48 protein-coding genes and 1 pseudogene (1 of these 49 running past the window's edge) are annotated in these 57,671 nt (G+C 73.2%); 35 read left to right on the top strand and 14 right to left on the bottom strand.

The window, feature by feature from the left end; all coding sequences use genetic code 11:
• Positions 1-201: 201 nt before the first annotated feature.
• From ruvC to ACZ6ZR_RS18680, 8 genes are all read left to right on the top strand, one after another.
• Complete coding sequence (ruvC, locus tag ACZ6ZR_RS18645) at positions 202-756, top strand: crossover junction endodeoxyribonuclease RuvC (RefSeq protein WP_465643608.1); 555 nt, start codon at positions 202-204, stop codon at positions 754-756.
• A complete protein-coding gene (ruvA, locus tag ACZ6ZR_RS18650) occupies positions 753-1,367 on the top strand; it encodes a Holliday junction branch migration protein RuvA (RefSeq protein WP_465643610.1) in 615 nt (204 codons plus the stop codon). Before ruvC ends, ruvA begins: the two co-directional genes overlap by 4 nt.
• Positions 1,368-1,398: 31 nt before the next feature.
• Entirely contained in the window at positions 1,399-2,475 is a 1,077-nt protein-coding gene (gene ruvB / locus ACZ6ZR_RS18655) for a Holliday junction branch migration DNA helicase RuvB (protein WP_465643612.1), read from the top strand.
• Positions 2,476-2,684: 209 nt separating this feature from the next.
• The gene (gene yajC / locus ACZ6ZR_RS18660) at positions 2,685-3,071 is read left to right on the top strand and encodes a preprotein translocase subunit YajC (protein ID WP_465643614.1); all 387 of its coding nucleotides are present in this window, start codon (positions 2,685-2,687) and stop codon (positions 3,069-3,071) included.
• Between the two features lie 141 nt (positions 3,072-3,212).
• The gene (gene secD / locus ACZ6ZR_RS18665) at positions 3,213-4,973 is read left to right on the top strand and encodes a protein translocase subunit SecD (protein WP_465643616.1); all 1,761 of its coding nucleotides are present in this window, start codon (positions 3,213-3,215) and stop codon (positions 4,971-4,973) included.
• 4 nt (positions 4,974-4,977) lie between these two features.
• The gene (gene secF, locus ACZ6ZR_RS18670; RefSeq protein ID WP_465643618.1) at positions 4,978-6,099 is read left to right on the top strand and encodes a protein translocase subunit SecF; all 1,122 of its coding nucleotides are present in this window, start codon (positions 4,978-4,980) and stop codon (positions 6,097-6,099) included.
• Positions 6,100-6,113: 14 nt separating this feature from the next.
• Positions 6,114-6,665, top strand: a complete 552-nt coding sequence (locus ACZ6ZR_RS18675) for an adenine phosphoribosyltransferase (RefSeq protein ID WP_465643620.1) — start codon at positions 6,114-6,116, stop codon at positions 6,663-6,665.
• 68 nt (positions 6,666-6,733) lie between these two features.
• Entirely contained in the window at positions 6,734-9,118 is a 2,385-nt protein-coding gene (locus ACZ6ZR_RS18680; RefSeq protein ID WP_465643622.1) for a RelA/SpoT family protein, read from the top strand.
• Positions 9,119-9,184: 66 nt separating this feature from the next.
• Here ACZ6ZR_RS18680 and ACZ6ZR_RS18685 read toward each other — a convergent pair whose 3' ends face one another.
• Entirely contained in the window at positions 9,185-10,414 is a 1,230-nt protein-coding gene (locus ACZ6ZR_RS18685; RefSeq protein WP_465643624.1) for a DUF349 domain-containing protein, read from the bottom strand.
• A gap of 247 nt (positions 10,415-10,661) precedes the next feature.
• Positions 10,662-11,462, bottom strand: a complete 801-nt coding sequence (locus ACZ6ZR_RS18690) for a peptidylprolyl isomerase (RefSeq protein WP_465643626.1) — start codon at positions 11,460-11,462, stop codon at positions 10,662-10,664.
• 222 nt (positions 11,463-11,684) lie between these two features.
• Between ACZ6ZR_RS18690 and ACZ6ZR_RS18695 the strand changes: the two genes are divergently transcribed.
• The 4 genes from ACZ6ZR_RS18695 (at position 11,685) to ACZ6ZR_RS18710 (ending at position 16,065) form a co-directional block, all read left to right on the top strand.
• Positions 11,685-12,392: an MBL fold metallo-hydrolase gene (locus ACZ6ZR_RS18695; protein WP_465643628.1), complete on the top strand. Its 708-nt coding sequence runs from the start codon at positions 11,685-11,687 to the stop codon at positions 12,390-12,392.
• A gap of 11 nt (positions 12,393-12,403) precedes the next feature.
• Positions 12,404-13,669, top strand: a complete 1,266-nt coding sequence (gene hisS / locus ACZ6ZR_RS18700; RefSeq protein WP_465643630.1) for a histidine--tRNA ligase — start codon at positions 12,404-12,406, stop codon at positions 13,667-13,669.
• Positions 13,666-15,462 carry an aspartate--tRNA ligase gene (aspS, locus tag ACZ6ZR_RS18705; RefSeq protein WP_465643632.1) on the top strand — a complete coding sequence of 599 codons (1,797 nt, stop codon included), beginning with the start codon at positions 13,666-13,668 and terminating at the stop codon, positions 15,460-15,462. The genes hisS and aspS overlap by 4 nt, the downstream gene beginning before the upstream one ends.
• Positions 15,463-15,555: 93 nt before the next feature.
• Entirely contained in the window at positions 15,556-16,065 is a 510-nt protein-coding gene (locus ACZ6ZR_RS18710) for a GNAT family N-acetyltransferase (protein ID WP_465643634.1), read from the top strand.
• Positions 16,066-16,195: 130 nt separating this feature from the next.
• Here the strand turns inward: ACZ6ZR_RS18710 and ACZ6ZR_RS18715 are convergent.
• From ACZ6ZR_RS18715 to ACZ6ZR_RS18725, 3 genes and pseudogenes are all read right to left on the bottom strand, one after another.
• Positions 16,196-17,185, bottom strand: a pseudogene (locus ACZ6ZR_RS18715) (MFS transporter); the annotation flags it as partial.
• The gene (locus tag ACZ6ZR_RS18720; protein WP_465643636.1) at positions 17,182-18,156 is read right to left on the bottom strand and encodes a hypothetical protein; all 975 of its coding nucleotides are present in this window, start codon (positions 18,154-18,156) and stop codon (positions 17,182-17,184) included. The pseudogene ACZ6ZR_RS18715 and the gene ACZ6ZR_RS18720, both read right to left, overlap by 4 nt.
• A 64-nt stretch (positions 18,157-18,220) precedes the next feature.
• Entirely contained in the window at positions 18,221-19,333 is a 1,113-nt protein-coding gene (locus ACZ6ZR_RS18725) for an alkene reductase (RefSeq protein ID WP_465643637.1), read from the bottom strand.
• A gap of 137 nt (positions 19,334-19,470) precedes the next feature.
• On the opposite strand from ACZ6ZR_RS18725, the gene ACZ6ZR_RS18730 reads away from it, so the two are divergent.
• Complete coding sequence (locus ACZ6ZR_RS18730) at positions 19,471-22,773, top strand: AfsR/SARP family transcriptional regulator (RefSeq protein ID WP_465643639.1); 3,303 nt, start codon at positions 19,471-19,473, stop codon at positions 22,771-22,773.
• Between the two features lie 65 nt (positions 22,774-22,838).
• On the opposite strand, the gene ACZ6ZR_RS18735 is transcribed toward ACZ6ZR_RS18730, so the two are convergent.
• Complete coding sequence (locus ACZ6ZR_RS18735) at positions 22,839-23,732, bottom strand: LysR family transcriptional regulator (RefSeq protein WP_465643641.1); 894 nt, start codon at positions 23,730-23,732, stop codon at positions 22,839-22,841.
• A 220-nt stretch (positions 23,733-23,952) separates the two neighbouring features.
• On the opposite strand from ACZ6ZR_RS18735, the gene ppk2 reads away from it, so the two are divergent.
• The 3 genes from ppk2 (at position 23,953) to rpsD (ending at position 27,089) form a co-directional block, all read left to right on the top strand.
• A complete protein-coding gene (ppk2, locus tag ACZ6ZR_RS18740; RefSeq protein ID WP_465643643.1) occupies positions 23,953-24,780 on the top strand; it encodes a polyphosphate kinase 2 in 828 nt (275 codons plus the stop codon).
• Between the two features lie 31 nt (positions 24,781-24,811).
• Positions 24,812-26,161 carry a replication-associated recombination protein A gene (locus ACZ6ZR_RS18745; protein ID WP_465643645.1) on the top strand — a complete coding sequence of 450 codons (1,350 nt, stop codon included), beginning with the start codon at positions 24,812-24,814 and terminating at the stop codon, positions 26,159-26,161.
• A gap of 313 nt (positions 26,162-26,474) precedes the next feature.
• On the top strand, positions 26,475-27,089 hold the full coding sequence (gene rpsD / locus ACZ6ZR_RS18750) for a 30S ribosomal protein S4 (protein ID WP_465643647.1): 615 nt from the start codon (positions 26,475-26,477) through the stop codon (positions 27,087-27,089).
• Here rpsD and ACZ6ZR_RS18755 read toward each other — a convergent pair.
• Positions 27,077-29,236, bottom strand: coding sequence for an ATP-binding protein (locus tag ACZ6ZR_RS18755; RefSeq protein ID WP_465643649.1), 2,160 nt, complete (start codon positions 29,234-29,236; stop codon positions 27,077-27,079). The two genes, rpsD and ACZ6ZR_RS18755, sit on opposite strands and share 13 nt — an antisense overlap.
• A 189-nt stretch (positions 29,237-29,425) precedes the next feature.
• On the opposite strand from ACZ6ZR_RS18755, the gene ACZ6ZR_RS18760 reads away from it, so the two are divergent.
• From ACZ6ZR_RS18760 to ACZ6ZR_RS18815, 12 genes are all read left to right on the top strand, one after another.
• Entirely contained in the window at positions 29,426-29,905 is a 480-nt protein-coding gene (locus ACZ6ZR_RS18760) for a DUF948 domain-containing protein (protein WP_465643651.1), read from the top strand.
• 5 nt (positions 29,906-29,910) lie between these two features.
• On the top strand, positions 29,911-30,351 hold the full coding sequence (locus ACZ6ZR_RS18765) for a DUF6167 family protein (protein ID WP_465643653.1): 441 nt from the start codon (positions 29,911-29,913) through the stop codon (positions 30,349-30,351).
• On the top strand, positions 30,351-33,020 hold the full coding sequence (gene alaS, locus ACZ6ZR_RS18770; RefSeq protein WP_465643800.1) for an alanine--tRNA ligase: 2,670 nt from the start codon (positions 30,351-30,353) through the stop codon (positions 33,018-33,020). The genes ACZ6ZR_RS18765 and alaS overlap by 1 nt, the downstream gene beginning before the upstream one ends.
• The gene (gene ruvX, locus ACZ6ZR_RS18775) at positions 33,020-33,502 is read left to right on the top strand and encodes a Holliday junction resolvase RuvX (RefSeq protein ID WP_465643655.1); all 483 of its coding nucleotides are present in this window, start codon (positions 33,020-33,022) and stop codon (positions 33,500-33,502) included. Before alaS ends, ruvX begins: the two co-directional genes overlap by 1 nt.
• Before the next feature lie 115 nt (positions 33,503-33,617).
• Positions 33,618-34,808 carry an endolytic transglycosylase MltG gene (gene mltG / locus ACZ6ZR_RS18780; RefSeq protein WP_465643657.1) on the top strand — a complete coding sequence of 397 codons (1,191 nt, stop codon included), beginning with the start codon at positions 33,618-33,620 and terminating at the stop codon, positions 34,806-34,808.
• Positions 34,809-34,918: 110 nt separating this feature from the next.
• The gene (gene mltG / locus ACZ6ZR_RS18785; protein WP_465643659.1) at positions 34,919-36,607 is read left to right on the top strand and encodes an endolytic transglycosylase MltG; all 1,689 of its coding nucleotides are present in this window, start codon (positions 34,919-34,921) and stop codon (positions 36,605-36,607) included.
• 17 nt (positions 36,608-36,624) lie between these two features.
• A complete protein-coding gene (locus ACZ6ZR_RS18790) occupies positions 36,625-37,458 on the top strand; it encodes a shikimate dehydrogenase (protein WP_465643661.1) in 834 nt (277 codons plus the stop codon).
• Between the two features lie 135 nt (positions 37,459-37,593).
• Positions 37,594-38,778, top strand: coding sequence for a chorismate synthase (gene aroC / locus ACZ6ZR_RS18795; protein ID WP_465643663.1), 1,185 nt, complete (start codon positions 37,594-37,596; stop codon positions 38,776-38,778).
• Complete coding sequence (locus ACZ6ZR_RS18800) at positions 38,775-39,287, top strand: shikimate kinase (protein ID WP_465643665.1); 513 nt, start codon at positions 38,775-38,777, stop codon at positions 39,285-39,287. Before aroC ends, ACZ6ZR_RS18800 begins: the two co-directional genes overlap by 4 nt.
• Positions 39,284-40,372: a 3-dehydroquinate synthase gene (aroB, locus tag ACZ6ZR_RS18805; protein WP_465643667.1), complete on the top strand. Its 1,089-nt coding sequence runs from the start codon at positions 39,284-39,286 to the stop codon at positions 40,370-40,372. Before ACZ6ZR_RS18800 ends, aroB begins: the two co-directional genes overlap by 4 nt.
• Positions 40,373-40,404: 32 nt before the next feature.
• Complete coding sequence (aroQ, locus tag ACZ6ZR_RS18810) at positions 40,405-40,845, top strand: type II 3-dehydroquinate dehydratase (protein WP_465643801.1); 441 nt, start codon at positions 40,405-40,407, stop codon at positions 40,843-40,845.
• 102 nt (positions 40,846-40,947) lie between these two features.
• On the top strand, positions 40,948-41,721 hold the full coding sequence (locus ACZ6ZR_RS18815; RefSeq protein WP_465643669.1) for an AAA family ATPase: 774 nt from the start codon (positions 40,948-40,950) through the stop codon (positions 41,719-41,721).
• Positions 41,722-41,761: 40 nt separating this feature from the next.
• Here the strand turns inward: ACZ6ZR_RS18815 and ACZ6ZR_RS18820 are convergent, their stop codons facing one another.
• Positions 41,762-43,129, bottom strand: coding sequence for a ParB/Srx family N-terminal domain-containing protein (locus ACZ6ZR_RS18820; RefSeq protein ID WP_465643671.1), 1,368 nt, complete (start codon positions 43,127-43,129; stop codon positions 41,762-41,764).
• A gap of 229 nt (positions 43,130-43,358) precedes the next feature.
• Here ACZ6ZR_RS18820 and ACZ6ZR_RS18825 point away from each other — a divergent pair, with 229 nt between their 5' ends.
• The 3 genes from ACZ6ZR_RS18825 (at position 43,359) to ACZ6ZR_RS18835 (ending at position 46,375) form a co-directional block, all read left to right on the top strand.
• Complete coding sequence (locus ACZ6ZR_RS18825) at positions 43,359-44,168, top strand: Fpg/Nei family DNA glycosylase (protein WP_465643673.1); 810 nt, start codon at positions 43,359-43,361, stop codon at positions 44,166-44,168.
• 96 nt (positions 44,169-44,264) lie between these two features.
• Complete coding sequence (locus ACZ6ZR_RS18830; RefSeq protein ID WP_465643675.1) at positions 44,265-44,645, top strand: peptidase inhibitor family I36 protein; 381 nt, start codon at positions 44,265-44,267, stop codon at positions 44,643-44,645.
• A gap of 101 nt (positions 44,646-44,746) precedes the next feature.
• On the top strand, positions 44,747-46,375 hold the full coding sequence (locus ACZ6ZR_RS18835) for a peptide-N4-asparagine amidase (protein ID WP_465643677.1): 1,629 nt from the start codon (positions 44,747-44,749) through the stop codon (positions 46,373-46,375).
• 60 nt (positions 46,376-46,435) lie between these two features.
• Here ACZ6ZR_RS18835 and ACZ6ZR_RS18840 read toward each other — a convergent pair whose 3' ends face one another.
• From ACZ6ZR_RS18840 to ACZ6ZR_RS18860, 5 genes are all read right to left on the bottom strand, one after another.
• Positions 46,436-47,446, bottom strand: coding sequence for a DUF2278 family protein (locus tag ACZ6ZR_RS18840; protein ID WP_465643679.1), 1,011 nt, complete (start codon positions 47,444-47,446; stop codon positions 46,436-46,438).
• Positions 47,447-47,623: 177 nt separating this feature from the next.
• Positions 47,624-48,925, bottom strand: a complete 1,302-nt coding sequence (locus tag ACZ6ZR_RS18845; protein WP_465643681.1) for a hypothetical protein — start codon at positions 48,923-48,925, stop codon at positions 47,624-47,626.
• Between the two features lie 96 nt (positions 48,926-49,021).
• Positions 49,022-49,807, bottom strand: coding sequence for a hypothetical protein (locus ACZ6ZR_RS18850; protein WP_465643682.1), 786 nt, complete (start codon positions 49,805-49,807; stop codon positions 49,022-49,024).
• 195 nt (positions 49,808-50,002) lie between these two features.
• Positions 50,003-50,167 (bottom strand): 50S ribosomal protein L33, encoded by a 165-nt coding sequence (gene rpmG, locus ACZ6ZR_RS18855; RefSeq protein WP_465643683.1) that lies wholly within the window; start codon positions 50,165-50,167, stop codon positions 50,003-50,005.
• A gap of 62 nt (positions 50,168-50,229) precedes the next feature.
• Entirely contained in the window at positions 50,230-51,009 is a 780-nt protein-coding gene (locus ACZ6ZR_RS18860) for a potassium channel family protein (protein ID WP_465643684.1), read from the bottom strand.
• Between the two features lie 191 nt (positions 51,010-51,200).
• On the opposite strand from ACZ6ZR_RS18860, the gene ACZ6ZR_RS18865 reads away from it, so the two are divergent.
• Entirely contained in the window at positions 51,201-53,387 is a 2,187-nt protein-coding gene (locus tag ACZ6ZR_RS18865; protein WP_465643685.1) for a polymorphic toxin type 4 domain-containing protein, read from the top strand.
• A gap of 7 nt (positions 53,388-53,394) precedes the next feature.
• Here ACZ6ZR_RS18865 and ACZ6ZR_RS18870 read toward each other — a convergent pair whose 3' ends face one another.
• Positions 53,395-54,612 carry an MFS transporter gene (locus ACZ6ZR_RS18870; RefSeq protein ID WP_465643687.1) on the bottom strand — a complete coding sequence of 406 codons (1,218 nt, stop codon included), beginning with the start codon at positions 54,610-54,612 and terminating at the stop codon, positions 53,395-53,397.
• A gap of 107 nt (positions 54,613-54,719) precedes the next feature.
• Between ACZ6ZR_RS18870 and ACZ6ZR_RS18875 the strand changes: the two genes are divergently transcribed.
• From ACZ6ZR_RS18875 to ACZ6ZR_RS18885, 3 genes are all read left to right on the top strand, one after another.
• A complete protein-coding gene (locus ACZ6ZR_RS18875; protein WP_465643689.1) occupies positions 54,720-55,583 on the top strand; it encodes a winged helix-turn-helix transcriptional regulator in 864 nt (287 codons plus the stop codon).
• 347 nt (positions 55,584-55,930) lie between these two features.
• Positions 55,931-56,950 (top strand): LLM class flavin-dependent oxidoreductase, encoded by a 1,020-nt coding sequence (locus ACZ6ZR_RS18880; protein ID WP_465643691.1) that lies wholly within the window; start codon positions 55,931-55,933, stop codon positions 56,948-56,950.
• Between the two features lie 264 nt (positions 56,951-57,214).
• Positions 57,215-57,671, top strand: partial view of a M24 family metallopeptidase gene (locus tag ACZ6ZR_RS18885; protein WP_465643693.1) — the 5' portion only. Its footprint extends 656 nt past the window's final position; only the first 457 of its 1,113 coding nucleotides appear in the window; its start codon is at positions 57,215-57,217; the stop codon falls past the right edge of the window.

Here is a 57,671-nt window from a genome sequence, read left to right on the forward strand (position 1 = left end):
GGCGCCCCGCGCCGCCGCCCACCCGCTCCCCCCCAACTTCAAGATCCGCGCGGGGGGGGCCCCCCCCCCCCCCCCCCCGCGCGCGGGGGGGGGGCCCCCCCCCCGGGGGGGCCCCCCGGCCCCCCCGGGCCGGTGTCGTTCGTCCTGTTGTCCGACCAGGGCGGTAGCCTCTGCAGGTCGGACGTACGGAGGCGGGGCAGAGTGCGGGTGCTGGGTGTGGACCCTGGGCTGACCAGGTGCGGGGTCGGGGTGGTCGACGGCACGCCCGGGCGGCCGCTCACCATGGTCGGGGTCGGCGTGATCCGCACCCCCGCCGAGGAGGAGATCGGGCCCCGGCTGCTCCGGGTCGAGCAGGGCATCGAGCAGTGGCTCGACGAGCACCGGCCCGAACTCGTCGCGGTGGAGCGGGTGTTCGCCCAGCACAACGTGCGCACCGTGATGGGCACCGCGCAGGCCAGCGCGGTCGCGATGCTCTGCGCCACCCGGCGCGGCATCCCCGTCACCCTGCACACCCCGAGCGAGGTCAAGGCCGCCGTCACCGGCTCCGGCCGGGCCGACAAGGCCCAGGTCACCGCGATGGTGACCAGGCTGCTCCGGCTCGCCGAGCCGCCCAAGCCCGCCGACGCCGCCGACGCGCTGGCGCTGGCGATCTGTCACATCTGGCGCGGCACCACCACCAACCGCCTGGCCGCCGCCGTCGCGAGCGCCGCGCAGGCAGCCCCCCGTCCGCGCAGCACCAGGGAGTACCGCCGATGATCGCCTTCGTCCAGGGCCCGGTCGCCGCCGTCACCGCAGGCAGCGCGGTCGTCGAGGTCGGCGGGGTCGGCATGCTGGTGAAGTGCACGCCCCGCACCCTGGGCGCCCTGCGGATCGGCGAGCCGGCCCGGCTCACCACCGCGCTGATCGTCAAGGAGGACTCGCTCACCCTCTACGGCTTCGCCGACGAGGACGAGCGCGCCACCTTCGAGGTGCTGCTCACCGCCAGCGGGGTCGCGGCCACCATGGCGCTCGGCATGCTGGCCGTCTTCACCCCCGACGAGCTGCGCCGGATCGTCGCCCAGGGGGACGCCAAGTCGCTCACCGCGGTGCCCCGGATCGGGCCGAAGCTGGCCCAGAAGCTGCTGCTGGAGTACAAGGACAAGCTCGGCGCCCCGACCGGCGCGGCCGTTCCGGCGCAGAAGCCGCTGGCCGCCGGGCCCGCCCCGTGGAGCGAGCAGCTGCACGCCGCGCTGGTCGGCCTGGGCTACGCGGCCCGGGAGGCCGACGAGGCGGTCGGCGCCGTCGCCCCGGAGGCCGAGGCGCAGACCACCACCGATGTGGGTGCCCTGCTCAAGGCCGCCCTGCGTACCCTGAACCGCACCCGCTGACCGACCGACGCACCGTCAGGAGCCCGCCCCGATGAGCCCGTACGACTCCGATCCCGCCGACCGGGTGGTGGCACCCGCCGCCGACGGTGAGGACCAGGCGGTGGAGGCGGCGCTGCGGCCCAAGCAGCTGGACGAGTTCATCGGCCAGGAGCGGGTCCGCGAGCAGCTCTCGCTGGTGCTCCAGGCCGCCCGCCAGCGCGGCACCGCCCCCGACCACGTGCTGCTCAGCGGCCCGCCCGGGCTGGGCAAGACCACCCTGTCGATGATCATCGCGGCCGAGCTGGGCGCGCCGATCCGGATCACCTCGGGCCCGGCCATCCAGCACGCGGGCGATCTGGCGGCGATCCTCTCCTCGCTGACCGAGGGCGAGGTGCTCTTCCTGGACGAGATCCACCGGATGTCCCGCCCGGCCGAGGAGATGCTCTACCTGGCGATGGAGGACTTCCGGGTCGACGTGATCGTCGGCAAGGGCCCCGGCGCCACCGCGATCCCGCTGGAGCTGCCGCCCTTCACCCTGGTCGGCGCCACCACCCGGGCCGGCCTGCTGCCGCCCCCGCTGCGGGACCGCTTCGGCTTCACCGGGCACATGGAGTTCTACGCGCCGAGCGAGCTGGAGCGGGTGGTCCGGCGCTCGGCCGCCCTGCTGGACGTGGAGATCGACCTGGAGGCCGCGGCCGAGATCGCCGGCCGCTCGCGCGGCACGCCCCGGATCGCCAACCGGCTGCTGCGCCGGGTGCGGGACTTCGCGCAGGTGCGCCACGACGGCCAGGTCAGCCGGGAGATCGCGGCCCAGGCGCTGGACGTCTACGAGGTGGACGCCCGTGGTCTGGACCGCTTGGACCGGGCGGTGCTGGACGCGCTGCTGCGGCTCTTCGGCGGCGGCCCGGTCGGTCTCTCCACCCTGGCGGTCGCGGTGGGCGAGGAGGCCGAGACGGTCGAGGAGGTGGCGGAGCCCTTCCTGGTCCGCGAGGGTCTGCTGGCCCGCACCCCGCGCGGCCGGATCGCCACCGCCGCCGCCTGGCAGCACCTGGGGATGACGCCGCCTCAGCAGGGTGTCCGCGGCCCGGTGCCGGGGCAGGGCGACCTGTTCGGGGCGGCCGGGCGCTGAGAGGGGTCGTTTCGTGGGGATTCGACAGAAGATCGTGAGCAAACCGTTCCTGGCGGAGGTCGCCACCAACGGCGGCAGGATGACATGCTTGGCGTTGTCCGATCAGCGGTGGTCGCTTAGACTCCGCCGGACCGCCCCTCTCACCTGACGGGCCGACCAAAAAGCCAATGGCCGTCACACCGTAGGCGGCCTGGACAAGGACACAGGCTGTGACCACGCTCATCCTTCCCCTGATCATGATCGCTGTGCTGTTCATGATGTTCCGGTCGAACAAGAAGCGACAGGAGCAGGCGCAGCAGATGCGGTCCGGCCTCGAGCCGGGCGCCGGTGTCCGCACCATCGGGGGGATGTACGCCCTGGTCAAGTCGGTCAACGAGGAGACCGTCGAGCTGGAGCTCGCCCCCGGCGTCGTCGCCCACTTCACCAAGGGCTCGGTCGCCGCGGTGCTGGAGCCGCAGGAGTACGACGCGATCATCAACGGCCGTCCGGCCGACGAGGAGCCGCAGGACGAGGCCGACGAGAAGCCGGTCAGCTTCGACAAGTCGGACGACTCGGACAACGGAGGCGCCGACGACGAGGCCCCCAAGAGCAAGTAGTACGGTCGGGCTTCCCCGATCGAGCGGCAACTCGCCGCGCGCACACAGGACCTCACGGGCCGTCAGGCCACCTGCCCCCTATCCGCCACCTACCGGACAGGGTCCGGTGGGCGGGCGGCATGGACAGGGAGAAACAGCAAGGTGGCAACACCCAAGTCGCGTCCGCGCGACGGTTACCCGGGACGGGCACTGGCCTTCATCCTGGTCGTCACCGTCGGACTGGTCGCCCTCATGTTCGGGACGGGCCACACCACGCCGCGTCTCGGGATCGACCTCGCCGGTGGTACCAGCATCACGCTGACCGCCAAGTCGGATGACCCCGCCGCGATCAACAAGTCCAACATGGACACAGCGGTCAACATCATCCAGAAGCGGGTGAACGCCTTCGGTGTCTCCGAGGCCGAGGTCCAGACCCAGGGCTCGGACACCATCATCGTCAACATCCCGAACAAGGATGGTGGCAACGAGAAGGCGATCAAGGACGTCGGCCAGACCGCCAAGCTCTACTTCCGCCCGGTGCTCGCGCTCGCGCCCACCGGCTCCCTGCCGCAGCCCTCGGCCACCCCGAGTGCCTCGGGCACCCCGTCGGCCACCGCCTCGCCGACCGCCGCGGCCTCCGCCGGTGCCCCCTCGGCCACGCCGAGCCCGTCCGGCACCAAGGCCGGCCGCGCCGTCACCGACGCGCTGAAGGCCGACCCGACCGCCTCGGGCTCCCCGAGCCTCCCCAGCACCCCGAGCGCCGTGCCGAGCGCCCCGAGCGCCGCCGACCTCTCGGCCGCCCTCACCCAGGGCGCCGTCCCGGCCGAGCTGCAGCAGCAGTTCGCCGCGCTGGACTGCTCCGACCCGTCGAAGCGCCTGGACTACCAGAGCGACCCGGCCAAGAGCGCCGTCGCCTGCTCCTACGACGCCGAGCAGGGCATCTGGTTCAAGTTCGCGCTCGGCCCGGTGGCCGTGAACGGTGACACCATCACCAAGGCCGCCGCCGTCTTCGACACCCAGCAGAGCGCCGGCTGGCAGGTCCAGCTCCAGTTCAACGGCAAGGGCTCGGACGCCTTCGCCGCGGTCACCGGCCAGCTGGCCACCCAGGCCCCGCCGGCCAACCAGTTCGCCGTGGTCCTCGACGGCAAGGTGGTCTCCCACCCGTCCGTCGCGCAGGCCATCCCCGGCGGCTCGGCCGTGATCTCCGGCAGCTTCACCCAGCAGGAGGCCAAGGCCCTGGCCGACGTGCTCTCCTTCGGTGCGCTCCCGCTGACCTTCCAGATGAGCGACGTCACCACCGTCTCCCCGCAGCTCGGCGGCGACCAGCTGACGGCCGGTCTGATCGCCGGCGCCATCGGCATGCTGCTCGTGGTGCTCTACTCGCTGGTCTACTACCGCGGCCTCGGCCTGGTCTCGATCGCCGGTCTGCTGGTCTCGGCCGCGCTGACCTACGCGATCATGTCGCTGCTCGGCGCGGGCATCGGCTTCGCCCTGAACCTGCCTGCGGTCTGCGGCGCCATCGTCGCGATCGGCATCACCGCGGACTCCTTCATCGTGTACTTCGAGCGCATCCGCGACGAGGTCCGCGACGGCGCCCCGCTGCGCCCGGCCGTCCAGCGCGCCTGGCCCCGGGCCCGGCGCACCATCCTGGTGTCCGACTTCGTCTCCTTCCTCTGTGCCGCGGTGCTCTACTTCGTCTCGGTCGGCAAGGTGCAGGGCTTCGCCTTCACCCTCGGTCTGACCACCGCCCTGGACGTCGTGGTGATCTTCCTCTTCACCAAGCCGATGATCACCCTGCTCGCCCGCACCAAGTTCTTCGCCGAGGGTCACCCGTGGTCCGGCCTGGACCCGAAGCGCCTGGGCGCCCGTCCTCCGGTGCGCGGTCGTCGCCGCACCTCCGCCACTGCCGCCAAGGAGGTCTGACGCGATGTCACGCTTCAGCAACCTCGGTCACCGTCTCTACCAGGGTGAGGTCAGCTTCGACTTCGTCGGGCGCCGCAAGCTCTGGTACACGATCTCCGCGATCATCGTCCTGGTGGCCGGCATCGGTCTGGGCTTCGGCCTCAAGCTCGGCATCGAGTTCGAGGGCGGCTCGGTCTACACCGTCACCAAGCCCGGTCTGACGGTCTCCCAGGCCCAGACCGCGGCCGACCAGATCCTGCACGACACCAAGGCCCTGGTGCAGTCCACCGACAAGGGCGCGGTCAAGATCCAGATCTCGGCCGAGGAGCAGCTCCCGGCGGACACCTTCATCGCCGAGCTCTCCAAGGACCTGGCCGTCCCGGCCAACGAGATCAACGCCCAGGTGATCGGCCCCAGCTGGGGCGAGGAGATCTCCAAGAAGGCGCTGCTCGGCCTGGTCATCTTCATGGTGCTGGTCACCATCTACCTGGCCATCGCCTTCGAGTGGCGGATGGCCATCGCCGCCCTGGTCGCCCTGATCCACGACCTCCTGATCACCATCGGCGTCTACGCCCTGGTCGGTTTCGAGGTCACCCCGGGCACCGTGATCGGCTTCCTCACCATCCTCGGCTACTCGCTCTACGACACGGTCGTCGTCTTCGACACCGTGAAGGAGAACGCCAAGGGGATCACCCGGCAGAACAAGATCACCTTTAGCGAGGCGGCCAACGCCGGTCTGAACCAGACCCTGGTGCGCTCGATCAACACCACCGTGGTGGCGCTCCTCCCGGTCGCCGCGCTGCTCTTCATCGGCGGCGGCTTCCTCGGCGCCGGCACCCTGAACGACATCTCGCTGGCCCTGTTCATCGGCCTCGCGGCCGGTGCCTACTCCTCGATCTGCGTCGCGACCCCGCTGTACGCGCAGCTCAAGGAGGCCACCCCCGAGATGCGCACGCTGGCCAAGAAGGTCGCCGCCCGCCGGGCGGCCGACGCCAAGGCCGCCGCGGAGCGGGCCGCCGCCGGCCTGCCCGAGGAGGAGCCGCAGGCCGACGCGGAGGATGACGACGAGTCAGCCGGTATGGTCGGACAGCGCAACCAGCCGGTGAGCAAGTCCCGCACCCGGGGCCGCCCGTCCGGCAAGCACTGACGACAAGGACCCCCGTGACCTCTCCCGACCCCGCCCTGGCCGAGCTGCTCAACAGCCGGATCAAGGACGTCCCCGACTACCCCAAGCCGGGCGTGCTGTTCAAGGACATCGCACCCCTGCTGGCCGACGCCGAGGCGTTCGGCGCCCTGACCCGGGCGCTGGCCGCCCGGGCGGCGGAGCTCGGGGCGACGAAGGTGGTCGGGCTGGAGGCACGGGGGTTCGTGCTCGCCGCCCCGGCGGCTTACGCGGCCGGCCTGGGCTTCGTGCCGATCCGCAAGAAGGGCAAGCTGCCCGGCGAGGTGTTCGCGAAGTCGTACGACCTGGAGTACGGGTCGGCGACGCTGGAGGTGCAGTGCGACGCCTTCGAGCCGGGTGAGAAGGTGCTGGTCGTCGACGACGTGCTGGCCACCGGCGGCACCATCGCGGCCTCGCTCGACCTGGTCCAGCAGGCCGGTGCCGAGCTGGCCGGCGTGGTGGTCCTGATGGAGCTGAGCTTCCTGCCGGGCCGCGAGCGGCTGCTGCCGCACCTGAACGGAGCACCGCTGGAGACGCTCGTCACCGTCTGAGTGTTCGTGAGACCGGGGGCCTTGTGCCCCCGGTTTCGCGTATCCCGTAGGTTTAGCCACTCTGTACCATGAAAGCCCAACCGCACCACGAGGAGTCGTCCTTGCCCGACGAGGTTGTGCCTCCGGCGCCCGCCACGCCCAAGCCTTCGGCCACCGGCGGTATGCGGGCCCGTCTCGCCCGCCTCGGCGGCCAGCGCTCCACCGTGCTCAACCCGGTGCTGGAGCCGCTGTTCCGGACCATCAGGGCCCAGGACCCGAAGGCCGACCCGGCGCTGCTGCGCGACATCGAGGGCGCCTACGCGGTGGCCGAGAAGTGGCACCGCGGCCAGAAGCGCAAGAGCGGTGACCCGTACATCACCCACCCGCTCGCGGTGGCCACCATCCTGGCCGAACTCGGGATGGACGCGCCCACCCTGATGGCGGGTCTGCTGCACGACACCGTCGAGGACACCGACTACGGCCTGGAGACGCTGCGGCGCGACTTCGGCGACTCGGTGGCCCTGCTGGTGGACGGCGTCACCAAGCTGGACCGGGTGAAGTTCGGCGAGGCCGCGCAGGCCGAGACCGTCCGCAAGATGGTGGTCGCGATGGCCAAGGACCCCCGGGTCCTGGTGATCAAGCTGGCCGACCGGCTGCACAACATGCGGACCATGCGCTACCTCAAGCGGGAGAAGCAGGAGAAGAAGGCCCGCGAGACGCTGGAGATCTACGCCCCGCTGGCGCACCGGCTGGGCATGAACACCATCAAGTGGGAGCTGGAGGACCTCGCCTTCGCGATCCTCTACCCCAAGATGTACGACGAGATCGTGCGTCTGGTGGCCGAGCGGGCGCCCAAGCGGGACGAGTACCTGGCCACCGTGATCGACCAGGTCCAGGGGGACTTGCGGAGCGCCCGGATCACCGCGCAGGTGACGGGCCGTCCGAAGCACTACTACTCGGTCTACCAGAAGATGATCGTGCGCGGCCGCGACTTCGCCGAGATCTACGACCTGGTCGGCATCCGAGTCCTGGTGGACACCGTCCGCGACTGCTACGCGGCGCTCGGCACCATCCACGCGCGGTGGAACCCGGTCCCCGGCCGGTTCAAGGACTACATCGCGATGCCGAAGTTCAACATGTACCAGTCGCTGCACACCACGGTGATCGGCCCCGGCGGCAAGCCGGTCGAGCTGCAGATCCGCACCTTCGACATGCACCGGCGGGCCGAGTACGGCATCGCCGCGCACTGGAAGTACAAGCAGCGCGCGGTGGCCGGGGCCTCCAAGGTGCGCACCGACACGCCGACCCAGGTCCGCAAGGACGACAAGGCCGGGGCCGTCAACGAGATGGCCTGGCTGCGGCAGCTGCTGGACTGGCAGAAGGAGACCGAGGACCCGAGCGAGTTCCTCGAGTCGCTGCGCTTCGACCTCTCCAACAACGAGACCTTCGTCTTCACCCCCAAGGGTGACGTGATAGCGCTGCCGGCCGGGGCCACCCCGGTGGACTTCGCCTTCGCGGTGCACACCGAGGTCGGGTACCGGTGCATAGGAGCACGGGTCAACGGCCGGCTGGTGCCGCTGGAGTCGACGCTGGAGAACGGCGACACGGTGGAGGTCTTCACCTCCAAGGCGGAGAACGCCGGCCCGTCCCGGGACTGGCTCGGCTTCGTCAAGTCGCCCCGGGCCCGGAACAAGATCAAGGCCTGGTTCTCCAAGGAGCGCCGCGAGGAGGCGATCGAGCAGGGCAAGGAGGCGATCGTCCGGGCGATGCGCAAGCAGGGCCTGCCGATCCAGCGGATCCTGACCGGCGACTCGCTGGTGACCCTGGCGCACGAGATGCGCTACCCGGACATCTCCTCGTTCTACGCGGCGATCGGCGAGGGCCACGTCGCGGCGCAGAACATTGTCCAGAAGCTGGTGCAGGCGCTCGGCGGCGAGGAGGGCGCGACCGACGACCTGGCCGAGACCGCCACCCCGACGGCCCATCAGAACCGGGCCACCCGGCGCCGGGCCAAGGGCGACCCGGGGATCATCGTCAAGGGCGTGGACGACGTCTGGGTCAAGCTGTCCCGCTGCTGCACGCCGGTGCCGGGCGATCCGATCGTCGGCTTCGTCACCCGGGGCAACGGCGTCTCGGTGCACCGGGCGGACTGCGTCAACGTCGAGGCGCTCAACCAGCAGCCGGAGCGGATGATCGAGGTCGAGTGGGCCGCGACCCAGTCCTCGGTCTTCCTGGTGGCCATCCAGGTGGAGGCGCTGGACCGCTCCCGCCTGCTCTCGGACGTCACCCGGGTCCTCTCCGACCAGCACGTCAACATCCTGTCGGCGGCGGTGCAGACCTCCCGGGACCGGGTGGCGATGAGCCGCTTCACCTTCGAGATGGGCGACCCGAAGCACCTCGGGCACGTGCTCAAGGCGGTCCGCGGCGTCGAGGGCGTCTACGACGTCTACCGGGTCACCTCGGCCCGCCGGTAAGGCCGGGAAGCACGGAAGGGCCCCACCGCCTCGGCGGTGGGGCCCTTCTGACGTGCGGTCAGCGGATCAGCCGCTGAACTCCTCCAGGCTCTTCTGGGCCTGGTCGAGCAGGGCCTGACGGCCCGCCAGCTCGTTCTCCAGCTTGGCGGCCTTGGACGCGTTGCCGGCCGCGCGGGCCTTGTCCAGGTCGGCCTGGAGCTTGTTCACCGCGGACTGCAGCAGGGCGGTCATGCCGGTGGCCCGGGCGCGGGCCTCCGGGTTGGAGCGCTGCCACTCGGCGTCCTCGGCCTCGCGGACGGCCCGCTCGACCGTGCTGAGGCGGGCGTCCAGACGCGGCTTGGCGTCGCGCGGGACGTGGCCGACGGCCTCCCAGCGCTCGGAGACCTCGCGCAGCGCGGCCTTGGCGGCCTTGAGGTCGGTGATCGGCAGGATCGCCTCGGCCTCGACCAGCAGGGCCTCCTTGAGCTTCTGGTTCTCACCCTGCTCGGCGTCACGCTCGCTGAAGGTGGCCGAACGCGCCTGGAAGAACACGTCCTGGGCACCCCGGAAGCGGGCCCACAGCTCCTCCTCGGTGTCCCGCTGGGCGCGGCCGGCCGCCTTCCAACGGGCCATCAGGTCCCGGTAGGCGGCGGCGGTGTCGCCCCACTCGGTCGAGTTGGAGAGCGCCTCGGCCTCGGCCACCAGACGCTCCTTGACCGCCTTGGCCTGGTCGCGCTCGGCGTCCAGGGTGGCGAAGTGCCCCTTGCGGTGCTTGGAGAACACCGAGCGGGCGTGCGAGAAGCGGTGCCACAGCTCGTCGTCGCTCTTGCGGTCCAGCCGGGGCAGCGCCTTCCAGCTGTCCACCAGCGCGCGCAGCCGGTCCCCGGCCTCCCGCCACTGGGTGGACTCGGCCAGCTGCTCGGCCTCGGCGACCAGCTTCTCCTTGGCCGCGCGGGTCTCCTCCTGGGCCTTGGCCCGGGCCGCCTTGCGCTCGGTCTGACGGCTCTCGACCTCACCGGCCAGGGTCTCCAGCCGCTGGGCGAGCGCGGCCAGGTCGCCGACCGCGTGCGCCTCGGTGACCTGCTCGCGCAGGTGGTCCAGGGCGGTCTGGGCGTCCTTGGCGGCCAGGTCGGTCTTGCGGACCCGGTGCTCCAGCAGCCCGATCTCGGCCGACAGGCCCTGGTACTTGCGCTCGAAGTAGGCGAGGGCCTCCTCGGGGGAGCCCGCCTGCCAGGAGCCGACGACGCGCTCGCCTTCGGCCGTCCTGACGTAGACGGTCCCCTGCTCGTCGACACGGCCCCACGGGTCGCTGCTCACAGCGCGCCTCCTCCACATGACGCCGCGCCCCTGACGGGGGCGGTACGTCGTCCACAGTTGATGTGCGGCGGACCGATGGAGTCCGCCGTCCGGGCCGTCGGGTTTCGGTGCCGAGGGTGACGGCCGACGGTCAGGGCACCCTATACAACAAGCAAGATAGGCGACCAGCACCGGCGTTGTCCGTCATCCGGGCCGGGTGGCTCGTCACGGCGCCGCGCCCGGGGAGCCGGGCGCGGCGCCTCCGGGCTCAGGACTTGGTGGTGGTCACCGCGTTGAGCACCACGTTGGCGCTGGGGGCGCCGTCGCCGCCACCGCCCTGGACACCGCCGGCGGCGATGTTGTTGAGCACGTCCAGACCACCGGTGATCTTGCCGAACGGCGTGTAGTTCGGGGGCAGTTTGGTGTCCTTGTAGACCAGGAAGAACTGGCTGCCGTTGGTGCCCGGGCCCGCGTTGGCCATCGCCAGGGTGCCGGCCGGGTAGGTGGCGCCGGTGAGGTTCTCGTCCGGGAACTGGTAGCCCGGGCCGCCGGAGCCGGTGCCGGTCGGGTCGCCGCACTGGAGCACGTAGATGCCCTGGGTGGTGAGGCGGTGGCACTTCACGTGGTCGAAGTACTGCTCGTTCGACAGGAAAGCGAAGGAGTTGACCGTCTTGGGGGCCTTGGCGGCGTCCAGAGCGACCGTCACGTCACCGCAGCTGGTCTTCAGCGTGGCGGTGTAGGTGGCCTTGGTGTCCAGCGCCATGGCCGGCTCGGTCTTCCACTGCTTGCCGTTGGGCTTGCCCTCGGCCGGGGGGGTGCAGCCCTTGACCTCGACCGGGGCGGGGGCCGACGCGCTCGGCGCGGCCTGCGCCGAGTTCTCCTTCTTCGGGTCCGAGTCGAAGAGGCCGCCGGCCCAGGCGCCGCCCGCCGCGATCAGCACGACGGCCAGCGAGCCGCCGATGATCGCGTTGCGCTGACGGGCCTTCTTCTGGGCCTCGGCCCGGCGCTCCGCCTGGCGCTCGTACTTCTCGCGGGCGAGCTGCCGCCGCCGCTGTTCGCTGCTGACCACCGGGCGTGTCTCCTGAGGAATGGGCGTCTTGGTCGGGTATCTCGGGACGGATCATCGCATCCGTCGGCGGCCAAGTGTAGGGACCTCGTGCGTAAGTACGGGATCAGCCGGGCGGGCCGACCGGTCACGATTGCGCCGACAACCGGTTAGGAACCCGTGCGGTGGCGCCGGTAGGCTGCGGGGTGACTCGTAATTGTCGTTACCCGATGGAGAGGAATCACGTTGTTCGTCGCCGGATTTCCCGCCGGAGCCTGGGGCACCAATTGCTACCTGGTCGCGCCGGCTGCCGGTGAGGAGTGCGTGATCGTCGACCCCGGGCACGAGGCGGCCCAGGGCGTCGAGGACCTGATCCGGGAGCACCGGCTGAAGCCCGTCGCCGTGCTGCTCACCCACGGGCACCTCGACCACATCGCCTCGGTGGTGCCGGTCTGCGGCGCGCGGAACGTGCCCGCCTGGATCCACCCGGACGACCGCTACATGATGACCGACCCGGCGCGCGGCCTCGGCCGCGCCGTCGGTCAGCAGATCATGGGGTCGATCACAGTCGGCGAGCCGGACGACGTACGGGAGTTGACCGACGGCGCGCTGCTGGAGCTGGCCGGTCTGCAACTGACGGTCGATCATGCTCCCGGCCATACCAAGGGGTCGGTGACCTTCCGGACACCCTCGAACGAAGACGTGCCGCCGGTGCTCTTCTCGGGTGACCTGCTGTTCGCCGGCTCCATCGGGCGTACCGACCTCCCGGGGGGAGACGGCGAGGCGATCCTTCGCTCGCTGGCCCGGGTGTGCCTGCCCCTCGACGACTCCACCGTGGTCCTCTCCGGCCACGGCGGCCAGACCACCATCGGCCGCGAGCGCGCGACGAACCCCTACCTCAGGCAGGCGGCGGGAGCGCACGGCGCTCCGGCCTTCCCGCGACGAGGAATGTGACGGAAGAGAAGTTGAGCACCTTCACCGCCCCCAAGGGCACCTACGACCTGCTGCCGGGCTCCAACTCCGCCGAGTTCCTGGCCGTCCGCGACCGCCTGAGCGCGCCGCTGCGCCGGGCCGGCTACGGCTACATCGAGACCCCGGTCTTCGAGGACCTCAAGCTCTTCTCCCGCGGTGTCGGCGAGTCCACCGACATCGTCTCCAAGGAGATGTACACCCTCACCACCAAGGGCGGCGACGAGCTCGGGCTGCGCCCCGAGGGCACCGCCTCGGTGGTGCGCGCCGCGCTCCAGGCCAACCTGCACAAGCAGGGCAACCTGCCGGTGAAGCTCTGGTACTCCGGCTCCTTCTACCGCTACGAGCGGGCCCAGAAGGGCCGCTACCGCCAGTTCTCGCAGATCGGCGCCGAGGCGATCGGGGCCGAGGACCCGGCGCTGGACGCCGAGTTGATGATCCTGGCCGACGACGCCTTCAAGGCGCTCGGGCTGCGGAACTACAAGCTGCTGGTCAACTCGCTCGGCGACAAGCAGTGCCGCCCGGTCTACCGCGCCGCGCTGGTGGAGTTCCTGTCCAAGCTCGACCTGGACGAGGAGACCCGCCGCCGCGCCGAGATCAACCCGCTCCGGGTGCTCGACGACAAGCGCGAGTCGGTGCAGGCCCAGCTCACCGACGCGCCGATGCTCGGCGACTACCTGTGCGAGGACTGCAAGTCCTACGACGAGCAGGTCCGCACGCTGCTGACCGCCGCCGGCGTCGCGTACGAGCAGGACCCCAAGCTGGTCCGCGGCCTGGACTACTACACCCGCACCACCTTCGAGTTCGTGCACTCCGGCCTCGGCGCGCAGTCCGCGATCGGCGGCGGCGGGCGGTACGACGGACTGTCGGAGATGCTCGGCGGCCCGGCCCTGCCCTCGGTCGGCTGGGGACTCGGCGTGGACCGCACCTACCTGGCGCTGGAGGCCGAGGGCCTGACCCTCGACCTGCCGGCCACCACCGAGGTGTACGCCGTGGCGCTCGGCGAGGAGGCCAAGGCCGTGCTGTTCGGCAAGGTGACCGAGCTGCGCCGGGCGGGCATCGCCACCGACCTCGCCTTCGGCGTCAAGAGCATCAAGAACGCCATGAAGTCCGCCGACCGTAGCGGCGCCCGCTTCGCCTTGGTCGCCGGGGACCGCGATCTCGCCGAGGGCGTGGTCCAGTTGAAGGACATGACCTCGGGCGAGCAGACCCCCGTCGCCCTCGAAGCACTCGTCACCACCCTGAAGGAGAAGCAGCTGTGATCCGCACGCACGACGCGGGCACGCTCCGCGCGGAGCACGCCGGCACCACCGTCACCCTGGCCGGTTGGGTCGCCCGTCGCCGAGACCACGGCGGCGTCGCCTTCATCGACCTCCGCGACGCCTCCGGCACCGTGCAGATCGTGGCCCGCGACCTGGAGGCCATCGGCGACCTGCGCTCCGAGTACTGCGTCAAGGTCGTCGGCGAGGTCCGGGTCCGTCCCGAGGGCAACGAGAACCCGGAGATCCCGACCGGCCAGGTCGAGGTCGTGGTCGGCGCGCTGGAGGTCCTCTCCGAGGCCGCCGCGCTGCCGTTCCAGGTCGCCGAGTACGAGCCGGGCACGGTCAACGAGGAGGTCCGCCTCCGCTACCGCTACCTGGACCTGCGCCGCGAGGGCCCGGCCCGCGCGCTGCGGCTGCGCTCGAAGGTCAACCACATCATCCGCACGGTGATGGAGGAGAACGACTTCCTCGACATCGAGACGCCGTACCTCACCCGCTCCACCCCCGAGGGCGCCCGCGACTTCCTGGTGCCGGTCCGGCTCCAGCCGGGCCACTGGTACGCCCTGCCGCAGTCGCCGCAGCTGTTCAAGCAGCTGCTCATGGTGGCCGGCATGGAGCGGTACTACCAGATCGCCCGCTGCTTCCGCGACGAGGACTTCCGCGCCGACCGGCAGCCGGAGTTCACCCAGCTGGACATCGAGGCCTCGTTCGTCGACCAGGAGGACATTCTGGCCCTCGGCGAGAAGGTCGTCTCCCGGATCTGGTCCGAGGTCCACGGCTACGAGCTGCCCAGCCCGCTGCCCCGGATGACCTACGCCGACGCGATGAACCGCTACGGCTCGGACAAGCCGGACGTGCGCTTCGGCCAGGAGCTCACCGACCTCACCGAGTACTTCAAGGGCACCGAGTTCCGGGTCTTCCAGGCCCCGTACGTCGGCGCCGTGGTGATGCCCGGTGGCGCCTCCCAGCCGCGCAAGCAGCTGGACGCCTGGCAGGACTGGGCCAAGGCGCGCGGCGCCCGCGGCCTGGCCTACGTGCTGGTGGACGCCGAGACCGGCGAGCTGCGCGGCCCGGTGGCCAAGAACCTCTCCGAGGAGCACCTGGCGGGCCTCGCGGCCGCGGCCGGTGCCAAGCCGGGCGACGCGGTGTTCTTCGCGGCCGGCAAGAAGACCGCCTCGCAGGAGCTGCTCGGCGCCGCCCGCCTGGAGATCGGCCGCCGCTGCGAGCTCATCGACGAGTCGCAGTGGGCCTTCCTCTGGGTGGTCGACTTCCCGATGTTCGAGCCGATCGAGGACGACAAGGGCGAGTTCGCCGGCTGGCACGCCGTGCACCACCCCTTCACCGCCCCGACCGCCGAGTCACTGGCCAGCTTCGACACCGACCCGGGCTCGGCGCTCTCCAACGCCTACGACCTGGTGCTCAACGGCTCGGAGCTGGGCGGCGGTTCGATCCGTATCCACCAGCGGGACGTGCAGAAGCGGGCGTTCGACGCGATCGGCCTCAGCGAGGAGGAGGCCCAGTCGCAGTTCGGCTTCCTGCTGGACGCCTTCAACTACGGCCCGCCGCCGCACGGTGGTGTCGCCTTCGGCCTGGACCGCATCGTCACCCTGCTCGGGGGGTACGACACCATCCGTGACGTCATCGCCTTCCCGAAGACCTCGACCGGTGGCGACCCGCTGACCGGCGCCCCGACCCCGATCACCCCGGCCCAGCGCCGGGAGGCCGGTGTCGACGCGCGGCCGAAGTCGGAGACGGCCGCGGCGGCCAAGTCGGAGGCCCAGAAGGAGTCCTGACGCGGCTTCAGTAACATCGTGGCCCCGGTGGATGCGACTCGTCGCAACTGCCGGGGCCGCTCTCTCGTCCACAATGGCGTGGAAGGAACAACGATGACCGTCAGCACCAGAGTCGAGCTCCCCGAGGACGCGCCCGCGACCAGACGGGTGCACATGGCCGCCTTCCCGGGCCCGGACGAGGCCGACCTGGTCGACGCGCTGCGCCGTGACGTGGCCTGGCTGCCGGAGCTCTCCGTGGTGGCGGTGGACGAGCGGGACCTCGTGGTCGGCCACGCGCTGCTGACCAGGCTGGAGGTCGGCGACGGCGCGGCCCTGGCGCTCGCCCCGGTGGCGGTCGCGCCCGAGTGGCAGCGGCAGGGGATCGGGCAGCAGCTGGTGCGGGCCGCGCTGGACGCCGCCGTGGCGGCGGGGGAGCAGCTGGTGGTGGTGCTCGGGGACCCGTCCTACTACGGGCAGTTCGGCTTCACACCGGCCGCCGAGCACGCGGTGACCGGGCCCTTCGAGGTGCCCGGCGAGTACTTCCAGGCGCTCCGCCTGCCGGGGGCCAACGGCTCCACGCCGAGCGGGCACTGCCGCTATCCGGAGCCGTTCGGCTCGTTCTGACCGTGCCCGGCCGGGCGGCCGCCAGTCCGAGGGCCGCCTCCGGCAGGACGAGCACCAGCAGCAGGAGCAGCGGGGCCGTCCAGCCGCCGGTGGCGGTGTGCAGCAGACCCACCGTCAGCGGGCCGAGGGCGGCCAGGCCGTAGCCGGCGGTCTGGGCCAGGGCGGAGAGCCGGGCGGCGGTCGGGGCGTCCGGGGTGCGCAGGCTCAGCAGCGTGACGGCGAGCGGGAACGCCACGCCGTTGGCCGCTCCGAGCAGCACCACCCAGAGCCAGGCCGCCTGCGGCAGGACCAGCAGCCCGGCGAGCCCGAGGGCCATCGCGGCGCCGACGCCCGCGGCGAACGGGCGCTGGCCGGGCAGCCGGGCGGCGAGCACGGGGGTGGCGAAGCCCAGCGGGATGCCGGCCAGCAGGAAGACCGAGAGCATCGCCCCGGCCTCGGCGGCACCGTGCCCCTGATCGCGCATCAGCTCGGGCAGCCAGGCGGTCAGCACGTAGAACATCAGCGAGACCAGCCCGAGGAACCCGGCCACGGCCAGCGCCAGCGGCTCACGGAGCAGCGACCCGGCGGGGGCGGCTCGGGCGGGGGCGTGTTCGGGCCCGCGGGGGCGCGCGCACCAGAGCAGTGCGGCGGCGAGTGCCGGGAGGGCCCAGAGGGCGAGGGCCCCGTGGAGGCCGGCAGCCCGTTCGAGGGGGACGGCGAGCGCGGCGGCCAGGGCGGCGGTGGCGGACATCGTGGCCATGGCCAGGCCGGTGGCGGGGCCGACCCGGGTGGGGAAGCGCTGCTTCACCACGGCGGGGAGCAGCACGTTGCCGACGGCGATGCCCGCGCCCGCGAGGGCCGTGCCGGCGAACAGGGCGGGGGACGTGGTCAGGCTCCGCAGGAGTTGACCCGCCGTCAGGACCGCCAGCGCTCCGGCGACGGTGGCCGCCGTGCCGAAGCGGCGGGCGAGCGGGACGGCGCAGGGGGCGAACAGGGCCAGGCAGAGCACCGGCAGGGTGGTGAGGGCACTCGCGGTGACCCCGTCCGCGCCGAGGGCGGGCAGCAGCGGCGGGACGGTGGTGATCGCGGCCCGGAGGTCGGCCGCCAGCAGGGCCAGCGCGGCCACCGCCCACGCCGTCACGCGGCCCGGCCGCGGTACGGGCAGGCGAGCTGCTCCAGGATGGTCTCCGAGAGCAGGTCCTCCTGGCCCTTCAGGGCGTCGGCCACCTCCTGGTCCACCGGGAACACCAGCTCGGCGGCGACGTTGTCCTGGACGATCCGGGCCAGGTTGTCCAGGGCGGTGGCCACCGGGTCGGCGGGGAGCTGGGCGGTGGTGACGTCCAGCAGGTGGTCGCGGACCCGGGCCGGGTCCATGAACCGCCGGATGACGATGGTGTTCTGGTTGAGCACGGCGGTGGTCCAGATCGAGAGCACCACCACGTACAGGTCGGGCCAGTCCCGCTCGCCGACCCGCTGCCGCCAGCGCCGCATCAGGCGGCCGACCCCGGTGATCTGGGCCCGGGCGGCGTGCGCCATGTTGGTGCGGATGTCGGGGTACACGGAGCCGGTGAAGTCGGTGAAGGTCCCGACGGTGAACCCGCCCCGCGCCACCGAGGTCTCCGCGAACTCCAGTGCCGCGTCCAGGATCCGCCGCGAGGAGGCCTCCAACTCCGGGGGCAGGGCGGCGTCCCCGAGCAGCCGGCGGGCGGTCGACAGGGTGCCGGCGAACTCCCGTAGCGGCCCCGCCCAGCCGTCCGCCCCCTGCGCGCCGGTCAGGTACGGGGCGAGGATCGAGAAGGCGCCGAGCGGCACGTGCGCGACGGACTTGGCGAGTTCGAACTCCTCCGCCACCGGGTGCAGGCTCTCCCGCTCGCCCCGGTGGAGCAGGGTGTAGCGGCCGCCCCGCGAGTCGTTCTCCACCACCACGACCGGGGTGAGGCCCTGGGTGAGCCCGGCCTTCAGGGCGGCGTACTCGCGCCGCATGCCGGCGTTGACGGCCAGCAGGGAGTCCCGGGCCCGCCGGGCCGGGTCGGAGCGGAAGGTGACCAGCTCCAGGTCGTGCGGGTCCACGTCCTGGCCGTGGTCGTTCCTGGTGGGCGGGGCGGTGGCCATGGTGATCCTCCGTCAGGGTCGGTGCACCCCACCCTGGACGTCCCGCCGTCCCGCCCGGCAGGGCTCAGCGTCCCGCTCCGGTCCCGGCCGCCTCCAGCACGGGGTAGTCGGTGTAGCCGGTCTCCCCGCCGACGTACATCAGGTGGGCGTCCCGGATCGGGTTGAGCGGTGCCCCGGCCCGCAGCCGGGCGACCAGGTCGGGGTTGGCCAGGAAGGCGCGGCCGAGGGCGATCAGGTCGGCGCCCGCGGCCAGCAGCCGCTCGCCGGCCGCCCGGCCGCCGTCCACCGGGAGCGGGCCGGGCCAGGGGAGCACCGGGTTGGCGACCAGGGTGCCGGGCCAGGCGCGGCGCAGGGTGTGGAAGAGCGGCTGCTCCGGGTCGGCGAAGACCACGTGCAGGTAGGAGAGGCCGCCGAGCCCGGCCAGTGCCCCGACCAGGGCCGGGTAGACCTCCTCGACGTCGTCCTCGGCCATGCCGTTGGCGGTGACTCCGGGCGCGATCCGGACGCCGACCCGCTCCGGGCCGATCGCCTCGGCGACCGCCCGCACCACCTCGACGGTGAAGCGGATCCGGTTCGCGACCGGGCCGCCGTAGCCGTCGGTGCGGCGGTTGGTGTGCGAGGAGAGGAACTGGTGCAGCAGGTAGCCGTTGGCGGAGTGCACCTCGACCCCGGCGAAGCCGGCCGCCACCGCCCGGCGCGCGGCGGCGGCGAAGTCGGCGACCGTGTCGCGGATGTCCCGCTCCGTCATCTCCCGCGGCACCACGGTCTCCTGGTGGCCGGACGGGGTGAAGATCGTGCCGGGCAGCGGCACCGGGGAGGGCGCCAGCGGGTGCAGCCCGGTGGTCTCCGGGTGTCCGACCCGGCCGCCGTGCTGGAGCTGGAGGTACATCTGCCCGCCCTCGGCCCGGACCGCGTCGGTGACCCGCCGCCACCCGGCGACGTGGGTCTCGTCGTGGATGGCCGGGATGTCGGGGTAGGTGGCGCCGACCGGGTTGGGGGTGGCGGCCTCGGCGATGATCAGCCCGGCGGTGGCGCGCTGGGCGTAGTAGGTGGCCATCAGCGCGGTCGGGACGCCGGTGGCGCTCGCCCGGTTGCGGGTCATCGGGGCCATCACCAGGCGGTTGGCGAGGTGGAGGGTGCCGAGGCGGGCGGGCTCGAACAGGTCGGTGCTGGTCATCGGGTGCTCCAAGGGGCCGGTCGGGTTGGTGCTCTGACGATGGCTCAGGCCGCTTCGGGAACACTGACGGTCCCCTGATGGTCCGCTGACGGTCCGCTCGCGGGGGCCGATGATCATGGCTGGGTAGAGTGGGCCGCATGAGGTACGGGGTGCTCGGTCCGCTGGCGGTGTGGGACGCGGAGGGCGCCGTGGTGCCCGTCGCCGAGGCCAAGGTGCGGGCGCTGCTCGCGGTGCTGCTGGTGCACGAGGGGCGCGCCGTACCGGCGGACCGGCTGGTGGACGCGCTCTGGGGCGCCGCCCTGCCCGGGAACCCCGCCAACGCCCTCCAGGCCAAGGTCTCCCAGCTGCGCCGGGCGATCGGACGCGACCGGGTGACGTACCAGCCGGCCGGGTACCGGCTGCTGTTGGCGGACGGTGAGCTCGACGCCGGGATGTTCCGCACCCGGGCGGCCGGGGCCCGGCTGCTCACCGACCCCGGGGAGCGGGCCGCCGGTCTGGGCCGGGCGCTGGAGCCGTGGCGGGGAGAGCCGTACGCGGACTTCGCCGACGAGGAGTTCGCCCGGGCGGCGGTGCAGCGGCTCGCCGAGGAGCGGCTGACGGTGGAGGAGGAGCGGGCCGAGGCCCGGCTGGCGGCCGGCGATCCGGTGCTGCCGGGGGAGCTCGCCGAACTGGTGGACCGTCACCCGCTGCGCGAGCGGCTGCGGGTGGTGCAGCTGCGGGCGCTGTACCGGGCCGGGCGGCAGGGTGAGGCGCTGGCCGCGTACGGGGAGCTGCGGGCGCTGCTGGCCGAGGAGTTGGGGATCGACCCGGGGCCGGAGCTGACCGCGCTGCACCGGGCGATCCTGCGGCAGGACCCGTCGCTGCTGCCCGCCGGGCCGGGGGCCGGGGCAGCGGAGAGGGCAGCGGAGAGGGCGGCCGAGGGGGCACCGGCGGCATCGGTGGCCGTGCTCGCCCGGCCCGGTGCCGCCGCACTGCCGCTGCCGCGGACCGCGCTGGTCGGCCGGGGCCGGGAGCTGGACGCCGTGGCCGAACTGCTGCGCGCCGAACGGCTGGTGACGCTCACCGGCCCGGGCGGGGTGGGCAAGACCCGGCTCGCGCTGGCACTCGCGCACCGGCTCGCCGAGGACCCGGAGGAGGACGTCCGGCTGGTGGAGCTAGGCCCGCTGCCCGTCGGCACGGCCGATCTCGCCCAGCCGGTGGCGGCCGCCCTCGGACTCCAGCAGGCCGCGACACCGCCGGCCCCCAGCTCGGCCACCGCCGCGCTGGCCGCCGCGCTGCGCGGGCGCCGGACGCTGCTGGTCCTGGACAACTGCGAGCACGTGGTGGACGCGGCCGCCGCGCTGGTCGCCGAGCTGCTCGCGGCCGCGCCCGGCCTGCGCGTGCTGGCCACCAGCCGGGAGTCGCTGCGCCTCCCGGAGGAGACCGTGCACCCCGTCCCGACGCTCGGACCGGTCGACGCCGCACGGCTGTTCACGGACCGCGCGGGCGCCGCCGCCCCCGGCTTCGCCAGGTCGGCCGGGGAGCGGGAGACCCAGGAGCCGGTGGAGCGGATCTGCCGTCAGCTCGACGGCCTGCCGCTCGCCCTGGAGCTGGCCGCGACCCGGGTCCGGGCCATGGGAGTCCGGGAGTTGGCGGACCGGCTGGGCGACCGGTTCCGGCTGCTGGCCTCCGGACAGCGTGGCCTGCCCGCCCGGCAGCAGACCCTCCGGGCGGTGATCGACTGGAGCTGGGAGCTGCTCACCGAGGCCGAACGCGCCGTGCTGCGACGGCTCTCCGTGCCGGTGGCCGGCTGCACCCTGCCCGCCGCCGAGGCGGTCTGCGCGGGGCCGGAGGCCCCCGGGGCCGAGGTCTTCGACCTGGTGGCCCGGCTGGTGGACCGCTCACTGGTGGAGGCCGCGCACACCGCGGACGGCCCCCGCTACCACCTGCTCGAATCCGTCACCGCCTACGCCCGCGAACGGCTGCACGAGGCGGGCGAGTCGGCGGCCGTCGCGCAGCGGCACGCCCGCCACTACGGCGGCCTGGCCGAGGCGGCCGAGCCCGGACTGCGCGGGCCGGAGCAGCGCCACTGGCTGGCCCGGCTGGACGCCGACGCCGCCAACACCCGGGCCGCGCTCGACCACTCCCTGCACCACGGCGACCCGGCCGCCGCCGCCCGGTCGGCCGCCGCCCTCACCCCCTGGTGGCTGCTGCGCGGCCGCCTCCACGAGGCCCGCACCACCCTGGCCGCCGTGCTGGCGGCACTGCCGGAAGGCACTCGGGGGGATGGCGAACTACAGCTCCAGCACGGTGCGTTCGCGATGCTGACCGGTTGGCGGCCGCCGGACGGGGCGGGTGCCGAGGCCGGGCTTTCATTGGGTGAACTCTGGCTCCGGCGCGGCGGGTTGACGGGGCCGGCGGACGGGGACGGCGCTGAGGACGGCGCGCCCGACCGGGCCCGGCGCGGCCGGGCGCTCTGGCTGTTCGGCCACGGCCTGCACCACGCGGGCGACCCGGTGGCGGCCCGGGAGGTGGCCCGACGGGCCTTGGCGCTCTGCGCAGCGGCGGACGAACCCTGGGGAACGGCCGCCGCGCGGGCCCTGCTGGCCGTCACGGCGCTGGCCGCCGGAGAGCTGGCCGAGGCCCGCCGCGAGGGGCTCGCCGCCGCGGCCGCCTTCCGCGAACTCGGCGACGGATGGGGAGAGTTGCAGACCGTCCCGGTGCTCGCCGCGCTGGCCGAGATCGCCGGGGACCACGCCGCCGCCACGGTGCTCCAGACCGAGGGGCTGGCGCTCGCCGAGGGGCTGGGCCTGGCCGCCGAGGTCTCCGCCCGGCTGGGCGGTCTGGGACGGCTGGCCCTGCTCGCGGGCGACTGGGACCGGGCCCGTGACCTGCACGAACGGGCCCGGCGGGCGGCCGTCGCGCAGGGGTACCTGTACGGCGAGGTGTTCGCCCTGATGGGGCTGGCACTGGGCGCGCGGCGGGCGGGAGAGCTGGACGAGGCGGAGCGGCACCTGCGCGCGATGCTCGACGACTTCCCGTCCTCCCCGGCCGGCAAGCACCTGCTCCACGTGGAGCTGGGCTTCACCGCGGAACTGCGCGGACGCGTGGCCGAAGCCGCCGCCCTGCACCGTGAAGGGCTCGCGTACGCAAAGGAGTTGGGAGACCCCCGGGCCGTCGCGCTCTCCCTGGAGGGTCTGGCCGGGGTGGCAGTGCTGGGCGGCGACCCGGCGGAGGCCGTCCGGCTGCTGGCCGAGGCGGACGCCCTGCGGCGGGCGAACGGCGGGCCGCTCCCACCGGCGGAACGCGGCGACGTCGACCGCATCACCGCCGCTCTCCACGGTCACCACCTCGGGGTTCAGGGGCGCGAGGAACTGCGCGAATCGGAAGACGACAGCCGTGTGCCGGGTACGGACACTCACGTGCAAGTGGCTCTCCGTACCCGGCGATCGGGTCGGTGACTTCCGCCTCGCGCAGTTCCTCGCGCCCCTGAACCCCCAGGGGTGACGCCCGTGCGAGAGCCTCCCTAGAGCTCGAAGGTCGAGCGGCAGCTCTCGATGAAGGCGGCCATCGCCGGGGTGAGGGGGCTGTCGCGCAGCCAGTAGAGGCCGACGTGGCTGGGGGAGAGGCCGGTGACGTCGCGGTAGACCACGTCCGGGCGGGAGGCGAGGCGCCGCATGGCTTCGGGGGCGAAGCCGATGCCCTGGCCGCAGGCGACGGCGGCCAGCCATTCGTCGGCGTTGTGGACGACGGCGCCGATCCGGGCCGGACGGCCGCCGCGTTCGGGGCAGCCGAGCCAGTAGTCGCGCCAGAAGCCGGCCTCGGCGGGGATGGCGACGAAGGTGTCGTCGAAGAGCTCGGAGACGTCGATGGTCTCGCGGCCGGCCAGCGGGTGGGAGGTGGGGAGGACCGCGAGGCGGGGGGAGACGGCGAGCCGTTCGCCGGCGAACTCGGGGCAGAGGTCGACGGGGGCGTGCCAGAGGGCGAGGTCGATCTCGCCGCTCGACAGGCCGGAGGTGACGTCGAACCAGTTGTTCTGCCGCATCCGGGCCTGCCAGCCGGGCATCCGCCGCTCGAACTCGGCCATGGTGGCCAGCCCCACCAGGCTGATGGTGGCCCCCTCGAAGCCGACCCGGAGCAGGCCCTGGGCCTCGGTGGCCGCCTGGCGGGTGGCTCGGAGGGCGGTCTCCCAGGCGCTCAGCAGGGCGGGGGTGCGGGCGGCCAGTTCCTCGGCCGCCCGCGTGGGTGTCACCCCGGTGCGGGTGCGCTCGAAGAGCTGGACCCCGAGCAGGCTCTCCAGCTGGCGCACCTGCTTGGTGAGGGCGGGCTGGGACACCAGCAGCCGGGCCGCGGCGGCGGTGAGCTGGCGCTCCTCGTAGACCACCGCGAAGGAGCGGAGCAGCCGGGTGTCGATGTCCATGCCATCAGGTTATGGAAGAGGGAATTGGACCGGCCCGCCGGGGCTGGGGCAGAGTGAGCCACCCGCCCGGTACCGGCAGCACAGGGGACGGCCGGTCCCGGGCGCCCGCGCCGTCGCGCGCAGTACGCCCGGAGACTCCACGCAGTACCGCGCCGACCTGCGAACGGACCTGATCCGCCGTAACGTGAGTGCCCATCAGCACCCGTGAGCGGAGGGCCGGATGGCGTCGAAGTCCCCCAAGCCGAAGAAGTCCCCCGACCGGCTCCCGAAGAAGCCGTACGAGCGCGAGCTGCTGAGCCTCCAGAGCGAGCTGGTCAAGCTCCAGGAGTGGGTGAGGGCCGAGGGCGTCCGGCTGGTGGTGGTCTTCGAGGGCCGGGACGCGGCCGGCAAGGGCGGCGCGATCAAGCGGGTCACCGAGTACCTCAACCCGCGCGTCGCCCGGATCGCCGCGCTGCCGGCGCCGACCGAACGCCAGCGCAGCCAGTGGTACTTCCAGCGGTACGTGGAGCAGCTGCCGGCCGCCGGGGAGATCGTCCTGTTCGACCGGAGCTGGTACAACCGGGCCGGGGTCGAGAAGGTGATGGGCTTCTGCACGCCGGAGGAGTACTGGCAGTTCCTGCACCAGTGCCCGACCTTCGAGCGGATGCTGATCGAGGCCGGGATCATCCTGCGCAAGTACTGGTTCTCGGTCAGCGACACCGAGCAGGAGAAGCGCTTCCGGGACCGGCTGGAGGACCCGATGCGGCGCTGGAAGCTCTCGCCGATGGACACCGAGTCGATCTCCCGCTGGGAGGAGTACTCCCGGGCCAAGGACGAGATGTTCGTCTACACCGACATCCCGGAGTCCCCCTGGCACGTGGTGGAGAGCGACGACAAGCGCAGGGCCCGGATCAACATGATCGCCCACCTGCTCTCCACCGTCCCGTACCACGAGGTCAGCCCGCCGTCCGTGCAGCTGCCGCCCCGCCCGCCGGGCCAGGGCTACCAGCGGCCCCCGCGCGACCTGCAGAAGTACGTGCCCGACCACGCGGCGAAGCTGACGGACTGAACTGTCGCCGCCCTGGCATACGCTTCACAGCGTGGAACCGGACCTCTTCACCGCAGCAGCCGAGGAACGCCAGGCCCAGGAGCCCGGCCGGGCCCCGCTCGCCGTACGGATGCGCCCGCGCACCATCGACGAGGTGGCCGGGCAGCGGCAGCTGCTCAAGGACGGCTCCCCGCTGCGCCGCCTGGTGGGCAACTCGGGCGGCCCGGCGGCGACCAGTTCGGTGATCCTCTGGGGCCCGCCCGGCACCGGCAAGACCACCCTGGCGCACGTGATCAGCCAGGCCGTGGAGGGCCGCTTCGTGGAGCTCTCGGCGATCACCGCCGGGGTCAAGGAGGTCCGCGCGGTGATCGAGGGCGCCCGCCGCGCCGTCGGGATGTCGGGGCGGGAGACGGTGCTCTTCCTGGACGAGATCCACCGCTTCTCCAAGGCCCAGCAGGACTCGCTGCTCCCGGCGGTGGAGAACCGTTGGGTCACCCTGATCGCCGCCACCACGGAGAACCCGTACTTCTCGGTGATCTCCCCGCTGCTCTCCCGCTCGCTGCTGCTCACCCTGGAGTCGCTGACCGACGAGGACATCAGGGCGCTGCTGCGCCGGGCGGTCGAGGACGAGCGCGGCCTGGCGGGGGAGGTGACGCTCGGTCAGGAGGCCGAGGACCACCTGGTCCGCCTCGCCGGGGGAGACGCCCGGCGGGCGCTCACCACCCTGGAGGCGGCGGCCGGGGCGGCCCTGGAGAAGGGCGAGGCGGAGATCACCCTGGCCACCACCGAGACGGCGGTGAACCAGGCGGCGGTCCGCTACGACAAGGACGGGGACCAGCACTACGACGTGGCCAGCGCCCTGATCAAGTCGATCCGGGGCAGCGACGTGGACGCCACCCTGCACTACCTGGCCCGGATGATCGAGGCCGGCGAGGACCCGCGCTTCATCGCCCGGCGGCTGATGATCTCGGCCAGCGAGGACGTCGGCCTGGCCGATCCGACGGCCCTTCAGACGGCGGTGGCGGCCGCCCAGGCGGTGGCCCTGATCGGCTTCCCGGAGGCCCGGATCATCCTCAGCCACGCCGCCATCGCCCTGGCCCTGGCCCCCAAGTCGAACGCGGCCTACCTGGCCATCGACGCCGCCCTGGCCGACGTCCGGGCCGGCCTGGCCGGGGCCGTGCCTCCGCACCTGCGGGACGGCCACTACAAGGGGGCCGCCAAGCTGGGCCACGCCCAGGGCTACCAGTACCCGCACGACCTGCCGGAGGGCATCGCCCGCCAGCAGTACGCGCCGGACGCGGTGCACGGCAAGGAGTACTACCAACCGACCCGGCGCGGCGGCGAGGCCCGGTACGCGGACACCGTGGAGTGGACCAGGGGCCGGCTCAAGGGTGAGTCCTGACGCCTGTATAGTTGCCCGGAGTGCCCTGTCCCGGGCCCGGCGGTGAGCTTCGGCTGACCGACCGGCCGCACCAGCGGGACGGTGGCCCGAAGCCCTTCGGGGCTTCCAGGAGCGTTGCGCACCGGTCTCGGTGTCGCGGGCGGCCCACCACCTTCACGGCGGTGGGCCGAACGTGTGCAAGCACAGTAGTGCCCGGCTGCGGAGAGCGGCTGATCGTCCGTCACACGGGCGGTTTTTCTCCGGGTCGCGACGAGCAACCTCCGTCAACACCTGGTGAAGCCGTATTCGCACACTGAAAGAGGTAATGGTCGCCATGGCGAACCAGAAGCGTCCCAAGGTCAAGATTGCGCGTGCCCTTGGCATCCCGCTGACCCCGAAGTCCGTCAAGTACTTCGAGGCTCGTCCGTACCCGCCCGGCCAGCACGGCCGTGGCCGCAAGCAGAACTCTGACTACAAGGTCCGTCTGACCGAGAAGCAGCGTCTGCGCGCCCAGTACGACCTGAGCGAGAAGCAGATGGCCCGGGCGTTCGACCGTGCCAAGAAGACCGACGGCAAGACCGGTGAGGCGCTGATCGCCGAGCTCGAGACCCGTCTCGACTCGCTGGTCCTGCGTTCGGGCATCGCCCGCACCATCTACCAGGCCCGTCAGATGGTCGTCCACGGCCACATCGAGGTCAACGGTGGCAAGGTCAACAAGCCGTCGTTCCAGCTGAAGCCGGGCTACGTCGTCACCGTGCGTGACCGTAGCAAGGAGAAGACCCCGTTCGTCGTCGCCCGTGAGGGTGGCAACGCGGGTGAGGGTCAGACCCCGAAGTACCTCGAGGTCAACCTCCGCGCCCTGGCCTTCCGCCTGGACCGCGCCCCGCAGCGTCGTGAGGTCCCCGTGATCTGCGACGAGCAGCTGGTCGTCGAGTACTACTCGCGCTGACCTGCCGCAGGCAGAGCCGAGCCCCGCAGCCTTCCGGCTGCGGGGCTCGGCCCGTTCCCGGCCGGGCGCGGGGCGCGGCCGGCGGCCACCCGGGCCGCCGCCCGGTCCAGGTCCAGGGCCGCGCCGAGCTCGAAGGCCTCGGCGAACTCCTGCTCCGTCAGACCGCTCCGGGCCCGTTCCAGGCCGGTGCGGTGCGGGGTGTTGAAGGTGGTCGAACCGCAGAACGGCTTGCCGACCGCCCGCCAGGTCCGGTGTGCCGCACCCAGCAGCACCGCCGCCTCGTACAGGTCCGGGTCGGGGCCCTCGGTCTCCAGCACCGCCAGGACGTCCAGCGCCAGCACCACGCCGAGCAGGTCGTGGAAGAGGTGGTTCAGCCGCACGCACTCGCGGGCGTGCGCCCGGGCCTGCCGCGGCTCGCCGGAGAGCCAGGCCGCGTACGCCATCGCGTAGCGGCCGTACGCGTAGGCCCACTGCTCGCCGTGCTCCTCGCAGACCTCGCGGACCTTCTCCAGCCAGATGGTGCCGCGCTCGGTCTCGCCCTGGAACAGGTGCGCCACGCCGAGCTCGAACATCGCCATCAGCACGTTGCTGTTCAGCTCGCCGATCGCCTCGTAGTGCCACAGCGCCTCCTCGAACAGCTCGGTGGCGCGGGCGAGTTCGTCGCCGATCAGGGCGGCGCAGCCCTGCCGGTGCACCGCGTAGGCGAGTGCCCGGTCGTCCCCGGTCTCCAGTGCCTGGCGGTGGCACTCGGCCAGGGCGGGCCGGGCCCGGTGCAGATCGCCCTGGAGGGTGGCCAGGTAGCCCGTCACCCACAGGGCCTTGGCCCGGGCCTCGGTCGGCTCGGGGGCCAGCGCCAGTGCGCGGTCCAGCCAGTGCCGGCCCTCGCCCAGGTGGCCGGAGCCGACCCAGTAGTACCAGAGGGTGCCCGCCAGCAGCAGGGCCAGCTGCTCCTCTCCCGGCTCGGCCAGGCAGAACTCCAGCGCGGCGCGCAGGTTGGAGTGGGCCAGCCTGGTCCGCTCGGCGGTCTCCGGCTGCCGGGGGCCGAACCACTCGACCTCGCCCCAGGTGGCCACCCCCAGGTACCAGTCCCGGTGGCGCCGCCGCAGCCGCTGCTCCTCGCCGCCGGCCCGCAGCCACCCGGCGCCGTACTCGCGCAGGGTGTCCAGCAACCGGTAGCGGGCGCCGAGCGGGCCGTGCTCCCGCAGCAGCACCGACTTGGCGATCAACTCGCCGACCAGGTCCAGTAGTTCGTCACCGGCCAGGCCCTCGCCCGCGCACACGTACTCGACCGCCTCCAGGTCGAAGGCGCCGGTGAAGACCGAGAGCCGGGCCCAGAGCAAACGTTCCTGCGGTGAGCAGAGCTCGTGGCTCCAGCCGATCGTGGTGCGAAGCGTCCGGTGCCGCTCGGGGCCGATGCGGGAGCCGCCGACCAGCAGCCGGAAGCGGTCGTCCAGCCGGTCGGTGATCTGCTGCACCGAGAGCGCCCGCAGCCGCCCGGCGGCCAGCTCCACGGCGAGCGGGATGCCGTCCAGCCGGCGGCAGAGCCTGGCCACCTCGGGCAGGTTCCGGTCCGTCAGCTCGAAGCCCGGCAGCACGGCGGCGGCCCGGTCGGCGAACAGCCGTGCCGCCGCCGGGACCCGGCCCGGCTCGGCCAGCACCGGCAGCGGCGCCAGCGGGTGGAGGTGCTCGCCCGCCACCCCGAGCACCTCCCGGGCGGCGGTCAGCACCCGCAGCCCCGGCGCGGCCCGCAGCAGCGTGCCGACCAGGGCGGCGCAGGGCTCCACCAGGTGCTCGCAGCCGTCCAGCACCAGCAGCAGCTCCCGGTCGGCCAGTTGCTCGGCCAGCACCTCCTCGGGCGGGCGGGTGGTGGAGTCGGGCAGCCGCAGCGCCTCCAGCACCGCGTGGCCCAGCAGGTGCGCAGCGCGCACCCCGGCCAGCTCCACCAGCCGCACCCCGTCGGTGTACCGCCCGGCTGCGGCGGCCGCCGCGCGCAGCGCGAGCCTGGTCTTGCCGACCCCGCCGGGGCCGGTCACCGTGACCAGCCGACCCGCCGTCAACAGGTGCTCCAGCTCGGCCAGTTCGGCCTCCCGGCCGACGAAGCTGGTCAGCTCGGCGGGCAGCCGGTGGCTGGGTGAGTCACTGCACACTGAGCCGCCCCCGTGGCCTGGAATGGACCCGCACCCTGCGGACCACCCCCTCAACGAGGTGACCAGGCAGGGGGTTACTGCACTTGCGCCCGCAGGTCGAGCCGGGTGCCGCACGCAATCCGCTTGCCGAATCGCGGTAGGGTTCAACCCTGAAGAGTGGGGCTGACTGACGGCGAGGGAGCGCGCAAGGTGTCCGTGGGAGAGCTGGCCGGTCTGCTGGTGGCCGTGTTCTGGGCGGTCCTGGTCACCCTGCTCGCGGTCGTGCTGGTGCGGCTCTCCAAGGTGCTCCGGGAGGCGACCGTGCTGGTCGCCGCCGTCACCGAGCAGGCCGTGCCGCTGCTGACCGACGCCGGCACCGCGGTGCGCAGCGCCAACGAGCAGCTGGAGCGGGTGGACGAGATCACCGCCAACGTGCAGGACGCCGCCGCCAACGCCAACGCGCTCTCCTCGACCGTGGCCGCCACCCTCGGCGGTCCGCTGGTCAAGATGGCCGCCTTCTCCTACGGCGTGCGCAAGGCGGTGGCCCGTCAGCAGGCCGGCCCCACGGTGCCGCAGCAGGCGGGCGAGCGCGAGGAGCTGGCCCGGCTGATCCGGGCCGAGGTCCGGGCCGCCACCGCCCCCCGCCGGGGCGGGCTGGTCGGCCGGCTGCGCCGCGCGGTGAAGGGCTGACGGCGATGGTGCGACGCATCTTCTGGATGGCGGTCGGCGCGGGCGCCACCGTCTGGGCCATGAACAAGGCCAACGAGGCCGTGCACCGGATGACCCCGGACAGCCTCTCCGGCACCGCCGCCCGCGGCGCGCTCCAACTCGGCGACGCCGCCAAGCGGTTCGCCGCCGACGTGCGCGCCGGGATGACCGAGCGGGAGCGGCAGCTCCGCGACGACCTGGGCCTGGACGGCACCGCCGTGGTCGAGCCCCCGCGCCGGAAGGCGCTGCGCGGCGAGGCGACCGACTCCCCGATCGGGGCGGCGCGAGCTATCAAGGCGGCACCGGGCTCCCCGGCGGCCGCCCAGCGCCCCAGTCTCCGCAGTGCCCGCACCACCCCCTCAGACATGGATTCGACGCCGCGTCAGCTCCCGGAGCTGCCCGGCGGCCCCAACCGGAAGGACCAATGATGGAGTCGGCAGAGATCCGCCGCCGGTGGCTGCGCTTCTTCGAGGAGCGCGGCCACACCGTCGTGCCGTCGGCCTCCCTGGTCGCAGACGACCCCACGCTGCTGCTGGTCCCGGCCGGCATGGTGCCGTTCAAGCCCTACTTCCTCGGCGAGGTCAAGCCGCCCTTCCCGCGCGCCACCAGCGTGCAGAAGTGCGTCCGCACCCCGGACATCGAGGAGGTCGGCAAGACCACCCGGCACGGCACCTTCTTCCAGATGTGCGGCAACTTCTCCTTCGGCGACTACTTCAAGGAGGGTGCCATCAGCTTCGCCTGGGAGCTGCTGACCACCCCCGTCGCCGAGGGCGGCTACGGCCTGGAGCCCGAGAAGCTCTGGATCACCGTCTACCAGGACGACGACGAGGCCGAGGCCATCTGGCGGGACAAGATCGGCGTCCCGTCCGAGCGCATCCAGCGCCTGGGCAAGGCCGACAACTTCTGGTCGATGGGCGTCCCCGGCCCCTGCGGCCCGTGCTCGGAGATCAACTACGACCGCGGCCCCGCGTACGGCGAGGAGGGCGGCCCGGCCGTCAACGGCGAGCGCTACATGGAGATCTGGAACCTGGTCTTCATGCAGTACGAGCGCGGCGCCGGCTCGGGCAAGGACGACTTCCCGATCCTCGGCGACCTGCCCAGCCAGAACATCGACACCGGCCTCGGCCTGGAGCGGCTGGCCACCATCCTGCAGGGCGTCGACAACCTCTTCGAGATCGACACCTCGCGGCACATCCTGGACCGGGCCGCCGAGCTGACCGGCCACACCTACGGCGCGGCCGAGCGCTCCGACATCTCGCTGCGCGTGGTCGCCGACCACATCCGCACCTCGGTGATGCTGGTCTCCGACGGCGTCACCCCGGGCAACGAGGGCCGCGGCTACGTGCTGCGCCGCATCCTGCGCCGCGCGATCCGCAACATGCGTCTGCTGGGCGCCACCGACCCGGTCGCCAAGGCGCTGACCGATGTCACCATCGAGGCGATGGGCCCGCAGTACCCGGAGCTCTACAAGGAGCGCGAGCGGATCACCACCGTGATCGTCGCCGAGGAGGTCTCCTTCCTCCAGACGCTGCGCTCGGGCACCACGATCCTGGACGGCGCGGTCGCCGAGACCAAGTCCTCGGGCTCCTCGGTGCTGGCCGGTGACAAGGCCTTCCAGCTGCACGACACCTACGGCTTCCCGATCGACCTCACCCTGGAGATGGCCGCCGAACAGGGCCTCTCGGTGGACGAGGACGGCTTCCGCCGCCTGATGAAGGAGCAGCGGGACCGGGCCAAGGCCGACGCCAAGGCGAAGAAGCACGGCCACGCCGACGTCTCCGCCTACCGCGAGGTGGCGGACCGCTCGGGCGCGACCGTCTTCACCGGGTACAACGACTCGCACGGCGAGGCCACCGTGGTCGGCCTGCTGGTGGACGGCGTGTCCGCCCCGGCCGCGCACGAGGGCGACGAGGTCGAGGTCGTCCTGGACCGCACCCCGTTCTACGCCGAGGGCGGCGGCCAGCTGGCCGACCAGGGCCGGATCCGGTTCGACTCGGGCGCGGTGGTCGAGGTCCGCGACGTGCAGACCCCGGTGCCGGGCGTCACGGTGCACAAGGGCTCGGTCGTGGTCGGCGAGGTGGTGCTCGGCGCCGGCGCGTACACCCAGATCGACCTGGACCGCCGCCGGGCCATCGCCCGCGCCCACTCGGCCACCCACCTGACCCACCAGGCGCTGCGCGACGCGCTCGGCCCGACCGCCGCCCAGGCCGGTTCGGAGAACGCCCCGGGCCGCTTCCGCTTCGACTTCGGCTCCCCGGCCGCCGTGCCGGGCTCGGTGCTGGTGGACGTCGAGCAGAAGATCAACGACGTGCTGACCCGTGAACTCGAGGTCACCGCCGAGGTCATGACGATGGACCAGGCCCGCAAGGCCGGCGCCATCGCGATGTTCGGTGAGAAGTACGGCGACTCGGTGCGAGTGGTCACCATCGGGGACTTCTCCAAGGAGCTCTGCGGTGGCACCCACGTCGGCAACACCGCCCAGCTGGGCCTGGTGAAGCTGCTCGGCGAGTCCTCGATCGGTGCGGGTGTCCGCCGGGTCGAGGCACTGGTCGGCTCCGACGCGTACAAGTTCCTGGCCAAGGAGCACACCGTGGTGGCCCAGCTCACCGAGCTGGTCAAGGGCCGCCCGGAGGAGCTGCCGGAGAAGATCTCCGGGATGCTCGCCAAGCTCAAGGACGCCGAGAAGGAGATCGAGCGCTTCCGCGCCGAGAAGGTGCTGGCACTCGCCTCCGGGCTCGCCGGGAGCGCCGAGGACGTCCAGGGCGTCTCGGTGGTCGCGGCCCGCGTCGCCGACGGCACCGGCGCCGACGACCTGCGCAAGCTGGTCCTCGACGTCCGGGCCCGGCTGGGCTCGCGCCCGGCCGTGGTCGCCGCCTTCACCGTGGCGGGCGGCCGCCCGCTGACCGTGATCGCCACCAACGAGGACGCCCGCTCGCGCGGCGTCAAGGCCGGTGAGCTGGTCAAGGTCGCCGCCAAGACCCTCGGCGGCGGCGGTGGCGGCAAGGACGACGTCGCCCAGGGCGGTGGCACCGACCCCGGTGCCCTGGACCAGGCGATCGCCGCGGTCAAGGGCCTGGTCGCGGAGCGCGCCAGCTGATGGAGCCCCAGGAGGAGAAGGTCTTCCGCCGGGGGCGCCGGATCGCCGTGGACGTGGGGGACGCCAGGATCGGGGTCGCCAGCTGCGACCCGGACGGGCTGATCGCCACCCCGGTGGAGACGGTCCCGGCGGGCGGCCGGTCCCAGGCCCGGCTCAAGGCCATCGCGGACGAGTACGAGGCCATCGAGGTGGTGGTCGGTCTGCCGCGCTCGATGAGCGGCAAGGAGGGCCCGGCCGCCGCCAAGGTCCGCGAGTACGCGGACCGGCTGGCCGTGCTGCTCTACCCGGTGAAGGTCCGTCTGGTGGACGAGCGGATGACCACGGTCACCGCCGCCCAGGGCCTGCGGGCCTCCGGCCGGAACGCCAAGAAGGGCCGCTCGGTGATCGACCAGGCGGCCGCCGTGGTGATCCTGCAGAACGCCCTTGAGACCGAACGGGTGAGCGGTAGGCCCCCCGGTGAGAGCGTCGTGCCGGTCGGCTGATCATCGTGCAATAGCGTCCCGGACGGGGCACCTGCGGACTGCCGCGGGTGCCCCGTTCCGCATTCCCGGGCTCTCCCGACTCCCGGGTTCCAGGGCAGCCGGAGGGGACGAGGCCGTGACCGATCCGTACAGCGCGCCGGGCCTGACGCCCGGTCACCTGGGCGCCCCCGCGGTCGAACCCGAGGGCCGGACCCCGGGCCCGCCGCCCGGCGCCGCGCCGCCCGACCCGCGGCGGCTGCGCTCCGGCCTGGCCTGCTGCCTGAGCGTGCTGGCGCTGGCCGGGGTGCTGGGCGCCGCGCTGCTGGTCGGCTACCTCTGGTGGCCCCGGGACGAGCCGGTCCGGGCGGCCGACTTCAGCGGCTCCGGCAACGGCTCGGCCCAGGTCTCGGTGGCGCAGGGCGCCACCGTGGCCCAGATCGGCCAGGCCCTGGTGAAGCAGGGCGTGGTGGCCAGCACCCGGGCGTTCACCGAGGCGGCCGCCAAGAGCCCGGCCGGCAACACGATCCAGCCCGGCACCTACACGCTCCGTCAGAAGCTGCCCGCCGCCTCGGCGTTGAACGTGCTGCTCGACCCCGCCAACGCCAACGCCCTCACCATCCCCGAGGGCCGCCGGGCCGCCCAGGTCTACGAGGCCGTGGACCAGAAGCTCGGGGTCGCCGCCGGCACCACCAAGGCGGTGGCCGAGCAGCGGACCGGTGAGCTCGGCCTGCCCGAGGAGGCCGGGGGGAACCCGGAGGGCTACCTCTTCCCCGCCACCTACCCCGTCACCGCCGAGTCCGGCCCGCTCGGCCTGCTCCAGCAGATGGTCCGTCAGGCCGTCCTGGCCCAGAAGGCGGACGACCTGGAGACCGCCGCGACCCTGCTCGGGCGCAGCCCGTACGAGCTGCTGACCGTCGCCAGCCTGGTGCAGGGGGAGGCGGACAACCCGGAGGACATGGGCAAGGTGGCGCGGGTGGTGCACAACCGGCTGGCGAAGCGGATGCCGCTGCAGTTCGACTCCACCATCAACTACGCGATGGGCCGCTCCACCCTCACCACCACGACCGGCGACACCAGGCTGGACTCGCCGTTCAACACCTACCTGCACCTGGGCCTGCCGCCCACCCCGATCGCCAACCCGGGCCGGGACGCCCTCCAGGCCGCCGTCCAGCCCGCCGAGGGGGACTGGCTCTACTTCGTCACGGTGGCCCCCGGGGACACCCGCTTCACCGACAGCTTCGAGCAGCACCAGCGCAACGTCGCCGAGTTCAACACCCGTCAGGCGGCGCGCGCCGCCCGTCCCTCCGCGAGCGCCGGCGGCCACTGAGGGTGAGTCCGTCCAGCGGGGACGTACCGTGCGGTACGGTAACGTCTCCCTCCAGGCGTGTCGCTAGCACGCCGGTTCGAGAGACTTGCCGGATCGGCTTAAGGGGATCGATGACGGATCTGGGCGGGGGCTACCAGCCCCAGGGCACGCAGCCTTGGCACCCGGGCGACCCCGGATACGGCGGCTACGCCCAGGGTCAGCAGCCCGGTCAGCAGGGTCCGCAGCCCGGCCAGTACGGCTACCCTCAGCAGCCGCAGCCCGATCCGTACGGCTACCCCCAGCAGGGCTACCCGCAGCAGCCGATGCCGCAGCAGCCGCAGTACGGCCAGCCCCAGCAGCCCGGGTACGGCCAGCCGCAGCCTCAGCAGCCCCAGCCGCAGTACGGCCAGCAGCCCTACCAGCAGCAGCCGCCGTACCAGCAGGGCTATCCGCAGCAGCAGCAGCAGGTGCCCCAGCAGCAGCCGGTGCAGCAGCAGCCGCCGGCCCAGCCGCGGCCCGCTCGCCGGCGCCCGGAGCCGGTCTCCGGCCCCGGCCCCGACGGCATCGACTGGGAGGCCGAGGCCGCCGCGCTGGACGCCCCCGCTCCGGCCCCGGTCGAGGCCGAGCCGGAGGAGCAGTGGGCCGAGGAGGAGTACCAGGAGCACGACCCGGAGCAGGAGTCCTTCTTCGGCGAGGAGGACGACTCCCGCTCCGCCGAGAAGCGCCGCAAGGAGAAGGGCAAGAAGGCCGGCCGCAAGAACAGCGGCGCCTGCCTGGTAGTCGCCCTGGTCCTGATCGGCGGCCTCGCCGGCGGCGGCTACTGGGGCTACAACCTCTACCAGAAGCACTTCGGCCCGCCGCCGGACTTCGCGGGCGAGGGCACCGGCACGGTGCAGATCGAGATCAAGCCGGGCACCGGCGAGGCGATGGGCAGGACGCTCAAGGACGCCGGCGTGGTGAAGAGCATCGACGCCTTCGTCACGGCCTTCGGCAAGAACCCCAAGGCGAACGGCATCCAGCCGGGCTTCTTCACCATGCACCACCAGATGTCCGCAGAGGCGGCCGTCAAGTTGCTGGTGGACTCGGCCGGCGGCGCGGCGATCATCCTGCCCGAGGGCCGCAAGGCCTCGGACATCTACAAGCTGATCGACGGCAAGCTCAAGGTGCCCCCGGGCACCACGGCCAACGTCGCCAAGAACCAGGTGAACGACCTCGGCCTGCCCCCGTACGCCAACGGCAACATCGAGGGCTTCCTCTGGCCGGCCAAGTACTCGATCAGCGAGGGCATGAAGCCCGAGGACCTGCTCAAGCAGATGGTCAAGACGGCGGCCGAGAAGTACCAGGCGCTGAACCTCGACGCCAACGCCTCGAAGGCCGGGCTGAAGAACGGCTACGAGGTGCTGATCGAGGCGAGCATCCTGCAGGCCGAGGGCAACAACTCCGCCGACTTCGGCAAGATGGCCCGCGTCATCCAGAACCGCCTGGGCAGCAACGAGACCCAGCACCGCCTCGGGATGGACACCACGATCCAGTACAGCCTGGGCCGGACCAACCTGACGCAGAAGGACATGGACGACGCGTCCAACAAGTACAACACCTATCTGAACACCGGACTCCCGCCCGGCCCGATCTCCAACCCGGGTGAGGACGCCATCAACGCGGTGCTGGACCCGGCCCAGGGCAAGTGGCTGTTCTTCATCGCGATGAACGCGCAGGAGACCCGCTTCGCGGAGACCTACGCGGACCACCTGAAGAACGTCGAGGAGTACTGCACCGGCCGCAACCTCGGCTTCGACAAGGCCCGGGGACACTGCAAGTAGCCAGGGGGACAAGGCAGATGACCACGCAGCACCGGGCCGCCGTGCTCGGCTCGCCGATCGCGCACTCGCTCTCCCCGGTGCTGCACCGGGCCGGGTACGAGGCGCTCGGCCTGACGAGCTGGCGGTACGGGCGGCACGAGGTGGACGAGGCCGGTCTGGCCGGGTTCGTCCGGGACCTCGACCCGGCCGAGTGGGCCGGGCTGTCGCTGACCATGCCGCTGAAGCGGGCGGTCATGCCGCTGCTGGACGAGGTGAGCGAGGCCGCGCTCTCGGTGGACGCGGTGAACACCGTGGTGTTCGGCCCGGACGGGCACCTGCGCGGCGACAACACCGACATCCCGGGCCTGGTCAACGCGCTGCGCGAGCGCGGCATCGAGCGGGTGGAGACGGCCTCGGTGCTCGGCGCGGGGGCCACCGCCTCCTCGGCGCTGGCCGCGCTGGCGCAGGTCTGCGCCGGCGAGGTGACCGTGTACGTGCGCAGCCCCGAGCGGGCCGCCGAGATGCGGGAGCTGGGCGAGCGGCTCGGCCTGACGCTCCGTACGGCGCGCTGGGAGGACGGGGCGGCCGCGCTGGCCGCGCCGCTGACCGTCTCGACCACCCCGGCCGGCGCCACCGACGGCTTCGCGGGCGGCCTGCCCGCCGCGCCCGGGGCGCTCTTCGACGTCCTCTACCACCCGTGGCCGACGGCCCTGGTGGCGGCGGTGGCGGAGCGCGGGGCGACGGTGCTGGGCGGCCTGGACCTGCTGGTCCATCAGGCGGTGCTCCAGTTCGAGCAGTTCACCCGGGTGGAGCGCGGACCGCTGGACGCGATGCGCGCCGCCGGCGAGAAGTCCCTGGCAGAAGGTGTCTGACGAGGTCCGGTCGAGCTGACAAGGTTCGGACCGTTCCTGTCCGCAACGCGGACCGTGCGGCCGTTCCGTTTCCCGGCATGAAAGGATCGAGGGGAACGAACGCCTGGCCTGAGGGCCGCTGACGAAGGAGCTCCGTTGGGTACGTTGCGCTGGCTGACGGCGGGTGAGTCGCACGGCCCCGCACTGGTCGCGACGCTGGAGGGCCTGCCGGCCGGGGTGCCGGTGACCACCGAGCTGGTCGCCGACGCGCTGGCCCGTCGTCGGCTCGGCTACGGCCGCGGTGCCCGGATGAAGTTCGAGCAGGACGAGGTGACCTTCCTCGGCGGCGTCCGGCACGGCGAGACCATGGGCAGCCCGGTGGCGATCATGGTGGGCAACACCGAGTGGCCGAAGTGGGAGCAGGTCATGTCGGCCGACCCCATCGACCCCGAGATCCTGGCCGGCCTGGCCCGGAACGAGCCGCTCACCCGGCCCCGCCCCGGCCACGCCGACCTGGCCGGCATGCAGAAGTACTCGATCGAGGAGGCCCGCCCGATCCTGGAGCGCGCCTCCGCCCGCGAGACCGCGGCCCGGGTCGCGCTCGGCGCCGTCGCCCGCTCCTACCTCAAGGCGACCTGCGGCATCGAGATCGTCTCGCACGTGGTCGAGCTGGCCGCCGCCAAGGCCCCGGCCGGCGTGCTGCCGCTGCCCTCCGACGAGGCCCGCCTCGACGAGGACCCGGTGCGCTGCCTGGACGCCGACGCGTCCAAGGCGATGGTGGCCGAGATCGACCAGGCCCACAAGGACGGCGACACCCTCGGCGGCGTGGTCGAGGTGCTGGCCTACGGCGTGCCCGTCGGCCTCGGTTCGCACGTGCACTGGGACCGCCGCCTGGACGCCCGCCTGGCCGCCGCCCTGATGGGCATTCAGGCCATCAAGGGCGTCGAGGTCGGCGACGGCTTCGACCTGGCCCGCGTCCCCGGTTCCAAGGCGCACGACGAGATCGTGCCCACCCCCGAGGGGATCAAGCGCACCTCCGGCCGCTCCGGCGGCACCGAGGGCGGCCTCTCCACCGGCGAACTGCTGCGCGTCCGCGCCGCCATGAAGCCGATCGCCACCGTGCCGCGCGCCCTGCAGACCTTGGACGTGCGCACCGGCGAGCCCGCCAAGGCGCACCACCAGCGCTCCGACGTCTGCGCCGTCCCGGCGGCCGGCATCGTCGCCGAGGCGATGGTGGCGCTGGTGCTGGCCGACGCGGTGGCCGAGAAGTTCGGCGGCGACAACGTCTCCGAGACCCGCCGCAACGTACAGGGCTACCTCGACAACCTGATCGTCCGATGACCGCACCGGTGGTCGTGCTGGTCGGCCCTCCCGGAGCCGGCAAGAGCACCGTCGGCAGGCTGCTCGCCGAACGCCTCGGCGTCACCTTCCGGGACACCGACGCGGACATCGAGCAGACCGCCGGCAAGCCCATCCCGGAGATCTTCGTGGACGAGGGCGAGCCGCACTTCCGGGAGCTGGAGGTGGCGGCCGTCGCGGCCGCCGCCTCCGGGCACCCCGGGGTGCTCTCGCTGGGCGGCGGTGCGGTGATGGCCGGTCAGACCCGCGCGCTGCTGCGCGAGCTGCCGGTGGTCTTCCTGGAGGTCGCGCTCGGCGACGCGGTCAAGCGCGTCGGCCTGGACGCGCCCCGGCCGCTGCTGGCGATCAACCCGCGGGCGCGCTGGCGCGAACTGATGGAGGCCCGCCGCCCCCTGTACCTGGAGGTGGCGACGGCCGTGGTGGACACCGAGGGCCGCACCCCCGAGCAGGTCGCGGACGCCGTACTGGAAGCACTGGAGTTGAAGGCATGAGTGACACCGTCACCATCCACGTCGGCGGCAGCGCCGGGCACGACCCGTACGACGTGCTGATCGGGCATCAGCTGCTCGGCGAGCTGAGCGGGCTGATCGGCACCAGGGCCAAGCGGGTCGCGATCATCCACCCGGAGGCCCTGGAGGCCACCGGCGAGGCGATCCGGGAGGACCTGGCGGCCGAGGGCTACGAGGCGATCGCCCTCCAGGTGCCCAACGCCGAGGAGGCCAAGAGCGCCGAGGTGGCCGCGTACTGCTGGTCGGTGCTCGGCCAGACCGGCTTCACCCGCAGCGACGTGATCGTCGGCCTCGGCGGCGGCGCCACCACCGACCTGGCCGGCTTCGTGGCGGCCACCTGGCTGCGCGGGGTGCGCTGGGTCTCGATGCCCACCACGCTGCTCGGCATGGTGGACGCGGCGGTCGGCGGCAAGACCGGCATCAACATCGCCGAGGGCAAGAACATGGTCGGCGCCTTCCACCCGCCGGTGGGCGTGCTGGCCGACCTGGCCACCCTGGAGACCGTGCCCAAGCACGACTACGTCTCCGGCCTGGCCGAGGTGATCAAGTGCGGCTTCATCGCCGACCCGGTCATCCTCGACCTGATCGAGCAGGACCCGGAGGGCGCCAAGACCCCGGCCGGCCCGCACACCGTGGAGCTGATCCGGCGCGCCATCCAGGTCAAGGCCGACGTGGTCTCCGGTGACCTCAAGGAGTCCGGCCTGCGGGAGATCCTCAACTACGGCCACACCCTCGGCCACGCGATCGAGCGCAACGAGCGGTACAAGTGGCGGCACGGCGCGGCGATCTCCATCGGCATGGTCTTCGCCGCCGAACTCGCCCGCCTGGCCGGGCGCCTGGACGACGACACGGCCGACCGGCACCGCTCGGTGCTGGCCTCGGTCGGCCTGCCGCTGAGCTACCGGGCGGACGCCTGGCCGAAGCTGCTGGACGCCATGCGGATCGACAAGAAGTCCCGCGGCGACCTGCTGCGCTTCATCGTGCTGGACGGCCTGGGCAAGACCTCCGTGCTGGAGGGTCCGGACCCGCAGGTGCTGGTCGCCGCCTACGCGGAGGTGTCCTCGTGACCGAGGTGACCGGGGTGACCGCGGCCGCCGGGGTGACCAAGGTGCTGGTGCTCAACGGCCCCAACCTCGGCCGGCTGGGCAGCCGGGAGCCGGACGTCTACGGCGCCACCTCCTACGCCGGCCTGGTCGAGCGCTGCACCGCGCTCGGCAAGGAGCTCGGCTTCGAGGTCGAGGTCCGGGAGACCAACTCCGAGCAGGCGATGATCGAGTGGCTGCACGAGGCGGCCGACGGGCGGACCCCCGTGGTGATCAACCCCGGGGCGTTCACCCACTACTCGTACGGGATGCGGGACGCGGCCGCGCAGCGGACCGCCCCGCTGATCGAGGTGCACATCTCCAACCCGTACGCCCGGGAGACCTTCCGGCACAACTCGGTGATCGCCGCGGTGGCCTCCGGCACGGTGGCCGGTTTCGGCATCGGCTCCTACGAGCTGGCGCTGCGCGCGCTGGCCGAGCAGCTCGTCACCAAGTGACGACGAGCGCCGTCGGCTCGGCCTGACGGACGATCAGTTGCCTGGTGGCGGGCTTGTGCCCGCCACCAGGGCGCCGTGTAGTCTCCCGGACGGGAGGTGCCAGTGACGCAGTACGCAGGGGGTTCGGGTGGCCAGGTGCCGCCGCCGGGCCACTCCTTCGCGCCCGCGGGCGGGAGGCCGCCGTACCCGGTGGCACCGCCGCCGCCGGTGAGGCCGCCGTACCCGGTGGCGCCGCCCCCGCAGACCGGTCACTTCCCGATGCCGCACGCCGCCCCCGTGCCACCGGTGCCGCCGCCGTACGTCGTGCAGCCCACCCTGGCGGTGCTGCTGATCGGCCCGGCCGGTGCGGGCAAGACCACGGTGGCCCGGCACTGGGCCGAGCGCCGACCCACCCCGACCGCGCACATCTCGCTGGACGACGTCCGCGAGTGGGTGCAGGCCGGCTTCGCCGACCCGCAGTCCGGGTGGAACGACGCCTCCGAGGCGCAGTACCGGCTGGCCCGCCGCACCTGCGGCTTCGCCTGCCGCAACTACCTGGCCAACGGGATCTCCTGCATCATCGACGACGCCGTCTTCCCCGACCAGCCCGCGGTCGGCCTCGGCGGCTGGAAGCGGCACATCGGCCCGGGCATGATCCCGGTGGTGCTGCTCCCCGGCCTGGAGTCGGTGCTGATGCGCAACGCCCGCCGGAGCGGCAACCGGCGGCTCGCGGACGAGGAGGTGGCCCGGATCCACGGCCGGATGGCCGGCTGGTACAGCACCGGGCTGCCGATCATCGACAACTCCCAGCTGGACGTGGCGGGCACGGCGGCCGCGCTGGACCGCGTGATAGCGGCCCGGCTGTCCGCCCTCGCGGGGGGACAGCCGGGCCGCTGACGGGCCGTCAGCCTTCGGCCCGGGCTCTCGGACCTGTCGGTCAGGCCGGGTTGCCGACCAGCTGGACCGGGCCGTTCAGGGTGTTCGGGGTGCAGCCGGGCGCGGTGAGGGTGAGCTTGTCCTTGGTGTAGACGACGCTCAACGGGCCGGTCAGCACGGTGCCGCAGAGCTGCACGGTGCCCGCGCCGACGGCCTGGACCGGGCCGGTCACGTCCGAGCCCTTGACCACCAGGTTGGCGCCGCCGTGGACCACCACCGGGCCGAACTGCTGGGCGCCGGTCAGGCAGGTGGTGCCGGAGCCGACCACCAGCGGGCCGTTGTGACGGCCGGTCAGGGTGGTGGTGCAGGCCGGGCCGGTGGGCACCTTGGCGCGGAAGTCCAGCGCGTAGGCGAGCTTGCCGGGCTTGGCCTCGGTGATCGGGGCGCTCAGCTTGCCGAACTCGCCGCCGGTGGGCTTCTTGCCGTTGTTCCAGGCGGCCATCCGGCCGAGCTGGTCGGCGGTGCGGCCGTCCGGGGTGACCACGGTGGAGCCGGGCACGGCGGTCATCGCCTGCGAGGCGGTGCGCACCGCGTTCAGGTAGGAGGCCGCGTTGGCCGGGTCGTAGGAGCCGGGCAGGCCGACGCCCTGGCCGCGCAGCCAGTCGCCCCAGTTGAACTCCAGGTACTCGGCCGCGTCGGCCGGCACCGCGTAGCCGATGTCCCGGGTGAAGTAGACCAGGCTGCGGTACGGGTCGTCCTGGAAGTCCGCCAGGCCCAGGCGGGTGGGCAGCCGGCCCACGGTGACCGCCTGGTTGTTCGCGTCCAGCAGGCGGACCCACTTGTGCTCCTGCATCTGCTGCCAGAAGGCGGCCTGCGAGAGCCTGCTGTAGTTGGCCTGGACGATCAGGCGGATGTGCAGCTTCTGCCCGCCGTCGGGGGCCTCCAGGAAGGAGGTCAGGGTGTGGTGACCGTCCGTCAGGTAGAGGGCGCCGCCCGGGCCCACCACCACGGTCTTCATCTCGGAGCGGCTCTCCTCGGTCTCCTGGCCCACGGCTATGGTGCAGGTGAAGGTGGAGGCGTCGGAGATCTTCGCACCGGGCTGGACGGTCGCGGCCGCGCCCTGGCCGTTGGTCTCGCACCAGTCGTCGAAGCGCTTGTTGAAGCTGCCGTTGGCCTCGTCCTTGGCGGAGGTGTAGCGGCCGAGCTTGTAGTAGACCTCGTCGTAGCCGATGGCCGGCTGGGTCGGGCGCAGCTGGTCCAGGGTGACGTCCAGCAGGTCGCCGGCCCGGGCCTCGAGCGCCGGGTTCGGGGCCGCGGCGGCGGGGGAGGCGACGGCGCCCAGGCCGGTGACCGCGAGCAGGCCGGCCGCGGCGGAGGCGAGCACGGCGCGGCGGCGGCTGCGGTGCTGCGGGGCGGGGGCGGTGCTCATGGGGCGACTCCTGCGGTCGGTGGCCGGCGTGCGACGGTGCTGGCGCATATCCACCCACTGACGGCGGCTCAACCGGTGGCCGCAGGGTGGTGCGCAGGTGACGGGGGCGTGAACCCTGACCGTCGCGCCTCTGGGAAGTCGCTGGACGGGGGCCTTCCGGCCCGTCCGGCGTGTCGGTCCGGGCTGCGAGAATGGAGCCCTCGCCGTCACCGTCCGGGAGGGGACCGTCTTGCCCGAGGGCCACATCATCCACCGTCTCGCCACCGAGCACGCCAAGGGTTTCGCGCACCGCCCCGTCGCCGTCTCCAGCCCGCAGGGGCGCTTCGCGGAGGGCGCGCGGCTGATCGACGGTCAGGTCCTGACGGAGGCCCAGGCGCACGGCAAGCACCTCTTCCTCGGCTTCCCCGCCGACCGCTGGCTGCACGTCCACCTCGGCCTGTACGGGGTGTTCGCCTTCGGCGAGGCCCCGGCCCCCGCCCCGGTCGGCCTGGTCCGGCTGCGGCTGGAGAACGACGAGCTCTTCTCCGACCTGCGCGGGCCGAACACCTGCGAGCTGCTCACCGGTGAGGAGAAGGCCGCGGTCCACGCCCGCCTGGGCCCCGACCCGCTGCGCCCGGACGCCGACCCGGAGGTGGCCTGGCAGCGGATCTCCCGCAGCCGCACCACGGTCGCCGCGCTGCTGATGGACCAGAAGGTGCTGGCGGGGGTGGGGAACGTCTACCGCGCCGAGGTGCTGTTCCGGCACGGCATCGACCCGCACCGGGCCGGCAAGGACCTCACCCGGGCCGAGTGGGACGCGGTCTGGGCCGACCTGGTGGTGCTGATGCACGACGGCGCCGACATCGGCCGGATCGACACCGTCCGCCCCGAGCACACCCCCGAGGCGATGGGCCGCCCGCCCCGGGTGGACGACCACGGCGGTGAGGTCTACGTCTACCGGCGGGCCGGGATGCCCTGCCTGGTCTGCGGCACCGAGGTCCGCACGGAGGCGCACGCGGCGCGCAACCTCTTCTGGTGCCCGGCTTGCCAGCGGCCCTGAGCGCCCCCTGGTCGGGTGAATCCTGACGGCCGGCCGGTCCACCGGCGGTCCGTTCTGACACGATCCTTCCAACTGCTCAGCTGAGGAGGGGTTCTGATGCACCGCAAGCCGACCCGGATCCTGACCGCCCTCGCCCTGGGCGCCGTGCTCGCCCTGGCGCCCGCCGCCGGGGCGCGGGCGGCGCCGCGGAGCTGGTCCGCCTGCCCCGACGGCTGGATCTGCTTCTTCTCCGAGCGCGACGGCGGCGGCCAGATGTGCCGCTGGTCGCAGAACGCCACCGACGCCCGCTCGATGTGCTCCTGGATGCACGCGGGCACCAACACCCGCTCGGTCTGGAACCGGACCTCCAAGCGCTACCACTACTACCACCGCACCGACTACGTGGACCGGATCGGCTCCACCACGGCCGGCGACCGGGGCAACCTCGCGGGGACGTACACCATCGGCTCGCTCTGCGGCGGGAGCTGTCCCGGCTGATTGACAGGTTCAGTACAGCGACGGAAGGATGCCGGTGCCCTTGACGGTCCGTCAGCACGACGGTCCGTCAGCACCGAGAGCACCGGCACCCGGAGGCCGTCTTGCCCGCACCCTCGATACCCCGCCGCGCGGCCCGCGCGCTCGGCGCCGTCCTGCTGGCCCTGGCCGCCGTGCTGGCCGGCGGCGGCCCGGCGCACGCCGACTTCGGCACCGACTACCACGACCCGTTCACCGCGGCCAAGCCGCTGACCAGGCCGGACACCCGCTCGTGCACCGTCGAGGTGATGCACGAGCGGGCCTTCCGCAGCGGCTACGGGAACCCGCCGGACACCCCGTACGCGGGCACCCTGGCCGTGCCGCCCAGCTGCGCCGGGCCCTGGTCGATGGTGGCGCTGGACCTGCACGGCAGCGTGGCCGGGCGGCAGTTCGACCGGCTGTTCACCGTCCGGGTCGGCGGGGTCGAGGTGCTGCTCTCCTCCACCCCCGAGCCCTCCAAGGACGGCATCGAGTGGCGGCTGGAGCGTGACCTCACCCGCTACGCCCCGGTGCTGACGGGCAGCCAGCCCTTCGAGTTCGACCTGGCGAACGTCACCGACGAGACCTACACCGGTGTCTTCGTGATCTCCGCCTCGGTCACCTTCTACACCGCCTCGCCGAAGTGGCCGGCCGCCCGCACCGCCGACCGGGTGCTCACCTCCGGCCCGTTCGCCCTGGACCGCTCCCGGCTCTCCACCGCCCGCGAGTACAGCTTCCCGCCCAACCTGGAGGCGCTCACCGCCGAGCTCTACGTGCGCGGCGGCGGGGCCTGCGAGGAGTTCGCCTACGCCTCCGCCCCCGAGGAGTTCGTCCGGGCCAACCCGGGCCGCGGGTACTGCGGGCAGGGCCCGTTCCGGGAGCTGCGGCTGGCCGTGGACGGCACGGTGGCCGGCGCGGTCTGGCCGTACCCCGTGATCTACACCGGAGGATGGGACCCGCTGCTCTGGCGGCCCACCCCCGGCCTGTTCGCCTTCGAGCTGCCCGCCTACCGGCTGGACCTCACCCCGTACGTCGGGCTGCTGCTCGACGGCCGCCCGCACACCCTCTCGGTCACCCTCAACCAGGCCGAGCAGCAGAGCAACGACTCCTGGACCGGGCAGCTCAACCTCTTCGCCGAGCTCGACGAGGGCAGCGCCCGCACCACCGGCGCCCTGACCCGCCACCAGGTGGCGGCCGCCGCCGAGCCGGTCACCGCGCTCACCGACCTGGGCGGCGGCAGCGGGGACTGGACGGTCACCGCCCGGCGGCAGGACGTGGCCGAGGGCTGGGTGCAGACCTCGCACGGGCGGGTCCGCACCGAGGTGACCAGCAGTCAGAGCTTCGGCTCCACCCAGCGGCTGCGGGAGGAGGGCGCCGCGCTCCAGCTGGCCAACCGGCTGGACCAGACCTGGACCACCCACCGCAAGGGCGGCGGGCCGCAGCGGGTGGAGACGGTGAGCGAGAGCGTGCCGCTGACGGTGGACTACCGCTACGGCGAGGACGGCCAGCGCACCTCGATGGTGATGGGCCGGCACCGCAGCGAGACCGCCGACGGCGTCCGCCGCACCCTGGACCACACCTACGCCCCGACGGCCTACCGCCGCGACGGCGCCACCCCGGTCCGCACCGCCTCGGCGGTGGAGACCTACCGCTCCACCGGCCCGGAGGGCCCGTACGCCCGGACCGTCACCACCCGGGACGGCTGGCCGCTCTGACGGACCGTCGCCCGCCCGGGGAGCACACCCGGGCGGGCGGCCTCGCGGCTGGGAGGCCCCTCAGAACGTGAGCGTCCGGCCCTCCTGCTTGGCCTGCTTGGCGGTGTACGAGACGCCGTGCACCTTCAGCCCGGCCGGATCCAGCAGGGTGATCACCCCGCCGCCGTTCTCCAGCTCGAAGGTGCCCTGGCCGGTCACCGCGAGGCTCGCACCGGGCTCCAGCCGCTGGGCGGGCAGCGGCAGGCGGCGCTTGGAGCGGTCGGCCAGCTGCCAGCCCGTCAGGTCGACCGGGGCGGCGGAGGTGTTGAGCACGGTGACCTTCTCCCGGCCGCGGTCCGTCCCGACCGGGTTGACCAGCGCGGAGACGATCCGCAGGCCGGCCGGGGTGTGGTCGTCCGGGCGGCCCGGGGTGCCGGGCAGGGTGTGGCCGGTGGTGTCGTCGGTGTGCCAGGCCTGCGACTGGAAGGCCAGGAAGACCGCGATCCAGCGGTCCTCGGCGGGCAGGTGCACCAGCAGCGCACCGTCCTGGTGGACGCCGTCGTCGCTCTTGAACCGGCCGCTGTTGCCCTGGTTCATGTGGACGTCGTGCACGCCGTTGCCCGGCTCGAAGCCGAAGACCTTGTCCGGCTTGCCGGGCTCCGGGCCGAAGCGCTCGCCGAAGACGTGCAGCACCGCCCCCGGGTCGGCCACGGCGCGCAGCACGAAGTGGTCCAGCAGGTCGGCCAGGTCGTTGTCCACGCCCGGCAGGTCCGGCGGCAGGGTGCGCAGCGTCGCCGGGTCGAAGAGGTTGCCCCGGATGAAGTCCACGGCGGCGGTGCCGGCGGTGGAGCGCAGCGGCGTCCAGCCGGTGCCGGTGGCCGGGAGCAGCCCGGTGACCGGGTGGCGGAAGTCGTCCACCACCGCGTAGAGCAGCTCCGAAGGTGCCTGCTGGGACTGGACGTTGACGGCGGCCCGGTACTCGGTGCCGTGGGTGTCGCGCAGGTGGATCTGGTAGTGCGGGGTGTCGGTGGCGCCTTCGCGGCGGCGGGCGACGGCGCGGGCGGAGAGCACGCCGTAGTTCTTGAGCGGCATGGGCGGCGGTCCTTCGAGGGAGTGCGGCGAGCCTGTTCGGGCACCGTTATCCCGCAGGGGGGCGCGCGGCGTGCGGCGAACCGCGACTTGTTCACCCGTCGGTGGCCGAACCGTTGCCCGGCCTCGTCCACCCCGGGAAGGACGGTCCGCACCGGCCGCGCAGGACAGACAGAACGATCACCGCCACTCGAGGACGACGTCGCCGTAGCCGAGCGCGGTGGCGGCGTCCTCGGTGGTGACCCGCTGCGGCTGGGCTCCGGTGGTGAGGGCGGTGACGTACGACTGCTCGACCTTGCCCTGGACGGAGCGGAAGAGCAGCCGCTTGCCGTCCGGTGAGACCGCGAGCGGGAGGTTCTGACGGTCGGTCACCGGGAGCAGGTCGGGCCCGGCGCCGTCCGTCTCCTTGCTCGACTCCCGGGGGCGCAACTGGTCGACGTCGACGGTCCAGAAGTTGTTGAGGTGCTTCTTCTCGTCCGGGAACTCCGAGTCGTACCCGCAGAGCAGGGTGTGGTTGTCGACCCAGCCGGCCGGCTCGCACTCGTAGCCGGGGAGCGGAAGGATGCCCTCGGTCGAGGTCGGACCGCTGGCCGTGACCCGGGCGATGCTGCGGCCGTGCCCGAGGACGAAGCCGGCGACCCGCTTGCCGTCGGGGCTGAAGCGCGCGACCGGGCCGAGCAGGCCGCGCAGCGGGGAGCCGCCGAGCAGCAGGACGTTGCCCTGGCTGGAGGGCGGCTCACCGGCCCACTGCTCGGTGAGCTGGTGGGAGCCGGAGGTCGAGCGGTTGGCGATGTGCTGCTTGCGGGCGGCGTCGCGGTGGGTGAACCAGACGCTCTCGCCGTCCGGGGCGAACAGCGCGTCCTGCTCCTTCGGTGTGGTGGCGAAGCCGTCGCCGTCCCCGGTGAGGTCGGTGAACTTGCCCGCGCGGTCGACGAATCCGACGTGACCGGCACCGGTCTTGGTGTCTGCGGTCACGACGGCGAGCCGGGTGAAGTCGCGGTCGAAGAGCTGCCGGACCCGCGGCCCGAACGCCGCGTCCGAGACAGCACGGCCGCCGCTCGGCTCCTCGTGCGGGAGGTTCGCCGCGCACAGCGAGTACAGGGCGCTCAGTTCCTCGTGATCCCGCTTGTCGATCACCACCTGCGCGGGCAGCGTGAACTCCACCGAGGCGACCTTCTTCCAGGTCGACGGGTCGAACCCGCGGACCCACACCGTGGCGGGCCGGGACGCGGGCACGGTGCAGCCGGCACTGATCACCAGGTCCTTGCCGCGGAACGCCGAATCGCCGGTGCCCCCGGTGCCCCCGGTGCTCCCGTCGGCCGGAGCCTGGCCGGCCGCTGCCTCGCTGCCCGGCGGCGGTGCCGCCCCGGTGGCCACCACGCTGCTGCCGCCGCCGTCACTACTGCCGGCGCAGCCTGCCATCAGGGGCAGCGCGAGTGCCGCTGCCGCCGCCAAGGCATGCGCCCGATGCGCGAACTTCATGACCGTCCCCCGCCAGATGCTCCGTCAGAATCCCGTGAGTATAGGCAAGATCGACGATTTCCCGATCAGTGCGGCCCGTCGGCCCCGGAGGGAAGGTCAGCGCCGCCGGCGCCGGACGATCGAGTGCACGGTGAACACCGCCAGCGCGACGGTGAGCAGCCCGGCGGCCCAGAGCGAGAGCTGGTCCGGCCCGGTGGCGGCGGCCGGTGCGGCGGCGGGCGCCGGTTCGGTGGCGGAGGGCCGGGCCGGGGCAGGGCTGGTGGCGGAGGGCCGGTCGGTGCTCTTCGGTGGTGCGGAGCTGTGCCCGGAGCGGCTGGGGGAGGGGCTCGGGGCGGGGCCGCCGTACTGGAAGACGGCCTGGGCCTGCTCCTTGCCCTCCAGGCCGCCGGTGGCCTCGTCCTCGCCGGTGCTGATCAGCACCGGCGAGTCCAGGCCGCTGCTGGTGAGCTGGTAGCTGCCCTTGGCGGCCTTGCCGGCCACGGTGACCTTCGCCCGGACGGTCAGCGTGCCGCGCGGCTGGACGGTGACGGCGCCGGGCGGCTCGGCCAGGCTCCACCGGCCGGCCGGGTCCACCCGGTCGGAGGGGCGCCAGCCGCCGTTCGCCGGGTCCTGCCAGAGCACCGTGATCCCGTCGGTGGGCACGCCGCCGGTGCGGGCGTTGGTGCTGACGGTGAGTGAGAAACCGCCGGGCTGGATGCGGTGCGGGGAGGTCGAGTTGACGGTCAGCGTGACCTCGAAGGTGCCGCCGACCGGCAGGGTGGCGGGCACCCCGGAGAGCGTGGTGGTGATCCTGCCGTTGTGCACCTCGGCGGCCCGTGCGGTCTGAGCCGCCGTCAGCACCACGGACGCGGCCAGCAGGCCCGCGGCCAGTGGACGTGCCATCTCCCTGCCCCCTCCGACGTACCGGCCGAGCTGCGCCGAGGACCGGATGCTAGCAACCGGGGCGGGCGCACCCGTCGCCGCCCCGCAGGTGGGGACGTGGAGCGGCCCCGGGCGGTTCCCCGTACGGGGGCCGCCCGGGGCCGGCCGGGGCGCTCAGGTCAGCGCCTCGCGGTCAGCGCTCCTCGCTCGGAGGCGTCAGCGCTCCTCGCGGAAGAGCACGTGCTCGCGGGCGACCGGGTCGAACTTCCGCAGGACCATCCGGTCCGGGTCGTTGCGCCGGCTCTTCCTGGTGACGTAGGTGTAGCCCGTCCCGGCCGTGGACTTCAGCTTCACGATCGGGCGCAGGTCGGTGCTGGCCATACCGGTCCTCCTCGGTTCAGGGCTCCCGGCCGTCGCCGACTGGAAACCGTTTTCACCTGGCCTCAACGCGACCCCGCCCCCGTCCATTCCCCCTGACCTGACGGAGTGCCGACCAGTCCGCCCGGCGCGGCGGCCGCCAGCTCGGCCACCTGGCGGCGCAGCTCGCGGACCTCCTCGGTGAGTTCGCGGATCGCCTGGTGGTTGACCTGGTCCATGCGGTCGTCGGCGTCGGCGCGCGAGATGAACCAGGCGGCGATGTTCGCCGTCACCACGCCCAGCAGGGCTATGCCCGAGAGCATCAGCCCGACCGCCAGCAGCCTGCCGAGACCGGTGGTCGGGGTGTGGTCGCCGTACCCGACGGTGGTCATGGTGGTGAAGGACCACCAGAGCGCGTCGCCCAGGGTGCGGATGTTGGCCGTCGGCGAGGAGCGCTCGATGTCCAGCACGGCCAGCGAACCGAAGACCAGCAGCCCGATCACCGCCCCCACCACGTAGGTGGTCAGTCGCACCTGGGCGGCCATCCGCACCCGCTGCCCGGCCAGCAGCACCAGCGCGACCAGCCTCAGCAGCCGCAGCGGCTGGGCCAGCGGCAGCACCACGGCGAGCAGCGAGAGCGGCTGCGAGCGGACGAACCGCCAGCGCTCCTCGGCCAGGTAGAGCCGGACCAGGTAGTCGAGGGTGAGCGCGGCCCACACCACCCACTCCGTCCACCAGGCCGCGTGCAGCACCGCCGCCCCGGCCTCGGGGTGCAGGATCGGCACGGCGTAGGCGACCGCGAAGACCACGGACAGCACCATCAGCGGGAGCTGGGTGAGGCACTCCCAGCGGTCGAGGCGGGTCATCCGCGGCTACCTCCTGGACGGTTCGGGGCGGCACGACCTTCTCACATCACCACCCCCGACGGTTCCGGTACGCGCGGTCCGTCAACTCCGGCTGACGAGCGCTCAGCAGGCCGTCGGGGAGGCCGCCCCGGCCCCGTCGGCTGCCCCAAAGGGCAGGGCGGAATGCGCGGGTTCGGCCACGGTGGAGGGTGATGCGCGCCCACGGTGACCCTGCCGACCGGTCGCGGCGGCCCGCCGAGCCCCGGCCGCCGCACCGGCCCGAGCACGCCCTGCTGGCCATGCAGCGCGCGGCCGGGAACCAGGCGGTCGGCGCCTGGGTGGCGCAGCGCTCGTACGGCGACCAGGCGCTGGACCGGGCGGCGGCCGGGGAGCTCACCGCGGCGCTCGGCTGGCTGGGCGGCCAGAGCATGACGGCGCTGATCGCCGTGCTGACCCGGGCCGCGGCGCGCGGCCTGCTGCCCGCCCTGCTCACCGGGCTGACGGGGGATCAGGCGCACCTGGGACCGGCGGGTGCGAAGCGGATCGAGGCGGTGGCCCGGGCCGTGCAGTTCCGGGCCGGGCCGAAGGGGCCGACCGGCAGCGACCGGATGCAGGTGGCACTCCTGATGGACGCCGCCGCCCTGCCGGCCGACCAGCGGGCCGAGTTGGAGGCCCTGCTCCGCCGCCCCGGCCCGGCGGGCGGCGACGGGCTGGAGGGCAAGCTGGCCGAGGGCGAGTTCGGCACCGCCTTCGCGATGCTCAACGGGATGAACATGGCGGGCATGCTGGCCCGCCTCACCCGGCTTGGCCGGGCCTGGCACTCCTACCTGGTGTCCAACCTCGCCGCCGCCGACCCGCTCGGGCCGCACGCCCGCTCCCGGATCGAGATCGCCCTGACCGCGGTCGACCGGGCGATGGCGGGCCGGGCGACCGCCGACGACCTGCTCGGGCTGCGCACCTGGATGGCGGAGGCCGGCCTGCCGGAGGACCAGCGGCGGGAGGTGCTGGCCCTGCTGCCGAAGGCCACCGGCGGTGACCCGGAGTCCGTCGCGGCCTACTTCGAGAACGTCGGGCTCTCACCGCTGCTGCTCCCGCTGGCGGTGGCCCGCTCGTACCGGCTGCTCGGCGGCCGCACGCCCGGGCAGATCGCGGTGACCGGTCAGCAGCTCCCCGAGGAGATCCTCCGGGCGCTGGTCTCGCACTCCCGCCAGGCCGGGGCCGGGGGGCAGGAAGCGGAGGCGGTCCGGCAGGGCCTCCAGCAGGCCTGGGCCGCGCGCTTCCCGGGCACGCCGCCGCCCTGGGACGTCGGCCGCCCCGCGACGGTGGCGGACCTGGCGGCGGCCGAGAAGCTGATCCGTGCGCTGGACGCCTCGCTCAAGCACCTGGGCCCCGGGTTCGCGGCCAGGATCGAGGAGTTGAAGACGCCCGAGTCGATCGCGATGATGGCGGGCTTCACCACGGTCTACGTCGCCTCGCAGCTCACCCCGGCCGGCTGGGTGGCCGACGTGCTGGTCGCCGGTCTGGTGGTCGCGGGGCTGGTGATGGGTGGTCAGGAGGCGCTCCAGATCATCCGGCACGTGGCGGCCTTCCTGTCCACCGCCCTGAACGCCACCTCGGACTCCGACTTCGACGCCGCCGGTGAACACCTGGCCACCGCCGTCAGCAAGCTCACCGTCGACGTGGTGACGGCGATCCTGCTGCACCGGGTCGGCAAGGGCGCCACCGGGGTGGCCAGGCGGGTGCTGGCCTCGCCCGGCCTGCCGGGGCTGAAGCTGGGGCTGGTCACCCCGGACGGCACGATGATCCCGGACGTGGCGCCGGAGGTCCTGCAGACCAAGGGCGGCGGCTCCGGCGGCGTCCCGAAGAAGGGCCCGGCCGGCGGGCAGGTGCTCTTCGAGACCACCCGGGCCGACGGCGCCACCGTGATCCGCAGCCGGGTCGGCCGCTCGCCGGGCCGGCTGCGCACCGAGGACCTGCTGCCGCCCGGCGTGGAGGTGAACGTGCCGGGCTGGGAACGGGCCCACAGCCAGGGCAACATCACCGGGGCGGAGAGCGCGCAGGGCATCCGCTACGCCCCCGAGGAGGTCAACCAGAAGCTCCAGCGGCTCGGCATCGAGCAGGCGATCCGCGACCTGTTCTCGCAGAAGGCCCCCGGGGTGGAGGTGATCATGACGACCGAGACCTGGGCGCACCCGGGCGGCCTGCGGCTCGCCAGGATCGTCTACCGGATCGACCTGAAGCGGGCCGCCGGCGGCGACCTGCGCGTCTACGAGGCCTCGATCGAGGTGCAGAACGCGACCGTCTCGCCGCGCTGCGTCCCGACGAAGCCCGTACCGATCGGCTGGAGCCTGATGGAGACCGGAGGGTGGCTCAAGGCCCTGCTGCGGAGGAAGCCCTGACGGCCGGTCAGGCGTTCTCCAGGACCTCGGCCCCCGCGGCCGCCGGCGCGGGCCGCGAGGACCGGGAGCGCAGGGCGGGGGAGGCGGCCAGCAGGACCGCCGCGCCCGCGAGCAGGCCGGCCCCGGTGCAGAGCGGCCAGAGCAGACCGGGCGCCGCGTCGTACACCGCGCCGCCGACCGCCGGGGCGAGCACGGTGCCGCTGATCGAGGCGCCCGCGTACAGGCTCTGGAAGCGTCCCTGCAGGTGGAGCGGGGCGCAGTCCGCGACGTAGGCGGTCGCCGGGGTCTTGTAGAGGATCTCGCCGAGGGTCAGCAGCGCCATGGTGGCGACCGCGAGCCAGACCGAGGCGCCGAGCACCAGCAGCCCGTAGCCGAGGCCGACCAGGGCCAGGCCGGTGCCGATGATCCGCAGCGGGGCGTGCTTGCGCAGGGCCACGGTGGCGGGCAGCTCCAGACAGAGGATCAGCCCGCCGTTGACGGCCATCAGGGCGCCGTACGCGCCGCTGCCGATGCCGTGGTCCCGCAGGAAGACCGGCAGGGTGCCGTACTGCTGGCGGTAGACGGTGTCGATCACCACGATGGCCGGGAGCAGCACCAGCAGCGCGGGCCGGGCCCGCAGCGCGCTCCACAGCGACTCGCCCCCGGCGGCGACGGCGGCCCGCTCGGCCTTCCCCGGATCGGCGGTGAGCACCAGCGCCGCGTACCCGGCGAACAGCAGGGTGCCGATCCCGTCGGCCAGGAACAGCCACCCGTACGAGACCTGAGCCGCGATCAGACCGCCGAGCGGGGCGCCGACCGCGAGGCCCGCGTTCGAGGCGAAGCGCATCACCGCGACGCCCTGCCGCCGCGCCCCGGCCGGGACGGCGGCGGTCACCAGGGTGGAGTTGGCCGCCCGGGCCGCCCCGGAGGCGTACATCGACACCGGCAGCACCACCAGCAGCCCGGCCACCGGCAGCACCGGCAGCACGATCAGCCCGGCGCCGGAGACCACCGAGCTGGCCAGCAGCACCCGCCGGTGGCCGAAATGGTCGCCGAACCAGCCGCCGGTGAAGTTCCCCGCCACCGACCCGATCCCGCCCACGCCCGCCACCAGGCCCGCCTCGGCGACCCCGATGCCGCGCTCGGTGGTCAGGAAGAGGAAGAGGTAGACGAAGGTGAAGGCGGTCATGGTGTTGACGAAGATGCCCGCCGACAGCAGCCAGACGGCCTTGGGTACCGCACGCACGTTGCTCTGCCCCCGTTGGTCAGTTCCTTTAGGGAACGGAATATGCCAGCATGGGAGGGTGAGGGTCAACGGCATCGTGGTCGAGGTTGTTCGGTGGAGGAGGTCGGGTGCCCAGACGAGGCGGGCCCGGTGACGAGAACTGCGCCGTCGCCCAGTCCCTGGACGTGGTCGGCGACGCGTGGACGCTGCTGATCGTCCGCGACATCGCGCGCGGCCAGCACCGCTTCGACGGTCTCCAGCACGAACTCGGCCTCTCCCGGAAGGTCCTGACGGAGCGTCTGGCCCTGCTGGTGGACTCCGGTGTGCTCAGCCGTGAGCCCTACCAGACCCGCCCGCCGCGCTACGAGTACCGCCTCACCGACCGCGGGCGCGGGCTGCTCCCCGCCCTGGTCGCCCTCCAGGACTGGGGCGACACCTGGCTGCTCGGCGACGGCACCTACACCGCCACCGCCGACGGGCACTCCCGCGAGGCTGAGCGGGTCCACGCGCTGCTCGGCACCCGGGTCCCCGAGCTCCTGCTCCCCTCGGCGGACGGGCCGCTCGACCCGGTCTCCGGGCTCACCGTCCTCTACTGCTTCCCCGGCGCCTTCGCCCGCCCCGAGCTCTACCCGCCCGGCTGGGGCACCGTCCCCGGCGCGGCCGGCTGCACCCTCGAATCCCGCGGCTACCAGGCCAGCCTCGCCGAGTTCACCGCCGCCGGGGCCACCGTGCACGGCGTCTCCACCCAGCGCACCGACGAACAGCGCGCCTTCGCCGAGGCCGAGGGGCTGGCCTTCCCCCTGCTCTCCGACGCCGCCCTCGAACTGGCCGCCGCCCTCCGCCTCCCCACCCTCCGGGCCGGCGGCACCCCCCGCCTCAAGCGCCTCACCCTGGTGATCGGCCCGGACCGGGTGGTCCGCCAGGTCCAGTACCCGGTCACGGACATCTCGGCGAGCATCGATGCGGCGCTCCGCGAGGTCCTGCGGAGCTAGAAGTTGTGGACCTAGTGCCGGGCACGGCACTAGGTGATGGCCTCGGGGGCGCGGGGAGCTGCGCGCTGCGGGAGGCGGTGGCCCGTGTGCCGGGTGCGGACGCTCACTCGCAAGTGGTTCTCCGTACCCGGCACACGGGTCCGTACCTTCCGATTCGCGCAGTTCCTCGCGCCCCGGGGCCCTTCGGGCCGGGCCGCCCGGGGCGGAGGCGCTGGTGGGATGTGACGGGTGTGTTGCCTCCGATGGCCATTCCGGGCTGCCTCTTGATCGTCCGTCAGGTGCGTGTGAGTGTGGCCGGGTGCCCGTGCCAGTCGAACCGCGCCTTCGCGGAGAACGGAGGACCCCCGGTGCCCTCGCCTTCGCAGCCCCTTCGCAAGCTGGGTTTCCTGACCATCGGGCTGTTCGACCCCGCCGACCCCGGTAAGGGGCACGAGTCGACGCTCCAGATCATCGAGTTGGGCGAGCAGTTGGGGTTCGACGGCGCGTGGGTGCGCCACCGGCACCTCCAGTACGGGATCTCCTCCCCGATAGCCGTACTCGCGGCGGCGACGCAGCGCACCCGGCGGATCGAACTCGGCACCGCCGTCATCCCCCTGGGCTGGGAGAACCCGCTGCGGCTGGCCGAGGACCTGGCGACCGTCGACCTCCTCTCCGGGGGCCGGCTCAACCCCGGTGTCAGCGTCGGCCGGCCCGGCTACTGGGACCGGATCGCCCCCGCGCTGTACCCGGACACCGCCGAGGCCGAGGAGTTCGGTTACGAGCGGGTCCGACGCCTGCTGGACTTCGTCAAGGGCGAGCCCGCCACCGACTTCAGCGGCGTCGAGGGCATCGAGGTGTACTCCGACCGGGTCCAGCCCGTCGCACCCGGCCTGGCGGACCGCGTCTGGTACGGCGGCGGGAGCCTGCGCTCGGCCCGTTGGGCGGGAGAGCAGGGTCTGAACCTGCTGACCAGCAACGTGGTGCGGGCGGAGGAGTCGGAGGACTTCGCCGAGATCCAGCGCTCGCAGATCGACGCCTTCCGCGGCCACCACCCGGAGGGTGCGCGTGCCCGGGTGTCCCAGGGGCTGGTGGTCATCCCCACCGACAGTGCCTCGCCCGAACAGCGCGCCAAGTACCTGGACTACGCCCGGAACCGGCTTCCGCGCACCGCCACCCCGCAGGGGCCGGCCCGGATGATGTTCGCACCGGACCTGGTCGGGACGTCCGCCGAGATCGCCGAGCGGCTGTACGCCCACGCCGGGTTCCAGGCGGTCGACGAAGTCGTCTTCGCACTGCCCTTCAGCTTCGACCACCAGGACTACGTCCAGATCCTCACCGACATCGCGACCAAGCTCGCCCCGGCCTTCGGCTGGCGCCCCACGGCGTGACCCTTGCCGCGCCGGGCCGCGCTCGGCAGGGCAGCGACCCAGGGGCGCGGGGAACTGCGCGAATCGGAGGGAGGAGACCCGTGTGCCGGGTACGGAGAAGCACTTGCAAGTGAGCGTCCGTACCCGGCACACGGGTCTGTGTCTTCCGATTCGCGCAGTTCCCCGCGTCCCTGACCGCCCTGCGGGCGGCCCGGGCGGGCCGGGGCGCCCACCTTCGGGTGCGTTCGGCGGGCGGGGGTGGGCGGGGGTTCTTAGGCTCGGGGCATGGTTGATGCACATGCGGCCCGGCGGGAACGGCTCAGGCAGCACTGCAGCGCCTCCGGCGCCGATGCGGCGCTGATCACCCGTCCCGCGAACGTCCGGTACCTGACCGGCTGTGCCCCCTGCGGGGCCAGCCTCCTGCTCACCCGGGACCGCGCGCTGCTCGCGCTGCCCGAGGACCTGCCGCCGGACGACACCGGTGAGCACCTGATGCCGGACGACCCCGAGCTCTCGCGGGTGCTGGTGCCGAGCGAGAGCGACACCGCGCTGGCCGCCGCCGAGGCGGCGGCCCGGCTGAGGGTGCGTGACCTGGCGGTGGAGGAGCACGACCTGACGGTCAGCCGGCACCGCGCGGTGGCGGGGTTGGCCAAGGGGGTCGACCTGATGGACCTGGACCGCGCGGTGGAGCGGCAGCGGGTGGTCAAGGACGAGCACGAGATCGCGGATCTGCGGATCGCCG

The organism is Kitasatospora sp. NPDC088742 (genome assembly GCF_055584905.1).

Coding starts and splice junctions, on each gene's coding strand:
- ruvA (WP_465643610.1), top strand. CDS start 753: ATGATCGCCTTCGTCCAGGGCCCGGTCGCCGCCGTCACCGCAGGCAGC.
- ruvB (WP_465643612.1), top strand. CDS start 1,399: ATGAGCCCGTACGACTCCGATCCCGCCGACCGGGTGGTGGCACCCGCC.
- secF (WP_465643618.1), top strand. CDS start 4,978: ATGTCACGCTTCAGCAACCTCGGTCACCGTCTCTACCAGGGTGAGGTC.
- ACZ6ZR_RS18680 (WP_465643622.1), top strand. CDS start 6,734: ATGAAAGCCCAACCGCACCACGAGGAGTCGTCCTTGCCCGACGAGGTT.
- ACZ6ZR_RS18710 (WP_465643634.1), top strand. CDS start 15,556: ATGACCGTCAGCACCAGAGTCGAGCTCCCCGAGGACGCGCCCGCGACC.
- ACZ6ZR_RS18720 (WP_465643636.1), bottom strand. CDS start 18,156: ATGGCCACCGCCCCGCCCACCAGGAACGACCACGGCCAGGACGTGGAC.
- ACZ6ZR_RS18725 (WP_465643637.1), bottom strand. CDS start 19,333: ATGACCAGCACCGACCTGTTCGAGCCCGCCCGCCTCGGCACCCTCCAC.
- ACZ6ZR_RS18730 (WP_465643639.1), top strand. CDS start 19,471: ATGAGGTACGGGGTGCTCGGTCCGCTGGCGGTGTGGGACGCGGAGGGC.
- ACZ6ZR_RS18735 (WP_465643641.1), bottom strand. CDS start 23,732: ATGGACATCGACACCCGGCTGCTCCGCTCCTTCGCGGTGGTCTACGAG.
- ppk2 (WP_465643643.1), top strand. CDS start 23,953: ATGGCGTCGAAGTCCCCCAAGCCGAAGAAGTCCCCCGACCGGCTCCCG.
- rpsD (WP_465643647.1), top strand. CDS start 26,475: ATGGCGAACCAGAAGCGTCCCAAGGTCAAGATTGCGCGTGCCCTTGGC.
- ACZ6ZR_RS18765 (WP_465643653.1), top strand. CDS start 29,911: ATGGTGCGACGCATCTTCTGGATGGCGGTCGGCGCGGGCGCCACCGTC.
- alaS (WP_465643800.1), top strand. CDS start 30,351: ATGGAGTCGGCAGAGATCCGCCGCCGGTGGCTGCGCTTCTTCGAGGAG.
- ruvX (WP_465643655.1), top strand. CDS start 33,020: ATGGAGCCCCAGGAGGAGAAGGTCTTCCGCCGGGGGCGCCGGATCGCC.
- mltG (WP_465643659.1), top strand. CDS start 34,919: ATGACGGATCTGGGCGGGGGCTACCAGCCCCAGGGCACGCAGCCTTGG.
- ACZ6ZR_RS18790 (WP_465643661.1), top strand. CDS start 36,625: ATGACCACGCAGCACCGGGCCGCCGTGCTCGGCTCGCCGATCGCGCAC.
- ACZ6ZR_RS18800 (WP_465643665.1), top strand. CDS start 38,775: ATGACCGCACCGGTGGTCGTGCTGGTCGGCCCTCCCGGAGCCGGCAAG.
- aroB (WP_465643667.1), top strand. CDS start 39,284: ATGAGTGACACCGTCACCATCCACGTCGGCGGCAGCGCCGGGCACGAC.
- ACZ6ZR_RS18820 (WP_465643671.1), bottom strand. CDS start 43,129: ATGAGCACCGCCCCCGCCCCGCAGCACCGCAGCCGCCGCCGCGCCGTG.
- ACZ6ZR_RS18830 (WP_465643675.1), top strand. CDS start 44,265: ATGCACCGCAAGCCGACCCGGATCCTGACCGCCCTCGCCCTGGGCGCC.
- ACZ6ZR_RS18840 (WP_465643679.1), bottom strand. CDS start 47,446: ATGCCGCTCAAGAACTACGGCGTGCTCTCCGCCCGCGCCGTCGCCCGC.
- ACZ6ZR_RS18845 (WP_465643681.1), bottom strand. CDS start 48,925: ATGAAGTTCGCGCATCGGGCGCATGCCTTGGCGGCGGCAGCGGCACTC.
- ACZ6ZR_RS18850 (WP_465643682.1), bottom strand. CDS start 49,807: ATGGCACGTCCACTGGCCGCGGGCCTGCTGGCCGCGTCCGTGGTGCTG.
- rpmG (WP_465643683.1), bottom strand. CDS start 50,167: ATGGCCAGCACCGACCTGCGCCCGATCGTGAAGCTGAAGTCCACGGCC.
- ACZ6ZR_RS18860 (WP_465643684.1), bottom strand. CDS start 51,009: ATGACCCGCCTCGACCGCTGGGAGTGCCTCACCCAGCTCCCGCTGATG.
- ACZ6ZR_RS18865 (WP_465643685.1), top strand. CDS start 51,201: ATGCGCGCCCACGGTGACCCTGCCGACCGGTCGCGGCGGCCCGCCGAG.